The sequence below is a fragment of the Candidatus Bathyarchaeota archaeon genome, assembly GCA_026014805.1.
Lineage (GTDB): Archaea > Thermoproteota > Bathyarchaeia > Bathyarchaeales > SOJC01 > JAGLZW01.
On sequence record JAOZHR010000024.1, the window covers coordinates 55964 to 111407 of the forward strand.

Genomic DNA, 55444 nt, shown 5'->3' on the forward strand with positions numbered 1-55444 from the left:
AAATATGTGGTCGTAAAGGAGGAAGTGAAAGAATAATGTCAATGATTATACGTGTAAAACAGCAACAAATCGCCCAACTAATGAGTAAAGGTAAGAGATTAGACGGAAGAGAGTTAAACGATTACCGTGAAATCAAAGTGGAAATGGGCGTCATCGAAAAGGCAGAAGGCTCAGCACGTGCTCTTTTGGGTAAAACTGAAGTCTTGGTGGGAGTAAAAATTGGAATCGGCAAACCTTTCCCAGACACTCCAAACGAAGGGGTCTTAACAGTAAACGTTGAGCTTGTTCCCCTGGCATCACCAACATTTGAACCTGGTCCCCCAAAAGAAGACGCTATTGAACTCGCAAGAGTAACAGACAGAGGTATACGAGAGTCAAAAGCCATAGACCTTGAAAAGCTCTGCCTAGAACCAGGGAAAAAGGTACTCATAGTATTCGTTGATGTCTATGTGCTCAACTATGACGGAAATCTCATTGACGCTTCAGCTATCGCAACGCTAGCAGCTTTATTGAACACAAAGATGTTCAAGTACGAAGTTGAAGAAGGAGAAGTCAAGGTAAAACCAGGCTACACTCCATTACCGATACAAAACTACCCCATAGCAGTAACGTTCGCAAAGATAAATGGCAAACTTGCTGTTGATCCTTGGCTAGAGGAAGAACAGGTTATGGACGCTAGACTGACGATAACCATTGAAAAAGAAGGAAAAATATGCGCCGTTCAGAAGGGAGGAACTGGCTATTTTACCACAGAATATATCTTGGAAGCAGCAAAAATCGCTAAAGAAAAAGCTTCAGAAATACGCAAACTGCTGGTGAAGTAGCAATGGGAAAAACAAAGAAGATCGGCCCAACAGGAGGGTTGAAGAGCCGATACGGTGCAACTGTAAGGAAAAGATACATCGAAGTGGTGACAGAGACCAAAAGGCGACACAGATGCCCTCAATGCCACGCGTCTACTGTGAAACGCCAAAGTGTTGGAGTTTGGGAATGCAGAAAATGCGGGTTTACCTTCACTGGAGGAGCCTATACACCTTCAACTAAACTAGGCGCTACGGCAAAACGAGCAGCAAGAGGGGCTTCCACAGAAGGTTAGAAAGGAGAATAACAAAAATCAACAAAGCCGCGTTCTTACGTACTTTTTCTTCTCCTCACTTTGCGCAATTCCACTCGTCGTTTGCCTCTTCCAAGAGCAGAAACATGGATTATGCCCTCTATTTCCAATCGCATTAGCTCCTTGTTCAAGACGCTGAATCCTAAGTCACCACGAACTTCCCTGACCATATCGTGCAGTTCAGCATCAGTTGTAGGTCCTTTGCGCTGTAGTAGCTCTACGATTACCGTGGAAAGAGGGTGGGGTTTCCAAGTTTTGGCACTCATTTTAACAACATCTCCTACGCCACAGGTGTTGTAGGCTTCTGCACTCTTCTTATCTGTTTGACAAATCCTTTATACCATATTTCCATATCAGGTGAAATTGTTGGCCCTATCTGATTTACTGCGGCCTTGAAATCCGCTAGTGTCACCAGTTCGGAAGTTATACTTTTTCTCAGAGCATTCAACCCAGCCTCACGGCAGAGTGCTTGAATGTCCGCTCCACTGTAACCCTTCGTTGTCTTAGCGTGAGCCTCTAAATCAACATCTTCAGCCAAAGGCATGTCTCTTGTATAGATTTTGAACATCTTCAGTCTAGCCTGCTCATCTGGCTCGGGTACATAGACAAGTCGGTCAAAGCGTCCCGGACGTAGCACAGCACGATCTATAATGTCAGGTCGATTTGAGGCCGCGATGACAACTACATCTTCCAAGGTCGTTATGCCGTCCATCTCTGTTAGAAGCTGACTGATAACGCGTTCTGTGACGCCGCTATCGGAGAGACCCATACCTCTTCTAGGTACGAGAGAGTCAAATTCATCAAAGAAAATCACTGCTGGTGCGGCCATTCTCGCTTTCCGGAATACTTCTCTTATGGCTTTTTCCGACTCTCCAACCCACTTACTGAAGACCTCTGGGCCTTTTATTGTAATGAAGTTTGCTTCGCTTTCTGTTGCTACTGCTCTTGCCAGCATAGTCTTGCCGCAGCCAGGCGGCCCAAATAAGAGAATGCCCTTTGGCGGTGTTATGCCCAACCGGCTGAAAACTTCTGGGTTTTTTATGGGCCATTCAACTGCTTCTATTAGCTCATGTTTTATCTCTTCCAACCCGCCTATGTCAGTCCAGTTCACCGTGGGTGTTTCTATATATACTTCTCGCATAGCAGTAGGAGTTATTTCTTTGTAGGCGTTAAGAAAGTCTTCCATACGTACTTCCATCTTTTCTAAAACTGCGGGGGGAATATGTTCTTCTTCTAAGTTTATTTCGGGGAGATATCGTCTCAGAGACTTCATTGCTGTTTCTCTGCTCAAGGCAGCCATATCTGCTCCTGTGTAGCCATGGGTCATTCCAGATAGTTTCTTCAGGTCAACGTCTTCTGCTAGGGGCATGCCGCGTGTGTGAATTTGCATGATTTCGTGGCGGTCCTTCTTATCTGGAACACCTATTTCTATTTCTCGGTCGAAGCGGCCTGGTCTTCGAAGTGCAGGATCAAGGGCTTGGGGTCGGTTGGTGGCACCTATGACGATCACGTTCCCTCTTCCGCTCAAACCATCCATGAGAGCTAAGAGTTGTGCAACTACTCGTCTTTCAACTTCACCTGTGACCTCTTCCCTTTTTGGCGCAATTGCATCTAACTCGTCGATAAATATGATGCTTGGAGAGTTTTGCTGCGCTTGCTGAAAAATCTCGCGTAGTCTTGCTTCTGATTCACCATAGAATTTGCTCATTATTTCTGGACCGTTTATAGAAGCGAAATTTGCTTCTGATTCATTTGCCACGGCTCTTGCTAGCAAGGTCTTACCGCAACCGGGTGGACCGTGGAGTAGAACACCTTTAGGAGGATCTATTCCTAGACGTTGAAAAAGTTCTGGATGCCGCAGTGGCAGCTCTACCATTTCTCTTACACGTTGCATTTCTTCGTGTAGACCACCTATGTCTTCGTAAGTGGTGTGAGGAAGTCCTTTTGTTTCTGGAGCTGGTTCGGTAAGTATTTGGAAATGTGTGTCTTTTGTGATGCGAACTATTCCATGAGGACGGCTTTTTGTTACTGTGAATGGTATAGCGTGTCCGAGCATCATCACTAGTGTTGTGTCACCTTCGACGAAGGTGCGTTCCATTAAACGGTTTTTAACAAAGTTTGTAAAGTCCTCGTCTACGTTTAAGCGCATATCGACAGGCGCTAGAACTACATTTGTCGCGTTCTTTACCGCAGCTGGTTTGATTGCAACATATTCGTTTATGGCAACACCCGCGTTTTTGCGTGTGAAGCCGTCTACGCGGATTATGCCCCGATCTTGGTCTTCGCTGTACGCGGGCCAGGCAATGGCGCTCGTTGTTCGTTTGCCTGTGATTTCTATGACGTCGCCAGCGCTTATGCCAAGTTTTTGCATAGTTTTTTGGTCTAGGCGGGCTATGCCACGACCTACATCTCGTTGTTTTGCATCCCCTATGCGGAGCTGTATTTCACTCATGTTTATGCCTTCTTTTTTAATGTGATTGTGAAGTTTACGAAGTCGAAAAGGGTCATGTGACTTATAAATATTACAAGCTAATAGGCATTAGCGTGTTCTTCTCACCATAAGCGTTTGAATCTGGCTCACTGTTGGAATTTTTTCTATATTTTTTTCCACTTCATCTAAGATGCCAGTTTCATCCTCTGGAATTCGAATGTAGGCTATAAGGGCGTTTAGGCCAAAAGCAACGGGCTCTGTCTGGTAATCAGCGTAAATTTTTGCTTGAGGCGGAAGGGCTTTCTCTATTTGCTTTTGCAGCTTATTAAAGTCTACTTCTATCCCTGTTGGAAAAATTTTGTAGCTTATTACTACGTTTGCCATTTTTATGGCCCCGTAAATCCGCATTTTGGGCATCTATAATGACGCCCGAATTTGCGGCATTTTTGGCATCGCCAGATGATTATTTCGTTACAGTTTGGGCAGTTGAATTTTGTGGCTTTTGTGCCTGTGAGTATGGTGCGGTTGCAGCTGGTGCAGATGGGTGCTTGTATCGTAGTTGTGGTTTTGGTTGCGGTGCTCATGGTGAGGTTTTCCTTTGTGAATTTGGATTTGTATAATGAAGGGTTACTTATATTTGCTGTGTTTAAGATGCATCCTGAAGGAAAATGAAAACATAAGGAATGCATAATTTTTGCTATTCGTCATCCATTCATGCTGTAGAATGATATCCATACCTAGTGTCTGTTGGCTGCCTAGCTGAAACTAAGTAAAATCTAGTGATCTCTAGAAGGCGAACGCACACGTCATTTCCTCTTCTTAGCATGCGATATCGGTAAAGCTGCCAACATCACCGCTCCACTGTCCACCGCAGGTTTCAGCAAATTCTCGCCACAGTAGGGACATATTCTAAACTCTGCCAATACCTCTCGCCCACAAGCTGGGCACAACTTATATTTCTTAACCTCCCTCTCCAAGCGTTTCATCATCTTCTTCAACCTTTCAACATCATTTTTCAACCCTTCTACGCTCTTGTTTAAGGGCCTAATATTCAAGACCTCGCTACGCACATTAAAAACAACGTCTCGCAACCCAGATAACAACCTACTGTTGTTTTCCAAAGTTTCACTCATCATTTCCAAAATACTCGTTTTGGCCTCTAACAACTCCACATCAGATTGATTTTCCTTCTTCCCGTCTTCTAACACTTTTCCCAGAAATGTTTCAATAGGATTTTGCAGTGCGATTAATGTTGTTCCACCCCAAAGAAAGAATACCGCCACTAAGGAACAAATCAAGTAAACAATTGGATCAATGGTCTCTAACAGCCGAGTGAATGGGTAAATCGCTAAGAGTAGCGGTTCACTTTCATCGCCTGTCAACCATAGAAAACTGTCTAGAACATGTAACCCAGCTATAAAAGTCAAAGAACCTAAAATCCAAACAGCAACACCCTTCCTGACCACGATGAACAACTCCTCTAGATAATAACTCTAGAAGAAAAATACACTTCTCATTAATTAAGCCAGTATTCTCAGAGAAAACATATGTCAAAAACCGATATATGTCGGTCAGAAGAGTTGGGCTAATTTTAAATACAGCTGTTCTTTTTTGTGAATGTGTGATTTACATGGGATTCAAAGCGCTGCATTTTTCAGAAGTAGAGGCAGATGAAGTAACGGAGAGTGGTGCTGAGGGAGTTAAAGTTCGTTGGCTAATAACCAAAGACGACGGGGCAGAACATTTCGCTATGCGCTGCTTCGAAATTGCTCCAAGAGGGAGCACCCCTCATCACTCTCACAAATGGGAGCATGAGGTTTTCATATTGGAGGGTGAATGTTTAGTTGTCTGTGGTGACCAACGAAAAAAAGTTGGCCCCGGCTATGTAGCTTTCATTCCGCCGAACGTGATGCACCACTTCAGAAACGAAGGAAGCGGGGTTTTAAGGTTTCTCTGTCTTGTCCCCCATCATGAATAATCAGCTAATTTTCCTTTTCCCTTGAAATTGGCAACTTCACAGCTTATAGCCCGTCTTCGCCCTAACTTATTTACCAACAAGGCAAACTTCTAGAGCTTGTAGCCATTTTAAGTTCATCCACTGCTGGATTTATAACAAATAGCGCAGTTGCGTTCATGAAAACTAGCAAGTCAAGGTCATAACGAAGAAAATCGCGAGTTTTGCGCTCTCAACCCATTGGTGCCTTCTTCCATGATTGAGTAGACTCTTTCTCGTTGTGCTCAACCTCACAGTTGTATTTGATCTGCGTACAAACACGCGTTTGATCCCATCGACTTATGTTGCCAGCAACGCAAGATGCTTCTTATAACTCCTGTTGGATTACTCTCTGAGCAATTATTGAATGTTAATTATGTGTTTGAATCGAGCAAAGAAAATGTATTTTTAATATGTATTTTCAAGTCGTAAAGGTTAATGGTTTGCCCTCTTCATTTTTTGGCTGAGGTGAAATCATTTGAACAGTGTTTTGTTTGACGCTTCTAAGGATTTAATTGACGATGCCAAAGCTGGATGTGCTGACTTGGTGTTCAAAGAAGTCTGTTTAGAGATTTTAGCACGCGCGAAAAATGTTTTGGATGATGGAGAGTTTAAGGCTTTATTGAAGTATGCATCTGAACGAATGCAAGAGAAAACTGTCATCTCAGTTGATGCAGTAAGGTAGCGTCAGCTTCAATCATCCTTTTTTGTTCTTTTCTTAGTTTGTGTAGCAGTAATACGTGCTCTTTTGGGACTCTGTGCTTTAGGTTTTCTATAGACTACCAGTGTTCTTCTCCGGCATATGCGCGCGCGCGAAATGAAACTAAAGGACCGAAGAAGAGGGGTAGATATACTAAGGAAAGTTAAACCCTTAGAGAAAAAAGCTATCATAAACATGAAGAAGGCACTTGAGGAATGGGAAACGCCATGAAAAGCTTTACGCACCCAACAATCTCCATTTTTTTCACTGAAAAGATGTAAGAAAGCGAAGGTCAGAACTTCCTAGGTATTCTTGTCAAAACTTCCTTGTTATACCCACCAAAGACATTAGTGGCAAGCTTGAGATAATCAATCGTTTCAGGGTCTACACCCATTAATTTGGCTGCAACCGCATCAGCCTCCATCGAGTTTTTACTTCCCACAAAAATGCCCGATTCCTTTATCTCGTTAATCCAGTAGCACGGTGAGAAGAGGCTGCGGTAGATTTTATTAATGTCTACAATGCTTCGGGATAGGTGGCTGTCGTTTTTGCCATGCCATTTTCCATATCGTGCAGGGTCAGGGATCAAGCCGAACAGATTTTTGGTTGAGAGCGAGATTTTTTCGCGGATTCGCCAGCTATTGTTGAGGCTGATGAGGACGCTGTCTCGAAGTTCATAGATTTTGGTGGGTACAAAACTGTACAACTCTTGGCTAACAAGTATTCCGTATTTGTTATCAACGAACTCTCTAACCTCGTTGGGATCGAGGGTTCTCGTTAACCAGATTTCTTCTGTGACGTTTATGTACTCAACATCATGCTTTGCCAAGATTTCATCGATGCCGCTGTATTTGAGAAACCACTTGTCTTGTTCTTTAATCCACTGCCACTTCGCTTTGGCGTTACTCGGAGTTATGACATCTCTTGGTTCTGGTCCAGTATTAAGTTCGTTTCTCCACGCTGAATAGCCCTCAATCACTTTGATTCTGCCTTGCAATGTAGAAAAAAGCTTGTCAAGCGTCTCAGCTGAAGTAAAAGTATGCGCGTTGCTCCAGTTTGGTTTTACTACGAAAACCACGCTTTTGACATCAAGTTCTCTAAGGAAGTGATAAAAGTCTTTTTTACTTCTGAGCTTACCGACCACAACCATAGAGTAGCATCTCTACAAGACTACGACTACAGAATATCCAGATTTATTAAAATAGTGTTTCATTTCTCTAGAAATCCCTACTTACATTTGGAACCTATCAAGCTCCCGTTCAGAGCTCATAGTGGAGAATCAAGCCACGCACAAACATTCAAGCTTCTTCCACATTATTGGAACATCTAACATTGAGTCAAGCACACTTTTTCTTTTTAAAGAACAACCAATTCTTTTTACCCTTAAATCTAAGGAGAAAATAGATTCCATTCAGCTTTTCGCCATGAATGTCAACAACTATTTTGTTATCCTTCCGTTCCAGAAGCGTGTAGCTCCCGCTATCCCAGATTTCCACCGTACCAGCACCGTACTCACCTTCGGGTATTTCACCTTCAAAACTAGCGTATTCAATAGGGTGGTCATCCACCTCCACAGCAAGCCTCTTGATTCTTGGCTGGGTTGGAGGAACCTTTGGAACCGCCCAACTCTTCAGGACACCGCCCATTTCTAATCTCAAGTCATAGTGAAGATGGGTTGCATCGTGCTTTTGAATCACATATATGTTCCCTTCATCTAACTTCTCCTCACCTGTTGGCTCATTTGTCTTACTCAAATCTCTCTTCTTCCTACACTTCTTAAGCCCCTAGCTGCCATCACTTGCTTATTAGACACCCACTTCCTCTGCAACTTCATACAAGTCAAGGGAAACAAGCTTGACCTTTGTGGGGACACCATTCGATGACCATCCTCGAACTTGATAGTAGTCATCAAGCATCCTTTCAAACTCGCTTCTTTTGATTCTACTGCCTTTAGAAATCCCTTTGGGAATCGGATCTTCAAACACTCGAGCAGGCAGAGAGTCAGCCTTTCTGTCAAGCCCTCCTCTGGCGTTGAAAGCTCGCTGCAGGTTATATACTCTCTCACCAATCGCAAAGAGATCAGTTACACTCAGTTTCATTCCAGTAACTGCCTTAATCATTTCAGGATAAGCCTCAGCGAAGAACATGTGTCTAGTGAACTTGCAGACTCCAACAATATCATAAAGGGTCATCAAGTCCTCGTGAACCTTTATTTCATAACCCTTGTTCTCAGCTGAAAACCGGTCTATACCAGAGAATTTCCACCATTTTCCAACAAGCTCCGTTCCATAAACCACTGCTGTCAAGTGGTCACCGCCGCGGACAGCGACTGCCAATGCTAAGCCCATTCCCTTGATTCCTCTGATGTCATAGGCGGGCAATTCAAGTCCTTTTGAATGGATGGCGAAGTGACTGGAGCCTTTGCCCAGCTTTTCACTGGCAGCCTTTACGCCATCCGATAAAAGTGCGCCAACTTTCCCTTCTCGATGAGCCATCTTCCCCAAAACTTCGAGCGTCGCGTCTACATTTCCGAATTTTAACTCAACGCCGTCCAAATCTTCCCTGGTAAGCAACCCTCTCTCGGAAGCTTCCATGGCCCACGAAACAGTAAGTCCTGCAGAGATAGCGTCCAATCCGTAAAGGTCGCACATCATCTGGATGTGACACAGTGCCTCAAAATCATCAATTTCAAGGTTTGCCCCTAGAGAATAAATTGTTTCATATTCCGGACCGTCAAGTTCAGTCCCTGCGTATTTGCCTTCATTGATTCTAACGATCCTGCCACACGGCTTGGTGCAGTTTGGGCAACCTTTGTTTCTGACTGTGTATTTTGGCGACCAATAATAGGGATCCAAATGGCTCAAATCTCCTTCTTTGAGGTTGTCGAAAGACTTTTGGAAGTAGCCTTGTTGCCAGTTGCGACTCGGATGAACTCCTTTGTCTTTATTCATCCAAGCATAGAACTCTCCTGTTCCGTACTTCATGTCCAGTTGCGAGCTAGGGTTTTCTCTAATACTCTTAGTCCATTTAATAACTAAATCACGCAAAGCTTGAGCGTCAGCATATTCAATGTTAGAAGTGCCTTTCACAGCAAGTGCCTTCAATTTTTTGGAACCCATAACGGCGCCAACACCCGTTCGTGCAGCCTGTCGCTCATCGCAGTCAATTCCAGCTATTCTCGAAAGAGTTTCACCAGCTGGCCCAATCACGGCAGTTGAAAAACCTTCATAGCGCTTCTTCAACAGAGCGGCAGTTTCACGCACGTTCTTGCCCCAAAGCTCCCCCGCACCATCCACCTTTACTACGTCATCAGCGATAACCAAGACAATAGGGTTCGAGCTTTTTCCTTGTATTACTAGAAGGTCATATCCAGCCTTTTTCAATGCAGGTCCAATTGATGCACCCGCGGCTGCCTTTCCAAAGCCACCTGTTAGAGGAGATTTCGCTAAGAAAAGTGTTTTCGAAGCAGTCGGGATACCGGTCCCTGTCAGAAGCCCTGGTGCAATGATTAGCTTATTATCTGCGCCAAGAGCATCTAAGCCCTTTTTTGTTTCCTTGAAAAGCAAGGTGCTTGCAAAGCCCATTCCACCTAAAAATTTGCGCGGCCATTCGGGTGGCAGTGTTTCTGCCTTAAAAGCGTTGGTAGATAGGTCTACTCTCAATATTTTGCCTGCATATCCTTTCAATTTCTCCACCAATGCCTCCTAGATAGCGTCGAATCATGATTAAGGTTTTCTGTAAAACTTGAAAAAAGCAAATATATAATGGCACTTGGATAGTAGTGAAAGAATTAGGAGGAATTGTGAAGGATGCCTATCGACCCCGACTTTATGAAGAAATCGAAAGTGGACACCCATAACGGTCATGACGTGAGAGGAGAAGTGAACCCTCCGAAGAAACTTGGCATTCATGGAACTCAAGTGGCCGTAGACCAAGACCTATGTAATGGAGATGCCATTTGCGTCTCAGTTTGCCCCGTTTCAGTTTTTGAAATGATCGATACGCCTGGGCATCCTGTTTCGGAACAAAAATCAGACCCAGTGAACGAGCCTGAATGCATCTTCTGCGGAGCTTGCGAAGTCAATTGTCCAACTCGAGCGATTAAGATAACAGAATCATAGCGGCCCCGTTTCTACAGCTTCGCCCATTCCTTGGAGGAGAGATAAAGGCAGTCTGCAAAATGAAAGATAAGGAACTAGTTCAAAAAATCATCCAACTTCTAGCAGAGGAACACCCAGATGCGAAAATAGCGCTTCATTACAGCAACCCGTTGGAGCTTCTAGTTGCAACAATACTTTCAGCTCAATCAACCGATAAGATAGTCAACGAGGTCACGAAGACCTTGTTTAAAAAATATAGGAAAGCGGATGATTATGCAAATGCAGACCTTAAGGAACTAGAAAAGGACATAAAATCTACTGGCTTTTATCGAAACAAAGCTAAATACTTGAAGAAGATGGGGCATATGCTTGTGGAAAAGTTCTGGTCAAAAGTGCCGAAGACAATGGATGAATTGACTACACTGCCTGGAGTGGCTAGAAAAACTGCAAACATTGTATTGTCTAACGCCTTCCAAGTTGTTGAAGGAATCGCCGTTGACACGCATGTTCGAAGACTCTCCCAAAGATTAGGATTGAGTGAGAATAAGGACCCTAACAAGATAGAAAGGGATTTGATGAAGCTTGTTCCCAAGGAACAATGGGCGAAACTTAATGATTTGCTCATATTTCATGGCAGACGAGTTTGCACCGCCAAGAAGCCTAACTGCGGGGAATGTACAGTAGATAAGCTATGCCCTTCAGCTTTCACATTTGAATTATCATCCTAATCTTGGGAGATTCGTTGGCAACTGCTACAGCTGTTTCAAGAGATTTCGGCCTGAGCCTCTGCAACTGCACCGTAAGCTCTAGTCCATTTCTCCAAGGATCTACACTCCAGATGAGCTTTAAGATGCCCCGCAAGAATGTGCAAACCAAGAATCTTGAAGTTTGATTTTAGAAGGTTTCTTAGGGAGAGAGCAGACGCTCTCAAAGTACTTGATTGAGTCGCATTACAGAATGGGAAGCTCAGTGAGAGACATAGACGCTGAAAAACCCGGAAAAGAGAAAAGATTGAACATGGAAATGAAAACAAGCAGATTAGAGAACGCGTGCTTAACTGGCCCCATGTATTTTCATGTATGTGTGCCAGCAGGTATTAAGTGTGGCTACACCATTCCGTCAGACTGCGTTGGGGAACTTTGCTAACTCTCGACTTCGTCTTGCGCTCTTCAAAGAGAATAAGTTGACCATAGACCCCATCATAGCCAGGGATGACTTGGGCTCTTCCTTTTCTAACCATAACAACCGCCTCAGCGATTTTTGGGTCAACAACCTTGGACAGTTCTTCTGCAGAAGCGTCAATCAGCACATTATATTCGCTGCCAAACTTGGCCATCAGGCTATTGAAGACGCTCCAGACGTTTTGCACGCTAGGAGATGACGCGTTCAAAACTGTTGCAATGATTTCTGACAGTGGCAGTAGATGCATGTAGCCGATAGCGTTTTGCGGCTTGAAACTTGCTGGTCTGTCCGCTAACTCTTCAACTCTTTGTTCCACGCCCTTCGTTAGTTTATTACGACACATTGGGCAAAGATTACCAAACTTTATTGCTTCTTGCGGCGGCATAGAGACATTGCAGCTTCTATGTCCAGACCAATGATATTTGCCATAGGCTGGGTTTGTTTCGATGGTGAACTTGAACCGTTCTGGGTCTTTCTTGCGAATTACGTCCACAACTTCGTCATATGTGAGCTGTTCGAGGTCTAAAACGTTGGCTTCTCGTCCAATTCTCCAAGGCCAGCAACTGTGGCTGTCGCTGTTTGATACTAGGGTAAACTTGTCTAAGGCACTTATCCGCCAATTCATAGGTGGGTCGGAAGACAAGCCGGTTTCTAAGGCGTGAATGTGTTTTGTCATGTCTTGATAGCAATCTTCTATTTTGTCGAAGCCACTGAAGGCACCGAAAAGGCTGAACCACGGGGTCCAAGCATGAGCGGGTATCACTTCGTTATTTGAGGAAACAGACATGACTTCCTCCACCAGCTGCGACGCAGACATTTCAAGCGTAGGTCTTCCATCAAGGCTCAAGTCGCCATACTGTGCTAGTCGATCGTTGACTTGTATCGCCGTCTCGAAGTTGGGCGTCAAAATTAGATGATGAATTTTCTTTGTTTCGCCTCTGAACATGAATATTGTGCTTACTTCGCAGGTTATCATGAAACAGGCTGAGTTTGCGAATTTGGATGACTTGAAAAGCCCCTTGCCTGGCGCTTTAACTAGATCTTCTTGCAGCTCTTTCATCCATTTGGGATGCGTAAAATCTCCTGTGCCTACTAAGTTCAAGCCTTTTATTTTGGCAAATCGCGCAATCTCTTGGATGTTTATCCTTTTGCTTGTGGCTCTACTGAAGCGGCTGTGAATGTGTAAATCAGCTATAACCCTCAAGTTCTTTCGCCTATCCTCAAGTCCTTGAAGTCAATGACATTCTCAACTTTTCCTCTGTTTGCAACATATTTGTCAAAGAGTTCTTCCCAGTCAACCCGATATAGGGCATATATAACGAGGATCAGAAGCACAGCCATTATAAGTGCGCCTATCCAGCTTCCTGTGTCTCCGAAAAGGAAAATGAGAATGTCCCCGTAGACCTTGCCGAAGGATGCTAGGATGTAACACATGAGAAGCTTCCCTAATATGGCTGGAATGAACGCTTTGAAAAGGTTGTACTGCAGTATGCCTAGTGGAATAAAGAGCAGGTCGTCTGGAAGCGGGGTTAGTGCAAAAACAAAAATGGCAGCGGGACTGTATCTGCCAAAAAGCTTGAGGAAATAACGCATTTTTCTCTGTCTTTCTTCGCTGATTATTCTTCGTCCGTAGTATCCAAGAAAGTAACCTGAAAGTTCTCCAATAGCAGAGCCAGAGCCTCCTGCAATTGTCAGCAATATAGGGTTCCATCCAGCAGCAGCTAACCCTAAAATCACCAGCGTATAAGGGATAGGAATGATAATCGTCATAGTGCCTATCAGACTAACTAGAAAGACGCCGAAATATCCAAACTGCGATGCCACATCATACATCCAATTTAAGAAAGAGGGTGCGCGCAAATCAACGTTAGTCGACACTGCGGTTTCTGTAATTTCTACAGTGATGTCTTGGCGATACAGAATCACATGAATCTTGAGAACTATTCCAGAAGATTTGTCGTACCAACGCTTCATAATAGCTGTGGTCCAGTTGTATTCAATAACCCAGCAATCTCTTTGTTGTCCCAGAACGTTAATTTGCTCACTTCTGCTGATGACGTTAATTCCATAGAATATGTCTACAGTAGACCCGATTGTGACGTCTGTTTCAATCCAGAACGGGCATCTCTCACCAATATAGTTTGGAACTGAAGAATTAACTATTTCACGAGTAACTACATTTATCGTCCAATTGGCTTCGCCAAGTGTTATCACTGCATCTCCTTCAGTTACATTTACCCCATAAGAGGTCAAGTGTAGGTCAGCAAAATCGTCTGTAAGTTTGGTTATGCTCCAGGTCATGTACTCCGTCTGATTATGCCCGGTCCATGCGAACAACTGCTCATAAGTCATGTATGTACCAAATTTCAACCAAGATGGTTTAGCTACTTCTTGGAACCGTGTATACAAATAGACAAGTGTTAAAGACGCAATGATCAACAACACAGCAATTAACAACAGTCTCTTTCTATTCATGCTCGTAGCCTTCATCGTGTTCAAGCGTCGAAGATGGTGCAATCGTATCGTGAGAGCAAAGACACGTTGACGCCCCATTTTTTAGTTGCAGTGATTTGGGTTCGACTGCATTTAACTCTAACTATTCGAGTTGGCGTAACAATTATGTCGACGCTTTCATCATGCACCTCATAAGGCACCAATTTCACCAGTTGTGTGTCATGAACAGTTGTGACTACTGGAATATTGCCAAACCTACGTTTCAACAGTTGAAGCTCTCGGTCTCCGAAACCGCCGCCTTTTCCAAGCCTATGTCCATCCTTATTCACAGCCACGCAGCCAGTCACCACAAGGTTCGGCTTCGGAAGATTGTCGGCTTCGATTTTTCGTCCATATTTGAATGCCCCTTTTATGGTGGATGCAAAACTTTCTTTCTCCTGCACATTATCCGGAGCGACCAAAAGAAAACCATGTTTCAGTTTCGGCGAAGCCATGATTAGAAGTTTGTCTTCTCTCAGCGTGTTCTCCCTGACTTTGTGCTGTGCGAAGTCGGGGTTTGCAAAAATTATTGATGCGTTGTTCCATTCAGGTAATGACCTGACTCTGTTAGCTGCCTCTTCTGAGCCTGTAAAGTTTGGAATTCTGCCAAAGCATGGTAGTGGGAATTTCGCTATTTTCTTTTCTGTCATTTCGCGCCAGATAGTTTCTCTGAAAGCTCTTTTCTCTTCTTTCAAGCCCATTATATTTTACGCAACGAAGAACTTTGAATGTGTATTATGGAAAAAATTGGGTTGTGCTGGCCGCTTATTTCACTCTGCCTAGATTAGACCTAGCTTCTTTCCCCCTTCCTCAAACGCTTGAACTGCCTTGTCTAAATACTCTTTTGTGTGTTTAGTGCATAGTTGGACTCGAATTCTCGCCTTGCCGCGCGCCACCATTGGGAAAACAATTGGCAATGCAAAGATGCCTTTCTCCCAAATGATGTTTGCAAGCTCCTTCGCTGTTCTGCTTTCTCCACACATAACCGGTACAATTGGAGTCTCACTATTTCCCGTGTCAAAGCCGAGGTCTTGCATTGCTTTGAGGAAGTAGTTGCGGTTTTCCCAAACTTTTCTTACGTGTTCCGGCTCAGTTTCAAGAACATCGATCGCTGCGATGCATGCCGCAGCTACACCTGGCGGTACGCCTCCGCTGAGAAGCCAGCTTCTGGATTTGTTATAGGCAAAGTTTCGCAGGTCTTCGCAGCCTGTTATGTGTCCTCCTATGACGCCGAAGGCTTTGGAAAACGTTCCCATTTCAACGTGCACTTGGTCTGGGGTTAGGTTGAAGTGGCTGACGATTCCGCGGCCGCCTTCGCCGAGGACGCCTTCTCCGTGGGCATCGTCTACATAAACGCCTGCTCCGTGTTCTTCAGCGATTTTGGCAATTTCGCGGAGAGGAGCGAGGTCGCCGTCCATACTGAAGACTCCGTCAGTTAGAATCCAAATGTGCTTGTAAGGTGGTTGGTGTTTTTCAGCTTCGTCCATGGCGCGGGTCAGATCTTCAACATTTTTGTGTTTAAAGATTGCTCGGTCAGCGTGGGTCAAGCGGACACCGTCTATGATGGAGCCATGGTTAAGCTCATCAGACACGAAAAGATCACCTCTACCACATAGTTGGGGAATTAATCCTTCGTTAGCCATGAAGCCAGTCTGGTATGTTAATGAGGCGGGAGCTTTCTTGAACTTAGCTAAACGGATGTCCAATTCTTCATGTAGCGTCATGTTTCCTGCAATGGAGCGATCGCTCCCTGCACCTGCTCCATAGTTTTTGGTTGCTTCCAGCATAGCGTTGACAACTTTAGGATGTGTTGACAGGTTGAGGTAGTTGTTGGCGCAGAGCATGATGACTTCTTTGCCATCGATGGTGCAGACGGGTTCGCTGGCAGTTTGAAGCTCTTTGAGCTCCCAGTTCAAGCTTTCACTTACGAGGCGGCGGTATTCTTCGCCCATGTATTTTGTTGGATGACGTTTTAATTGCACACTGTTCACCTCAATAGACTATTTTTCTGCTTTCCTAATGCAACTAACATTCTCTTAACTTTTATCGCTCTAGGTTCCATCGATTTTTGGGAATTTAAATTATAAGTTCTTTCTGTCTCAATGCGCGCGCTTGAACATCGTTTATCATATCTCGTTGGATTTTAAAATGTTAGCAAAATTGTAACGAAAACTGATGCCCAGCCAATGCACATAGTTATTTTTTTGTTGGCTTGCTTTCTATTTCTTAATGACAGAAAGTTTTTTCACGACGGAACTGGAACATTGAGGAATCAAGAAGTGAAGCAGCAAAGCTAGGTTTTCTTTTTACGTTTTCTTGTGGTTCTTTTCTTTCGCGCTCTTTTTTTCGTTGAAGCTTTCTTCAGTTCTTCTTTTGGCTCAGTTTTTGGCTTTATTGTTGGCTCTGGCGATGATACGGGTGGTGATGGCGGAGCTACTGTTGTTGCTGACGCGAGTGTTGCCTGTTTTGGTCTTGCCATGTATCCAAGCCCTATGAAAACAACGCCGATAACGGCTAGCACATAAAGATAAAGTTCAGTTACTTCGGTTAAAGGTGCAACGTAAGCATAGATCGCTATTATGAAGCATACTATTGCTACAACATATAAAGCGTAATCGGATCTCATTCTACCTGCCTCCCAGAATATCATAGGGTTCTGTGGCAATGGTTTAAATAATTTTCTGATATTTTTCTGTCTTTTTAGAGTGTTTAGACTGTTTTTCAGAAACCTTGGCGCAGAGTAAACAGGTTACATGCTCTTGGTAAACCATTTTTCAAGTCTTGCTTGCTTTTTTAGTCTGTGAATTTCTTTCATTCTTTGAACAATCGTTTTCACCCGTTTCTGAGCGAAGTCTCGCTGATCGCAGAGAAAGTGAAAAAGCTCCTCTTCACGCAAGGGATTATAACTAAGATCGTATTCTGACGTTGTTTTTGGATGAAGATAAATTTCTCTTACTTCCTTGTACTGTGGTGGGATTTTTGACGAAAATTTGCTTGGCAGATTTTCTATTCTCCCATGTCCTTTGACAAGTTTGAGAGCTGTTTTGGGTCCTACACCTTTTATTCCTTTATTGAAATCTGTTCCAATCAGAATCGCCAGGTCAACAAGTTGCTGACGTGTTATTTCATGATGCGAAAGAAGTTGGAATAAGGTGATGAGTTCAGGCTTCAGGGGTCTCGTTACTCCTTTGCTTGGTAGGTATTCCCGTCCATGAATTGTTAAGAACCGCAGCAGTTTTGGTGCTCCAAAAAGAACGCAGTCGTAGTCTTTGCTGCTTGCGGCCCAGACATCACCTCGCATTGCCATGTAAGCGGTTTGGGCCTCTGCTTCGCTTGGAGCTTGCACGTAAGGGATTCCGAGAAGCGTGAGTAGTTTTTTAGCGTCTTCTGTCATGCTTCGTGTTAGTCGGCTTGTCATGACCGCTTTTGAGAAGGCTTTGGCGTAGTCTCGGGCTTTCAGTGCTTGTTGCCATTCTTGAAGGGCTTTCTCTCGCTGTTCGCGTCTCTTTTTAATTTCTCCTCCCTTTAGTGCTGGTGGTTGGCCGTCAAATACAAAGACAAGGTCTATGTTAAAATCGTGTATTAGGCGGGTGGATCGGAACATTAGACCTGTAAGGTGGGATGTGATGTTTCCTTTTGAGTCTTTTAGAGGTGTTCCGTCTCTTGTTCGTATGAGGGATAGAAATTGGTAGAGGTAGTTGTTGGCGTCTACTGCGAGGCTTTTGCCTTTTAAATCGTTTAGGGTGAGAATCTGTTTTACCATGATTGGAGTGAGGTTGACGCCCATAGCTTTTCCCGCTTTTTAGCACTATGTATAAGTGGATGTTAAGATTTTTACGATGGTTACGTGTATAGGCAATGTGGAGCCCGGTGGTGTAGTGGACAAGCATAGAGGGCTTTGGACCCTCAGACGAGAGTTCGAATCTCTCCCGGGCTACCAACGCTTTGCCAAAAGCAGTATGATTTAAGCCCCGTTGGGCGTTACTGCGCGCGCGCTCTTTTCTATTTCTGAAAGTTTAAAAAAAACAGAAGATTTAAATAGTAGATGTGTGTTATTTCTAACATGATGTTAGATGTGTCTAACATAATGTTGGAATTGAATAACAGAGGTGGATTAGAATGAGAGGGCGAAATGTGTTACTGGCGTTGGGAGTGTTAGTGTGTTTGATTGGAGCCTTTTTAATGTTTGATGGAAGTATCTTAGGGGAGAATACTGCGGGCATAGCAACTGTGATAGGGATCACAGGAATCGGGATAATAACTCAAGCACGCAAAAGAATAGAGAAATGACAAATTGCAGGAGGATGATGCCATGATCGATCTGCCTTGGCCTGTGATGAGTATCGTGATACTAGCCACCATCGTTCTAATCGGTATATTAGTAATTTGGAAAAAACTGGAGGACAGGAAATCAAGGTTTCCGGCCCAAGACGAACGAACCAAGAAAATCACTGGAAAGGCGGCAACATACGCTTTTTTCATTGGGTCGTATTTCATGATTGCACTTATGGCTGCAAATCTTATCAATCGAGAATTTGCGGGTTTACCTCTTCTCGATGCAGGGTATGCTTTGGTAATATCAATCCTAGTGCAAAGTCTGACATTCCTTGGATTACGTTTGTACTTCAACCGAAAAGGCGACTCATAATGGCATTTAAAACCAGAATTAAGGAATTCAGGGCAAGATATGATCTAACACAGGAGGACCTTGCGAGGAAGGTTGGTGTAAGGAGAGAAACCATACTTTACCTCGAGAAGGGAAAATACAATCCTTCATTAAAGCTAGCTCATGAGGTAGCCAGAGTTCTGAAAACAACAATAGATGACCTATTTATTTTCAAAGACAAAAAAGAGAACATTAACCAATTCTAGAGTTATCTTCCACATTATCAACTGCGAAGTACATTGTATAGAGTGGAAGTCAGGATAAGCGGAAATCAGACCTTTGGGGGTCCTACTTCGGGAGAAAACCTAAAAGACTTTTCGGAAATCCTTAGCTTTATATATCAAATGAAAAGGAAAGAATGAAAAGCCTACGCTTGTTCACGGGTCTCCCAAGTTTAATAGAAGCTCTACTCCTAAAAATATTACTGTTTTCTTTTGGTTCAGCTATAACTTTTCCGCATTTCATAATTATTGAGAATTTTCAGAGGCTTTTCTCAGAATGATTGTCGGCAAGAAGTGGGAGAGTGAAGCGTCTATCCACTTTGAAAATTCAAATCAACTTCTTTAGTGGTAACTACTCGACCTGCTGTTAGTGATTTTTTGCTCTTGACATGAATTATCGCTTCTTCTTTAGCAAGGTCAGGTAATTTTGACTCTTTCCCTTCTACCGCTTTTTGAACTCTCAAAAACTCCAAGAGGACAGAATTTACAACACTTTCAAACCACCTGAGACTTGGAGAATACGTTTCTCTACCTTCAACGTAGTGTTTTACATATTTTCGGTCCAAAGAATCAGCAGAAAGGGTCCCAATTGAGATTTCAGTTCCGCCGTGAGTAAAAGCATTTCTCATGTTATAGGCTTCTTCTATTAGGGAGAGAAGGAGTTTTCTGTCTCCCAGTTCCTCTTCAAAAGAACTTGGGAGATACTTGAGGATGAACTCTCTGAAGTTCTCTCTTATCTTGTCGCTCTTTATGACTTTGTTTGAAATGGCTTCTATTGCTGTCATTAGAAGAAAAAATGAAAGTGTTGGGTTATCATCAATTAAAGACAATGCAGTTCTGTAGACGCTACAACTTCTCAAGAACTGCCTCAACACATCCAAATCTAGCGAATGAAGTTTCTTAAACAAGTCTTCAAAATCAGATGGGAACTCTATCTTCCCTTTTAAAAATGACGACCGCTTCTTTTTCAGGGTTACTTGCACGTTATTGACCTTAGTGGAATCAAACTCTACCTTCATTTGTAGTATTAGTGAAAGTAGTGACTGAATATAGTCGCCTTCTTTCTCAGGGTTGGAACTTGTTTGACCAGATTTCCATAAATCGTAGAACTCAAGAAGAAGGTTCTCACGTGTATCGTTTAGTGATTCTCTGGCTGTGGGAATTGAACTGATTTTGTATTTGTCGAATGTAGCTTCTCTTAATCGTGGTTCTAAGGTCTTTGAAGAAGTAAATAGGAGTCTAACATCAACACCTTCTTTGCTCATAGCTTATCCCCTTATGTAAATAATTGGTCGGTATATTTGTATCTCCACTCAATTATATAGACCAAAACAAAATCGAGTTCTTCCAATTCAATGCAACTTCTCCGCATTACTCACGTTTTGAGGTTTGTTTTCATGGAAATCTTTTTGTCTGAACTATGATTAGATTTTTGTGAATGCATGCAAAACTCTTTTGGGGCTGAAAAGCATTCTATATGATGGGCAAGATTCATGAAGAAACGAACCCTCATTGTAATAGTATCCCTTGTAGCAGTTTCAGTCGTTCTTGTTTTATGGGGAGTCTATCTCCTATATGACTTGTATAGACCAAGAACCTTTTATGATACGGGGATTAGCGATGAAGAATATATAGAGATAGCGAGTCGAACATTGGAAGCTCAGAAGTTTCTGGAAAAATATCCTAATGCAACTATTTATGTAGATAGAAGTGGTGCCTTAGCAGTTGATTACGGAGTGACCAACAATATCAAAAATAGGCATTTAAGACTGCGAATTTTTATAGATTGGAGAACTAATCAGCCTTCAGACATGTTTATTGATTGTTCGGGAACCTACATCAGAAAGAATCTATTAGAATATTTAGAAACTGAAAAATGTTTTGAGCAAATCTCAGACGAAATTGAATCCTAGTATCATTCTCTTTCTATTGGTATCAGCCAGAATCCTTGTGCTTCGTATTGGTTTTGTTTGTTACTAGTTTGCTGTGCATGAGTACCATAGATTTCTTCAGAAAAAAAGAGGGACGATTAGGTTTGTTTTCTCCTTATCCTTCTAGGATGGCTTTCAGCATTTCAGGAGTTACAGCATTTCCGCCTATGCCCCAGTTTCCAAAGTCGACCTCATCGACGACACACCAGGTGTGAGGGAGAAGTTTATTCTTTAGAGGTCCGGCTTCAATCTCAGCTACGACCTCGCTGACACGCGAGATCATTTCTTGTATTTTCTCTTTCGTCAGAGTCCCCTTCAATATTTTAATGTTGATGAAAGGCATTTTTACTCAGATTTAGCTATGGGTGATACTATAAAAAACTATCCCGCGTAAGAAAAGAGGAAAAACGCATGCATGCAGGAGGAGATTTGATGATATCTCCCCGCTGAGTAGGGTTCAAATCTCTCCCGGCCCACTTTTTGGAGTTTCTCCACAAGTCATAAAAACTAACATGAAGCTTATCGAAAATCTAGGATGGAAAATGAGAAAGGTGGTTTGGGCAACTCCTCTTTACAAATTCCTAAGACAGTGTAACGCTAGCCCACTTGATAAGACGGTTCTGGACTGCGGCGCTGGCGGTGATGATCCTCCTCTTCAGCTTTTCTATGAATATGGATATAAAACGTTTGGAGTAGAAGTTGCAGAAAACCCGTTCAAACAAGCAAAGAAATTCTGCAAAGAGCATGGCATGGAACTAAACATAATGAAAGGGGACATGCGTCATCTCTCATTCAAAAGCGGATCTTTCAGCTTTGTCTATTCCTTCAATGCAATCTTTTTTATGACAAAGAAAGATATCGCAGTTTCAATGAAAGAGATTGAGAGAGTACTGAAGCCAAGTGGGTTGTGCTTCGTGAATTTCGTATCGGTTGATGAACCTGACAAAGGGCCCTTCTGCAAACCTTTTCTCGGGAGTCAAAGGTTTTCTCAACATGAAGATGATGAACCTGACAGATACTTTAGCAATTTCGAGATAATCCACAAAGAGAAGAGAATCATAGACAAGAAAACAGATGGTAAACGGTCAGTTCAAGCATACATTGACTATATTGCTGAGAAAAAACGAGATTAGCCACTTAGTAGAAGGCTATTGAGAAAAAAAGGAGATTGGGTGATATCTCCATTTTGTTGAGGGAGTAAACTTGTTGCAGAAGGCTGAAGGCTTAACAAAAAAGAGAGGGTTGGTATAAATTCTAGTCTAGACGATGGTTTCTCCCGGGCTACCAACCACTCAGTTGAGCAAGATTCTATTTTCAGGCTAACACCGTAACTTTGTTTAAGCTTAGATTTGCACTTTTATCGATTAGTACATACAATTTCCCTTCCGCTTACAACATGACTCTTTTAGAAGAGTTAAATAGACCCGTCGAAAAATATTCTTTGAAGACGTGGCTTAACATGAAGGTGAAAGTGGAGTATTTAGGCTTCATCAAGAACTTACTTAACAAACGAGTTGAAGAACTCGAGTTAAACGAGGGAGCTTCGCTTCAGGAACTACTGAGTGATTTGTCAAATCTTTATGGAACGCCTTTCAAAAAGGAAATTTTTGAGCCAGGTCAAAAAGATGTTAAAACAGGTTTTGTGGTCACTGTAAATGGAGTGCTGATTGGACAGCTTGACGGCGTAGAGACAAGGCTAAGGAACGGAGACCAAGTTATACTTATGTCGCTGATGAGCGGCGGCTAGGCAGAAGTCCACAAAGGTTATACTCTATTTTTATCAACTAGAATTCTTTATAATGGAGGATGTGCGTTGAGGAATCGAATTAAAGCCTTGAAAACTGCCTTCAAGAAAGAATTTGACGGCTACTTAATCACCAACCTGATTAACATGCTCTATTTTACCGATTTCTCGGGTGCCGCTGCGATGTTAGTTCCAAGCGAAGATGAAAGTATCCTTTACGTCTACAGTGTAAATTATGAAGGGGCAAAGGCTGAAGCTGAGAACTGTAGGGTAGAACTGGTGAAACGTGGCGAAGACTTGGTTAAGAAAGTTGCCAAGCAGATTAAGAGCCTAAAGTTAAAGAAGTTAGGCTTCGACACAATGAATGTTAAGACATATCAGAAATTCAGCAAAACTCTTATGGACACCGCTAAGCTCGAAGCTAAGAGCGAATACGTTTGGAATCTTCGCAAAGTAAAAGATGAGGATGAGCTGAGGAAAATGCGAAAAGCTGCAGAGTTGACAGTTGAGGGCATGCAAGCTGCCTACGAAACAATTAAAGCTGGGCCTCGAGAGTATGAGGTTGCCGCTGAAATTGAATATGCGATGCGCGTCAGCGGGTCTTATGGCGTAGCTTTTGACACTATAGTTGCCTCAGGTTCCCACTCGGCTTATCCCCATGGGGGATGTGGTGAACGAAAACTTGAGACTGGAGATCTTGTGGTTGTCGATATTGGGGCGATATACAAGAACTACCGTGCAGACATGACTAGAACGTTTGCGGTTGGTAAGCCGTCTGCAAAACAGGAAAAAATCTATACAGTGGTGAGAAGGGCTCAGGAGAAAGCTTTTCAGGAGATGCGGGAGGGAGCGAAGGCTGCGGAATCAGATGCAGCTGCAAGGAGTATTATAGAGAAGGAGGGGTACGGTGAATATTTTGTCCACGGTCTCGGTCATGGCGTTGGGCTAGAAGTTCATGAGCAGCCTGTTTTGAATCCTACAAGCAAAGACATACTAAAGGGTGGAAACGTGGTTTCTGACGAGCCGGGGGTGTACATCGTTGGCTTCGGCGGTTTTCGAATTGAGGACACAGTGTTGGTGAGGAAAGACAGAGCGGAAAGATTCACCAGAGGGCTCTATGTTTTAAAAAAGTCATAAAAAACGCTAATTTCTAGCGGAAATTAAAAAATCGTACATGTCTCAAAGGTAATCATATAATTTATATATTACTTTGCAGCTTATGCAAAGGCATGCATCCTGACAAAATTCCGAAACTTCTGTACGAATTGATTAAGAACTCGCGAAGAAGCGATAGAGACTTAGCAAAGGTCCTAGGGTTTTCACAACCTACCGTTACGCGGACAAGGAGAAAACTTGAAGACGAAAAGTATGTTTTGCAATATACTGCGCTCCCAGACTTCACCAAGCTTGGATTCGAACTAGCAGCATTTACTTTCACACAGTGGCTATCAGAGGAAAAAGCAGATACTGAAACACCTTACAAATGGCTTGAAAAAGACCCTAGAGTAGTATTTGTTGCTGAAGGCAACGGACTTGACGGAAAAAATTCCATAATCGTCACTATGCACAAGAACTACACTGATTATTCAGAATTTATTGCAGACCTGCAGAAGACAAAGACTGTCCAAAACGTGAATTCGTTCATAACAGCATTAACTGGAATAAAAAAGCACCTTACTCTTGCAGATCTTGAAAAGGTCTAGGCAAAGCTAGGGAATTTAAGCGTCAACCTATCGTTTCAAAGATGATCTTCTAAGAGCGTATTCCCTGCAAGATTGATGTCCCCCAAGAAAATGCCAAAGGAACATATCACTCGTACTTCACATTTATTGGAGAAGAAGCAGTCAAATATCTTCACTCATATTTGAGCATCAGACCTGACATATCTGATGAAGACTACATATTTCTGAAACAGGGAACAACTGAAAAAGCAAGCGCCAAGTCGTTGAGTAAGATGTTTGCTCAAACAATGCAGAAGCTGAAGAAGAAAGGACTAATGGAAGTTAAACAGAAGCAATGGCATAAACCACGAGACGTTAGACTGTATAATTTACGGGAATGGTTCAGAAAACATAGCCATCAAGCTGGTTTTGAACTTGTCCAATTTTGGATGGGACATATAGTTAGAGCTGGGCAAGAAGAGCATTACAGACCTAAAGATGTGGAATTTCACAGGAAACTATATGCTGAAAAAGCCATGCCATTTCTGAGACTTGAAAAAGCCACACCTGCAGAAACGGAGAAGACCATTGAAGAATTAAAACTACAACTCACAGAAAGAGATAAAGAAATGGAAGTTATGAAAGAAAGCTTCCGTAAGATCCAACCTCTAGTGGATTTTGTGAATACTTTTAACGCTCCCGAAGACCTTAAAGAAATGCTAAATTCGCTTAGCTACGATATGACCGTTTCTTCCTATGACCCAAAAGTGTTGTTTGACCAACATGTAGCTAAAAAACTTGATGAGATTATGAAAGAGAAGGGCATAACACAAAAAGAAGCTCTTGAGCTACTTGTGAACGAAACTTGGAAATCAGTTAAAGAAGGTGACAGAAGGCGCTTAGAAATAGCCAAAGCTCATGGATTGCCTATAACAAAAGAAGATTATGAAGAGCGAAGGAAAAAAATGAGAAAGAAGCAAACACGCAATTGAATTCGCAAGCGCGCGAGAATAATCTTTTAAACCGTAGGGACATAAAATGCGTACGAAAAGGAAGTGAGAAAAATGAAGAAGATTCTGCAGATAAATCTAAGGTTCAAGGTGACAAAACCCGAGCTTGAGAAAGCCTTTCTGGAAGTCGCCCAACCTATCGCGAATGTCAGAGGGCTACTTTGGAAGGTCTGGATTGTGAATGAGGCTGAAAAGTCAGCAGGTGGAATCTACCTGTTTGAAGATGGTGCCTCAGTAAAGGCATATCTGAATGGAGAAATCGTTGCAGGGATAATGAGCCATCCAGCCCTAAGTGATATTGAAGCAAAAGTATTCGACATACTACCTGAACACACAAAGATTACTCGTGGTCCTGTGAACTGACAAAACTCTAGGAAAACAATAACCTCCCCCCTTTTTCCAACGTAACCTATTATTTCACTTAAACATACGGGGAACTAATCACCAAACCAGACTCGCAAGGCTGTTCGCCTTGCTCCCACCCACCCATCCCCGCTTAGACATATTAAAAACATCTGCTATTCTTAAGCGCGCGCAATTGAAAGGCGGGTGCACGCGAAACTGATTTTAATCACCGTGGCTTATGATTAATGGGAGTAGGAATGGCTGAGAACGCTCAACGTCTTCAAGCAGAACTATCTGTTGCATTGGGGCGCTCAAGGGATTATGCCAAATTCTGGTGTTGCTCAATTTGTGGAACACGAAATAGTCTCCAAAGAAGCAGTTGTAGAAAATGTAAGGTTACCCTTCAAAGCCAGCTGATAGCTATATCAAAAAGCGAGAGTAAGTAACTGCACACTGTTCCAAGTAGAACTCGCTGAACTAGCGAAATTACACCAGCTGTTCTAGGCTAGCTTGTGGGTTCTGCCAATTTTCCTTCTTCTTCTATGAACAAATACGCGCGCATGTGGAAACCATCTGAACTTGTTAACTGACTGAGTGTTCTCAGATATAGATGTGTTGTGCAAAGGTATGATTTTGTTTGATAAATCTTAAAAAAGAAAGGGTTATGGGAGGGGTTTTTTGCGGCTTAGCATTATTGCAAATGCTGCTATTACTACGCCGATGATCCCGATACCGATTCCTGCATAGCCGATGATTGTTGCAGTATTCAGTTTTGCCTCTAGGTCTTCGGTTCGAGTTGCTAGGTCGGAGTCTGCTTCACTAAGGATCGTTTCCAAGCTGTTAATTTCGGTTTCCAAGTCCGCGATGTCATCCATTAGTGTATCTTCCAGAGCGGCTAGCTGATCTTGGAGGCTAGTCAGTTGACCTTGCATTGTATCTACCTCGCTTTGCAGAGTATCTACTCGGCTTGTTAAAGTGTTCAGCTGGTTTTGTAACGCAGTCAGCTGGTCTTCTAGGGTGTCTAATCGGTCTCGCAGAACGTCTATCCCTAATAGCTCTGCCAATGAGGGTGCTTTAGCTGTCCACTTGACGGCGTTCAATAGTATGAGCCTTGTTGGGAGGTTTTCAGGCTCCTTATCCCAAATATGCACGACTCTTCCTTTGTCTGGCGGGGCGTAAGCAGACACATATGCCCAAGTAGTGTTTGCATACTCGTTTGCCAGCATTGTGTAGTAGGGATAACTTGTTGTACCAGCCATCGCTGTAACGTTGTATCTAGCGTCGCCCCCTGTTCCAGTGATGTTTTCGCCAACTGTGTATCCAGCTGTTACTGGATGGGCTGCTGAAATCTGCGCTGTGTCCATGGTGCTGTAGTCCCAGTAAATGTAGCGACCATTGTCGCCAGCTGATTCTTCGGGGAGGATACCATCGTAGCATAGATATTCAATTGTGCTGTCAAGCGCTACGAGGCCTCCACCACTGTTGTTCCAGAAATCGTAGATCATGGCGTTTGACGCGATTGCCGGCCAGTTGTCTGGGAAAAGAAGCACGTCGTAGCCGTCTAGGATGCCTGCTTGTATTTGGGCGTCGGTAACGGCTTCTGGTAGTATGTAGGGGTCCTTGTCGAGTACGTCGATTGCATCTGCAAAATTGTTACTATTTCCTCCGATTGCGTACGGTGGATATCCTGATGCGTCCAGCACAGCAACTTTGACGTATGCATTGGATGAGCTGTCTGCGGCGAGCGCACAGGTTATCTGCCAGCTTGTCAATAGCGTAGCCACGATAAGTACTCCAAGTGTTGAGAGATTTCTTTTCTTCATTTTCTCACAAACCACCTTTAAACAGCGTTGTTGTTTCACGTTTTCGTCTAATAAAGCTATTGCTTGGAAATCAGGCTACTGCGCGCGTGTATGCATACATTCAAACGCGCTTACAACTGCTGACTGAGGTCAGCATAGAGATTCGGTATTTGCAACCTTTACACGTGAGACATCGGAAGGATCCCCCCCCCCCGCAAGCGGACACCCCCCTTGACCTAGTCTCACCATAATATTACTGGTTAGAGAGGGTTAATAGATTCAACTAGAAACAAGAGAAAAACAAAAGCAAAAATAGGAAAAGAGAGCAAAAAATAGAAATAACGTTTACTACAAGCTCTCTCTAAGACAAAACAATCAAACAAGACTCAAGCTGAATAACTGTACAAAGCTTCTTTTCTTTTAAATCCGATAACTCTCCATTTAGTGACTATTAGAAGCACTCCACTGTCATCAAGTCGCTTATACGCTAACAATACCTTGTTTGAATTACTGTGTAGTGTTATCTCCTCAACAACCCATTCTGGACTGAAACCAGATTCAGCCATTGTCTTAATGCAAGAACGAAGAGAAACCAACTAGCTTGCAGACCTCCTGCAAACTGAAAAAAGCCATGAACTAGGGCTATGCCTCGAAAAAATATGTAACCGTGTAGAAAACAACTTTATAATATCTATCTAATATCACTCTATCACTATGAGGTTAGACAAAGCATGCCATTTTCGTTCCGCATCAAAATAAACCAAAACGAGGTTGAAATTTCAGGCACACAAAAGGAGGTTTTGAAAATAGTTAAGGATCTCCCAAAACTTGTTGAGAATATTTCCAAAGCATTCGCCCACATAGACTCTAAAGTTGGTGTCACCCAAAAATCACCTGTAACAGTGCAGTTGACTTCTCCCACTACCAAACCGTCCAGAATGTACCCCTCAATCAAGAAGGCAAAGAACTGTAGTCAGGCTGTTTTAAAGCTGCTTGAAACTGAATGGGGGGCTTGGAGACCTAGAACAACACCTGAGATCACTGAAGCTTTGAAGGCGAATGCTATTCATTATCCATCCACAACCTTGTCGGGTGTATTATCTTGGCTTGTGAAAAAAGGGAAAGTGAGACGATGGAAGACTGACGCTGGGTACGTGTACATTTTGGCCAAGAAGGAGGCTTGAGTATTGCCAGGGCACCTACGAATACGAGTGAAGACGCCTTTCGGCGAAGTTATTATTGAAGGTAATAACGCAAATGATATTTTGGATATGCTGCAAGAGATGCCCCCTGAGTTTATGGAGAGAATTGGCGATCTGGTTTCATCGAAGCTGACACCACCTTTGCAAGCACAGTTGGATGGAATTGTAGAGTTTACTACTAAAGGCCCAGTAATTACAGCGAGACGTAAACTTACGCATTATGAATCTATTGGGCTGGTTTTGTATGCTTCTGACGGAAAGACGAATACGGCGACGCAAATTGACCGTTTGCTGCAATCTAGCGGTGTGAAGTCGATGGTGCCAGCAAGGTTGAATGAGATGACGAAGCGGGGTTTGGTGTTCAAGCCTGACCCCGGGCGACCGCAATTTAGATTGACAACGCAGGGTGAGAAGTGGGTTGAGGAGGAAATTATGTCGAAGTTGAAGGAGAGCACTTGACGTTGAGTGTTACGGTGCATGTTAAGTATAAGGACATTGAGGAAACTTTTACAGGTGATGTTGACGATGTTTGGGCGGGCATTAACCAGTTTTTCGGTAAGATGATTCCGCTTTTTGAGGCGACGCGGGAAGTGGTTCTTACTGTGGATTTAGTGGAGATTGTTGAAGCTGCAAAGGGTTTGGTTGCTGTGGCAGAGGAGGGACCGGCGGTTTTGGTTCCTAAGGAAAAGTTGACTGATAATGAAGGTTTGCTGTTGATGTTGCTTGCAGCTTATATTGGAGGGCGGTTGGGCGTTCTAGACAAACCGTGGTTATCAAAGGAAGAGATGCAGATTTGGCTGGGAAAGAGCGGAAAGATTACAGGTACTCGGCTTGGCGAGCTGTGTCGTAAGGGTCTAGTAGTGAGAGTAGAGGATGTAGGTTTTCGGCTTTCGATCTTAGGGGTCAAGCAGTTAATAGATGAGGTCTTGCCGCAGATTCGAGGCAAGGCTTAGACTTTAGAGTTCTTGTTCTTTTTTTGCAAGATTCGGATTGTCTCGTCTCTGCGTTTGACAGTTTATAGTTCTTATGCACCCGCGTATTCACACAAGTCGCTTTAGCATTTCGTACAATTTTTTTGTTCTCATTACCATATGGGTTTTTTCTTTTCTTAGCGTAGACATACGATTTTCCGGTTCTTTCGTAGTTTTCTAAAGTGATTCTCAATGGCCGAATCCATACTCTTGTATCTCTCCATACGCGCGCGCATCAGGAACAGATTCTGCAGTTCTAAAATCTCCAATTGAAATAACAGAAGTCAATATCAATTTGAAACACACAGTGACCCATGTAGCCTGTAAATGATACAAATACTTCATTCACATTCGCAATTCTTTGAGAAAGTCTTTCGAGGCTAAATAAAATTCAGAGCTCCTAGCGTTGCAAACGCACACACCAAAAACACCCTACCTCACCCTCCCCTCCCCCCTATCGTTTTTTCACTTCTCTTGGTTTTTCTTGGTTTTGGCAATAGTTGGCGGTGGGCGTTTCTGCAGATAACGGTACCTTCTGGGCCTTCCCTCCCGTGTCAAGACTCCCTCTCGAACCAAATCGACCAACGCGTGCGCTACAGCTGTGCGATCATAATGAAAACCTCTACGACCCATTTCCCCATGAACTTCACCAAGGCTACGACCAAGTCCAAACCAGCCTTCCCGCCACAGATCCAAAATCAAACCTTTGCAGGTCTCTCGATAGCTAACCCCGACTCTTCCAGAAGAACTTGCACCATCCGCAACGACACCACCACTTTCAGCTAGCGCTTCCAAAACCCTACTAACAACGTCCCCCACTTCATCTACGCCACACTCAACCTCAACATCGATGCTCCCCACTTTCAACCGTACATGTACACGACCCTTGGCATCTCTGCTTTCAACCACTGTTTCTCGCCTATTGGTTATTGTATTGTGCAATTTGTTCATGCACAATACTTAAATGCCAAGAACACCAAACATAAAGATATTGGTGAATCTTGGTGAATGCACAATTACCTATAACAACAACACCAAAATATAATTTTCCACCCCAAAAAGAAGACCTACAATTTCCGCAGCAATTCATAGAGCTCAGCGTACGCTCCATGAAAAAATTAGTGGACAATCAACCATTTTTTGCAAGAAACACAACAACTCAACATTTTGCACGAGAAGAACCAAAATGTTTCCCTCCTTCGACAAGACTCGTGAAGCTGAAGCCAAATCATACAAAAACTCCCATAGTTGCAATAGACGTCTCAAGCATAAAACTGGGCGAAACCGAAACGGGCTTGTTACTTGCAGTAAGAGGTGCAATTGTATGGAAACAAGCTGATCGCTACCGTTACTTGCGATTGGGTCCTTTTCCTTTTCACATTACTGAAAAAAACAAAAACGATATTCACAACTTTGGTGAAAATCGCCAAACAGCACATATACAACGATACATTTCACCTAACATCCTTCACATGCAGCCCAGACTAACAACTCTTTTCGAACGATGGATACAGGCAACCATCAACCAGACAACGCATGGCAACCTTATTCTTTGGGACGGAAGTCTCACAGCGGGCACTCCTGAAACACCCGTACATAACATGGAACGACTGCTAAAGGAATCGCGTGACAATCAAAACACTATCTTAGCCTTTTCAAAAATGACACGACTACTTCTATATGGTCATCGCCTAACAGACCTTGCATGGAAATATCCGCCTCCATGCTTGCTCGAAATACAGGGCTATCCTGAGTATGGAGGCCCAATGCGCTTAATGGGTAATATATATGTGGCAAGGCTAACTAGGGGCTGCTGCAGTTTCCGATTGGATGTTGATAAGCAGTTGTCTCATACACAAGCGATTGAAGCGGTCCAAAGATTGCTTGGGAACGATTTAATTCTACAGAGTTATCCAGAAACTCTCCGTCTTGCTCATATATTCTCTACGTTCACTGCAACAGAGGTCTTAGGAATACAACGTTGCGTTGCAAGAGAAAACAACATAAGAATTTTAAGAAGGCCAAATGTACGTCGCATACTTTTTGGTCGCTTCGGCAAAGGACCGGAAGGTTAGTTGACTTGCGGCTTTATAGAAAAGAAGGTTCAACGGTGCATATCATAAGTTTCCCAAATGAAGAAGTTGAGAAAGGCGATTACTTAACTATTGAGGACCTCAAAACTGGAAAAGGTCTAATCGTTCAAGTCATAGACATACAATACGCTGACATACCAGGCATTCTGGAGGAATTGCTTCGAAACCATAATGATGGTTCCTATATAGAAGGGGAAGATGTAGATCCTTTTGAAGTGGCGACTCACATTGCCTATATTCAAGATGCACGCCTATTAATCTGCAAAATTCGAGCTACAAACAATAATGGCGAGTTAGTGCCTACGAGTTCTTGGCTTCCTTCCCGTTCTCATGCATCAATCAAGACGCTCCCAATTGAAAGGTTGCTTCCTCAGACAGAAATCAATGGGAATTATCAGATAAATCTGGGTGAAACAACAGAAAAGAAGCAGCTTCTCGTTGATTTGCGGGCTTTAGATGGCAGTCTAAACATTATTACAGGCAAAAAAGGAACCGGTAAGTCTCACATATCTAAACTGTTAACCCTTAGTCTGATAAGCCACGGTGCCCCCGTTGTAATCCTTGATTTGAACGGCGAATATACAGGCCTTGGTCAAAATGTTGATGGTAAACCCAACGAGTTTTGTGAAAAGATTCATGTTTTAACGCCTGGACAAAACCTCAAAGTGACTCTGGGGCAGCTGAAACTTCGTGTAATGCTTAATGTTCTTGTGAACGCGCTTAGTTTGCCAGGGACCTCTGCCAGGGAGTTTAAACGCATATGGCGTTTTCTTGAAGAGAAAGATGTTTTGACGATGCATGAGTTGGGTGAGGCGATAAGGAATTGGAAGTGCAATCAGCATGTGCGTGATGCTTTGTTATCTCGATATCATACGTTGTTGAATTCTGGTTTGCTTACTGACAACCCGGCACAGGCAACCTCGTTGACGAATTCGCTTCACAAAGCCCGAGTAGGTGGTGCAGTTGTGATCAATCTTCGTGACACATCGACGATAAATAGGCTTATTGTGGTTGAGTATGTGCTTGGCAAGCTTGTAGAGCTATTATCAGATTGGAAACTGCGAGCTATTTTTTTGTTTGCTGAGGAGGCGCACTTGTACCTGAGAGAGACTTACTGGGTTGACATAGTTACTCGGATGCGGCATTTTGGGGTGTTCACCACTTTCATAACTAATCAGCCAGATACGATTCGAGAGAATATTTATCGTCAAGCCGATAACTTGTTTCTCTTTAACTTTACTAATGGGCATGATCTAGAGACTGTTTCTAGAGCTTCTAAGGTGGATGCGGAAACTGTGAAGGCTGTGGCTCGAGATTTGCCGCCGCATCACTGTCTTGTTTTGGGGCGGGTTGTAAATGATTTTCCGATTGTTGTTAAAGTTAGAAAATTAGACGTGCGTGCGATGGGGCAAACGCGATTATTCTTTTCCAAACAGAACCGCTTGATTAATCCTCTTAGCAAGCTGTAGAAGAGCTGGCTACTATCTAAGTCTGTAGTTTACCAGAAGATTGCCCGTTTAGAGACTACCTCGACAATACAGCGTATTTTCCTGTCAGAACTATCACAAATGGAGATATCTCCCGTAGTCCCAATTTTTAATCGGTTATTCGGATTTACTGATATACCAGCTAGGATAATAGTGCCTTCTAAAGATAAAAGTTTTTCTTCCAAGAAGGCTTTTTTTCTGTGTAATTGGCTCTTTCCATTTTCCCATATCTCCTTGTTATGACATTCAAGGTATTCTCTGCTTGCTCTCTCACCTCCGTTACAATTTTCTTGTATTATGCATTTTACCTCCTGAACTAACGAGTAGTCGTTGAATTTCAAGGCGTATTTTCTTTCTCATCCACTAATTCAATGAGAAATGATATAATGTTGGTTGTCAATTGGACTTATATTTTGAATGAAACGTGATTCCCATTAATTGGAAAACTCATTTGAAACAAAACTTATGAAAATATGAAAGACTACGCTTCTAATGGATACTTAAATCTGCACGCAAGGCTGTCCGCCTTGCGCCCTCCCACCGCCCACCCCTGACCACAACACCCTATTCATAGCTGGAAACATCTGGCTGTTTCCAGACTTTCACCATTTGGCGAGCTGCGTTGCCTTTGTTCGGGCACACTGGCTTCACTCAGCCCCGTTGTTATCGTGCCCGAACCCTGTCGGGCGACATGGTTCCCCCTTTCATAAGGGAACCCACCATGTAACCGCAGTCGGCAACGGTCTCGCCTCAACGAAAATAAGGAATGATGCATGCATGCTGTGTAAGGGAGGGTTCTCTAACAATCCCCAGTAGGTTCAAAAGACCAGTTATTCTTGTCTCTCAAAAACGTCCAGCCAACTGGCAACAGCTCATGTGTCTGTCCATCAATCTCTATCAAGGTGACCTTGACCTCGATTCTCAGGTCTTCTTCAGTTTCAATACAAATGTCTGGAACGCTGAAGTTCCCGAAGAAGAGTATATAGGGATTCAAGTTCCATAGTAAGTTCCCATCATAGTACCCCATATATTTCCCGCCCCTCTTGCTCCCCTTAACTAATCCTAGGTCTCTACCGTCTAGAAAAACTCGTGCCTTGACCATTGCCTTAATTGGTGAATCACTTGAATTCCTTATATTGAACCCAACGTGAGGAAGCTCCCTTTTGATTTTAGGATTGTTCTGCACAACTTGAGTGATGTAGAAGTGAACAAGCGGGAAATGTATGCGCGCGCTCTCCTTGACAGTTAGTTGAATCGTGCGCGGGAGTTTCTCTGACTCTGGCTCATGGTAATATTTCAGCACACTGCGAAGAAGTTCGTTTTCAGTGGAAAAGGGAATTTGTTGGATGTCTCTTAAGGCGATGTTTTTTCTCAGCAGAGTAGTCTGGACATGGGGACGTAAGCCTCTTTCTACCATACACATGAAAACCTTCTTTTCACTATTCGCTAAATTGATTTCCTTTCGAATCTCACCAGACTTCTCAAAACCATCAGTCACAATCATCAGAAACAACCTACAACCACGAATTGCGCGGTCTCTGAATTTCCACCAAGTTTCAGTTCCCTGATATTTCTTTGGAATATCCTCGAATGCGAAGAAAGCAGTTATATCGCGGTCTTTAAGTCCATTCCATAGGTGACGAGAAAAATCCTTACCTGTGTCATCCCTATAACAAATAAAGATTTCATACTTCAAAACTTACCCTCAATTGTCCAATCAATCTGAGAATAGTTGGGGTGGATTATAAATAATCTCGCGCTTCCTTTCTTAATTTAGTCCTACTTTATGGATTAATTGTGGCTTTTCTGAGGATGCTTTGTATATGCATGCATAGATATTAATTCCATCTCTGAATGTCCTTCAGATACTCATCTAATAACTTAACTAGTTTGGAATCTAACCTCATGAACCAGACATACATGCATGCTAAGGTTTGCCCTATCCCAATGGACGCACATAATGAAACAGTCGAACACTTGAATCGGTTCTTATAGGTCTAGGTTTATGCTATAATAACTAAGAACCAGCTTGGGAACGCCTTCTATTATTCCATCTGTATCGACCGTAGCTTTGAAATATCCTATGCCATTTTTAGATACTTTTCCATCAACTTCGATTCTGTCTCGTTCCAGATGGTATTCCAGCGACAAATCATTGAGAGTGAATTTAAAGTCGTGGTCTCCAATTCTAAACTCGCACCAGATTGTTAGGTAGCTGTTGGCTTTCACAGAAATATCTACAGCTATTCCATTGATGAGTAAAGGTATATGTGCAAATTCGGCGGTGAAAACATTGCTTCCAGCACTGTTGAGAGGCACATTCATAGTTTCTGCTGACACAACATTGGTCTGAGAAAGTAATGACCAGATAAGAACTATTGCTGTTCCAACTGTTCCAAGCAAACCTATTTTTTTCATATTTCTTCTAGAACATATGATGTATTGCTCTATCCTATAAACATTTTTGAACTTATTAATCTAATTTTTTGGAGTATGTCCCTCGTGAGGAATGGACATTGAGACCATAAATAGCGCGAATTCTCAACATCCCGACTTAGCTGAATGAGTGTAGAGGCATGCATCTCCTTGAATGTTTTATAAGAAATGTAAAATAGCTTAAATGTTTTGCACTAAATCTAAGTGAGATATTCATCTACAGACGTAATCTGTTGCATATCTAATTTCTTAAACCAAATTTCCCTTTTCAAACGTACAACATCAGCAGGCACAAAGCCTAGAACAACAAACTTCTCATCTTGGATAATTTCACCTGTAAGTGTGCTTTGTAGTTGTTTTCGGTTTGAATTATGCAAGTATAAAATCAAGTCGGAGAGGAGTTCTCGGAATTTCCCACTGACACTGAAGGCTCGTTTGCGAAATGCCCAACAGAGACCCAATGTTTTTTTGGTTTTAGAATCAGCGTTTTTTACGTCAATCCCCTTAAGCAGATATTTTTTCAGATATGAGAATCCTCCTTGTAACGAACTCATCGCTTTCACATCAACATTGCTATGCCAACCCTTTGTGATGACCTGCTTGGAGTGAACACGAAATTGACCTTTCCGATCTCTGAACACAGGAAACCACGTGGATTCAAATAGTAAGATGCAATGGATATGGGGATAGCCATTCTCAAAGGACTCAAAGACCCGTACACAGGTAACTTTGCCAAACCGCTTACGAATAAACGCCATAAACCGATTAAATTCCACCCCAATATTTCGCCACGCTTCGTTGAACAAGCATCTCTTCAGATCATATGTCAAAGTTATCCATAATGCACGCGTCTGTTTGACTCCCCGTTCTTTGGGATTGAAAAACACGATCTCGTCAGCCATTGACGAGAGACCTTTGAACCGTTTGTACACTCTATAACGATAAACATCATTACCTCGTTTGGCACATTTTACTGCAAAAACCTCATTTCTCTGAAGATCGTTGTTCCATCGAGAGAGAATCATGTACATCGTTTCGTTAACCCATGCTAGGTATTGATCAACAATCTCGGAAACTGAATAGTTGAATTGACGATAGTCTCTAAGAAACGCCTCGAGAGAAACCATAGAACACGCAAGAAGAGACCTCCTAAACAATCACAACAAAGTAGAAAGAGGGAAAAATGCTTCAGAAACGAAGTTGCTTAACTATTCAGTATCTTTTGTTTTTTGCCTGACTCTTCTTTGCATTTCACGTTGCACGTCTGCAGGGATTTCATTCTTGGTTTTTGGCTTAACAAATTTTTCAGTAGCCTTAGCGATAAGTTCAACATCATCTTCAAGCATCTGTTTTAGAGCTTCTGCTTCACTTACTCCCATTGTCTTTGCAACTTCCTTGATTTTCTTTGACATGTACGGGGAAAACGTAACTTTCAACGGACGAAACTTTTCATCAGGATAATCCTCGCATATGTCCATTCTAAAGGAATTCAACAGCAGTTTCAGATTCTCAGAAGCATCTGCGTTATTCACGAATTCTACAAAAGGCTCTAGATCTCTAAGCTTTTCCTTAGTCTTGATGTTCTCTTGAGATAATGAGTCAATTATCAGTTTTTGTTTTGTAAGTTCTTCCTGAAGACTGCTTACGACACGCTGCAAAGAATCAATCTTATTCGTATCCATCTTTGGCTGTCTTTTTATGGTTAAGAACCTCTTCAGTTGCAGGAATTTTTTACGCAAATTAACTGTTGTTAAATAGGTATCGTCAGACTGTGCTACGGCTTTTCCACAGAGCTTCTTTCCCGCTGTTAAGCCGATTCCTGAATCTATGGCTGCGGAGAGAAACATCTTTCTGAAGCAATGGAATGTGAAGTTTTTTCCGTTCAAGTTTAATCGTGCTTTCTCTGCTAGTTTTTGGAGAAGACGGTTAATCCATTCGTCTGAAATGTGACGTTTTCCATTTGATGGAAAAAGGTATGCATTGCCTTTAGTATTTTCTAACGTGGGTAGATAGACTTTCAACAGGTCAACGGTTTCTTTTGATAGAAAGCCACAGGCAATAACATCTTCTTTATCAGTCATCATTTCGAATGAGATGGGTGCTTCCTGATCTAATATTGGTAAATCGTTTTTCTTTATTCTAATGAAGTCGCCGATCCTTAATCCTAAGTCTGTTGCCATGCTCAGAACTACTCTTTCTCGTAAGTCTGCAACATCAAACATTGCCCTTACATGGTCAATTGTCAACGGAAAATTCTTGGTTGTTTTGACTGTTTTGGAAATTTTGCTTCCTGTTCGGAATCGTATTCCCATTTGGTAAAATCTGAAGAGTTGTCTAATTCCGTTTGTCATGTTTCTGGCTGTATTGATTGAATATCCTTGATCTATTAGTTTACTGTGGAATTTTTCTATTTCTTTTTCGAATCTGGCTGCTCTGTTTCGGTATTCAATGATGTTTTCATCTGCTCGTTGTGTTAGATCGTCTTTTCTCAGTTCAAGGATATCTTCTGCACTTTTGCCGAACCATTCACAGAACTTTTTTAGCCCGTGTCTGTATCCTTTCTTAGTGTTCGAATTCGACACTGAATCTAAGAACTCTTTAACGCTCAATTCCACTAACCACACTTCCTTTATCTCGTGTAGAATATCAATCTTTCCGAAAAACCGACCATTAGTCGGGGCTACTCCCGCAATCTTCTCTTTTTTCTGCGTTCGTGTTCTAGTGGCAAAATAGATTAGAGGAGAGGAGTTATACATACCTGGTTTGATGTTTATATGGAAGCCTATATATTCATTAATTCCGACCCTCGAATTTTGTGGCAAATTACCAAGGCGGCGCTTAGGATTGAAGGAATAAAGATGGCACACGCTGTTACAGGTCAGTTCGATGTTATTGCCTATGCACAATTTGCTAACGTGGATATGCTTAGGAAGATTATAGACAGGGTTCGATCTTTAGAAGGGGTTCAACGAACCCAGACCGCAGTTGCAATACCACCTAGATTGGAATAGTTCGCGCTCACCCGCAAACCCCACTTTCTGTGTTTCGAGCCTGTTCTCTTAAGGAGTTCATAGGAAAGGGTGTTTTCGTGCATAAAGCTTGTACGTGGCCAAGCCTTTCCGTATAAAAGTTGTCAAAATCTTAAATAGAAGTTAATTATAGAAGGAGGTTCTGTATGATTGGTTGGGAAAGAAGTTTTTTAAACTTCTCCTTTCTCCCTGGGGGTAACCCCCCTTTCCAACCATGAGCTTTAAGCTCATGCATATATTATGTGGTTAGGATTTATAGAGTTATTCTCGTTGTTGATGTGTAATTTGTCAAGCTTGTGTGATGAGTGTTCGTTGAGCTTTTACATTGAGAGTATTAAAAAAAGAGAGGACGGTAGATGGGGTATGAGCTATTGCGAAAGTTTTTCTCCACAGTTCCCGCAGAATTTTGTTCCCGGAGGATTCTTAGTGTTACATTTTGGGCAAGTAATTTCATCGCCAGTTGTTGACTGAGCGAGAGGTTTACCGCAGTTTCCACAGAACTTCATACCTGCGGGGTTCTCGGCTTTGCAGTTTGGACAGATAACCGCGGGTTTTGGAAGTAAGCTTGACCCACAGTTTCCACAGAATTTCATTCCAACGGTGTTTTTGGCGCCGCATTTTGGACAAATAACTACTTCTTGTGGTTTTCCAGCTTGAGCTTGTTGCATTTGTTGAGCCATCATGAAAGGCATCATCAAGCCTAATCCTGCCCCAACGCCTGCTGCGGCTGCTCCACCGCCTCCAGTTCCTTTGAGTTCTGCTGCTGTTTCCTTCATGTACTGCATTGTCATGGCTTGTGCGCCAATTCCGGAGGCAAATCTTCGTGCTTCTTCTGGGATTTTGACGCCTTCGAAGACGCAGTCTATTATTTTTAGGCCGATTCTTGCGGCTTCGTCGCTGATTTTTAGTGCTACTTTGTCGGTTGTGACGTCTACGTTCTTTACGACGGTGAATATGTCGAAGCTGCCAAAATCGTTTATGATGCGTTCGTTCACGAATCCTCTGATGTAGTTTTCAACATCTTGAGATGTAGTTGCTCCTCTGTTTCCAAAGAACTCCATGACGAACAGTTTCGGATCTTCAACTTTGTAGAGGAGGTATCCGTAAAAACCTACTTCGGCTTGATATTTTATGTCGCCGCTTGGCGCGGAATAGGCTGTTCCACCGAAGTTTCCTCGGAATTGACTGTTGCTGACGAAAACAACTTCGCAATCGAAAATATCACCAATGATACCGAGAGCCTTCAAAGCACCAGTTAAGAGGGAAATATTTTTGCTAGTTATAGTGTGTCTTCCAGGGCCAAAAACATCATAGGCTTTACCATCTCTAAAGAAGACAGCCCACTGATTTTCTTTTACAACCACTTGGCTTCCATACTTGAGGGAGAGTTTTGGAAATCTATAAGCAATATCTTCTGCTCCCCCAAAATCCCATGAAACTTTTTCAATTACAGGCATTAATTTACATCTCCAAAGGTCTGAATTCCTTTTCTCTTTCGTTCCATTTAGATTCAAAGTCGAATATTAAAGACTTGATGTTTTTTACCTTTGCTTCCACACTAGCCCATTTTTCGGCTTCGCAATCGGCATACAGCCCATCAACCTTATTCACTATGCCTTTAACATCTTCGTTTAGTGCCTTGTCGTAGTTGAATATTCGAGCAAGCTCCTTCTCTCTTATGTATCCCTTGCGGTCCCACAGTCCAGCGTAGCCATAATCAGCACGGTTAACCTTTTCAGCAATCCTATCCAAGACTTGGATGACTTTTTTGAAGTGGTCTCCAGCAGATTTTTGTTCAGCGTTTAAAGCAGCCAAGTAGATTTCTTCCCATCTATGGCGTAGCGTCTTGAAATCCGCATAGTAATAATCGCGGAGCTTTCGGTCAAGCTCGCGCAAATCCTCTTTCGTTCCATACCCCCCAGTAATTACGTTTTGGATTTTTGCAAATACTCCTTGCCTAGCCTTAACTTTTTCAATTGTTTCCTTTTCCGCCATGAATAAATCTCCTAACAGTTTTGAATGAGCATTCTTATCCCTAAAAACTTTCCCGCGCAATGAGTAGCTTTACATTACAAAGTAATTTGTGATGTGGGCCCTAAAATGAGAAACATTAGGCTTGCGGATGATATCTCGCTTGTGGGGAGGGTTCAAATCTCACCCCCCGCACTTTTCAACGAACCTTCCCCGCTTTTTGATGTCATTCTCAATCAACTCTTGAGCTTCATTAGGAGACTTCGGATTTTCTAAAATCTATGCGCAAGTTATGCGCGCGCCGCGCGATGGCACTATGCAGGCAATCAAGTACATCGCATTATAGAAGACTATTACATAAATGTTTATAACGCTGCAATGAGTTTTTTATATTCGAGAAAGGAGAGCTACGATGAGGAATGAAGCATTTCTGAAGCGGATTCTTATTGCGCTCTCAATCAGTCTTTTGGCTTCGGTCCTCTGCATACAAGAAATAAAAGGTGTTGAATCACCACCAATAGAATGGAACAAAACCTACGGCGGAACAGGTTTGGAAAACGCGCGTTGCATGATTCAGACAAGCGACGGAGGATACGCTCTTGCTGGAGACACAGCATCTTTCGGAGCAGGGAATAAGGACTTCTGGTTGGTGAAGACAGACGCAAGCGGAAACATGGAGTGGAACCAGACGTATGGCGGAGTCCGCGCTGAGATTGCCTTTTCTGTGGTGGAGACTAGCGACGGAGGATACGCATTAGCCGGCCGCACAAAATCCTTCGGAGCGGAAATTGTTGACTTCTGGTTAGTTAAGGTTGATTCCTCTGGAAACCAAGAGTGGAGAAAAAGATATGGAGGTGCTGGCATTGAAGCTGCACGGTCCGTTGTGGAGACTAGCGACGGAGGATACGCATTAGCCGGTTTCACAGAGTCTTTCGGAGCAGGGAATAAGGACTTCTGGTTAGTTAAGGTTGACTCTTCTGGAAACCACGAATGGAACAAGACTTACGGAGGCGCTGGCATTGAAGCTGCACGGTCCGTTGTGGAGACTAGCGACGGAGGATACGCATTGGCCGGCGAAACGGGCTCTTTTGGAGCTGGAGACGTTGATTTCTGGTTGGTTAAGGTTGACTCTTCTGGAAACCACGAATGGAACAAGACTTACGGAGGCGCCCTTGTGGATGGTGCTTTTTCTGTGGTGGAGACTAGCGACGGAGGATACGCATTGGCCGGTTTCACAGAGTCTTTCGGAGCCAGTGGCTCAGATTTCTGGTTGGTTAAGGTTGACTCTTCTGGAAACCACGAATGGAACAAGACTTACGGAGGAGGCGGAAATGACCCTGCTCATTCGTTGGTTGAGACAAGTGTGGTGGAGGCTGGTAATGGAGGTTATGCGCTTGCTGGCTTCACGGTGTCTTTCGGAGAAGGAGGCCAAGATGGTTGGTTAATTGAGACCGACGCAGATGGAAACATGGAGTGGAACCAAACATACGGGGGCAGCGGCAATGACGCTTTGAATTCAGTAGTGAAAACCGATGATGGAGGTTATGCCTTAGCCGGTTTCACAGAGTCTTTCGGAGCGGGGAATAAGGACTTCTGGTTAGTTAAGGTCGCTCGTGCATGGGAATATACCTTTGCGGTTAACAGCTCACCGACTGGAGTAATGTTTACAGTTGATAGCGTTTCCAACATGACCCCTTGGCTTGGAGCCTACGAAGAAGGTACATCTGTTAGCTTAGAGATGCCTGAGACACATGCTGTTGGAAATTCAAAATACTATTGGAACCAATGGAGTGATGGAAACACTAGTCGTTCAAGGACTATTATTGTGGATGCAAATATTACACTGACTGCTCAATACACTGGACCATACTACGAACTGACCATAACATCATCACCAATCACTGGTGTGTCCTTCACCATCAATGGGGATCCACAAACCACTGTATACAGTGATTGGCTGCTTGGAGAGTCACACACGATTGTGATGCCTGAGACACATGAAGGTTATGTTTGGTCTCATTGGCTGGAAGACGGAGACACCAACAGGGTGAAAACACTGGCATTAGCAGGAACAACAGCATATACAGCGGTATACAGCATACCTGTTGGGGGCACCACGATTTCCGTTGAATCTGGGCTTTCAGCTTATTGGACAGCCTCAATTCTCACAATTGCATTTGCATTTGCAGCTTCTAGCTTCATTTTAAGACGAAAACTCACTTGAGAATGGCCACATGGCTAGACGATGTTGCCAAGTGGTCGCGCGTGCTGAGGGTTTTCTCTCACCAGCTTCTTCCGTAATTTCCGGCAGCTAGGACTACGTCGAATATGTCTATTGTGCTGCTTCCATCTATGTCACAGTTTGGAATATAGCGGGGATCTCCTGCTACAGCGCCATAGGACCCAGCTATCATGACTATGTCAAAAATGTTTACTTTTCTATTGCCGTCAACGTCACCAGCTATTGTGACAAGCACCCAAAATGCAAAGGTATTATCTTCCATATCAATCTCGCCATCAACTGGGAAGACATGAGCTTTGAGGCTGTAATTGCCTTCTGCATAGCCCGTTGTATTCCACTCAAAATAGACACTCGCAGAGTTTTGGGAGATCAAGGTTATGTTAGTTAGCAATCCAATGATTGTTGTTGTAACATTTAACGCTGAACTAAACGTTTCATCATAGTCTCCTTGGTTTCTAATAGTCACATTTACGTACGTTGAGTGGCCCTGCCCAACTACAGTCTTGAAGAGGGTAACATTGGTAATTGCCAAATCATGAGAAAGCAATGTCAAGCTACCATAAGTACAGATGTTATCTAAGATGTCAGTTTCGTTTGCCACAATATCTGCCGCAACACTCAGAGTATAGTTGCCACCTGCGAAACTTGAAGTATTCCACGCAAAACTCATGAGTTGGCTTTCACCCCCCTCTAAATTATCGACAGTCTCCTCCCAAATGGAGGTGGCGTTTGCATAGGCTGTCACATTAAACGTTTCAGTGTAGATACCCTGGTTCTCAACTTCCACATTTATCGTCAATTCCTCACCTTGAATCACTGTAGTCTTGTCTGCAGTGACATTAGATATAGCGACATCGTTAGGGCGAATCAAATCAAGCAATCCTGGAAAGTCTCGTCCATAGCGATATGTCTTGAACACGTTGTTCCTTACTTCGTTTGGAAAGGCGTTAAAATACTCCCAAATCACCTCTTTTTCGGGAGTCACTTCGAGGAAGAGGCCATCCTGTCCGCTACAGATAAGCGTGTTCCCGTTAGGTAATCGTTGGGCTCCTGATATTCCGCTGGAGTACAGGCTTGTTGGAGGTTCAGCGGTGTATATCCACACTTGTTCTTCAGGTCCATAGGCAGAACCAGGTGCAATGAAGTAGCTTCCGTGAGCTGACACAGGAGGCACAATCTCATCTACGGAAGAGTATGATCCGCCTGGTCTGTTATTACCATTGTTGAAGACTAGGATGTTTCCCTCTCCGGGGCATCCTGGCTTGACCCATTGAGCGTCGTGTTGTTGATAGAACTTCTGATCATAGGCGTCTCCAGCTCGGTAGTTCTGGGGGTTACCCCAACGGTAAAGAATGTCACCACCCTTTCCACTATTGCCTCCAGTATGACCAGCAGCTTCCTCGGTTGTCGTACTGTGGTCGATCACCCATACTTCCCTGAACCCATTGACACTGAGCAGGATCTGATCTAACTCTTGATTATAGTCAATGGAATTGATGTGATTCCAGTCGGCAAAGGGTTGACCATAAACATTTATGTCTATTAGCTCCGGATGGGCAGCTACATTGCCATAGTTTTCGGCAAGCGGGTCAAAATCTTGAATTAAATGGTCCCAGACATGCCACTCCCATGTGATGTTTCCTCCAGTTGAACCATATGGTTCAACCTCAATGACATGATCTGGCCAGAGCTCTCCACCGGGCAATAAGCTTGGATTACGACCTGCAGTTATCGACTCCTCATACGATTTGCATTCCCATGCTATCATGAGCACGTTACCATTAGGAAGTGGTTCTATGTCATGGTGAAGAAGATGCTGATTATTCGAATATTCATATTCCCAGACAACTGTTCCATTCCAATCAATCTTTTGAGCAAGTCCACCCGTGCCACCTCCAGCAGTAAAAGAAGAATTAGCTGGAAGCCCGGGGAAAGCGGTGCGAAGAATCGACCCGTTCTCAAGTAGATATACAGAGAGGGCTGGTCTATAGTCACTTTCCCAGGTGTGAATGACCTCTCCACTATTATCGATCATGTACGTTGTGGTTGAGCGCATCGGAGCAAACAAAGTGTAACCGTCAGAAGACTGTGTGCATGTCGCGTATGCGCAAAGTCCATCAGACATGTAAATTGCTAGTGGCGTCCAACCAAGATTAGCTACAGCGATGGAAGACAGTGTCACAAGGGAAATCTTGATGACACATAGAATGAAAGCTGATAGCATTTCCTTTTTCATAGCCGTTTCCAAGGTGAATTATCTGATGGATTATCCTCACGTTTGCTAATACAAGAATACTATTGTCACCCCTTCTCAAAAACGTTTTGAAGCGCGCGCGCATGAATTGATGTGTGAATAAACTATCCTTTCAATCCCCGTATACAAGCATGAAAAACTCTGCATCCAAGCCCAAATGCGACTATCAACATGGCTGCACTTGCGAAGAAGGGAGTGGCTAGTCCAGCAAACTCAAAGAGAGAACCCCCGATTAGAGGACCTGGAACAGTTGCCATACTTGCTACCGAATTTGCCACTCCCAAAGTGCCTCCCTGCTCATTTGCAGGGGTAATTTTTGAAATGAAGCTAGGCACAACCGTTCGCATTATCCCGCTACCAGAAGCTATCATCGTTAATGAGAACATAAAAACTGCAATGTTTGGAACTAAAGGCATCAGAAATATTCCTACCATCATCAGCAGAGGACCGAATACTATGAGCTTTTCTTCGCCAAACTTCTTAGTCAGCCTCCCAATTGCCACACCCTGCAAGATGATTTGGACAGCACCAATATACATAAAGAAATAAGACATCTCAACGGACCCAAATCCGAAAAAGGCTACACCAAGAAGAGGCACTATTACAGGTATAGCTGAGAAGGATAGGAAAACGATGAAGAAAATCATCAAAACAGCTCCTATCAAGGGTTTTGTGAAAGCAGCTAGTAGCCTATGGAAAAAGCTACTGGTGGATCTAGGCGACAATAGAAGCTCTGAACTTTCTTTGTTAAGTGATTCTGGGAGGAAGAACAATACAAACAGAAGGTTTACCAAGGTCAAAAATACAGCAGCGAATCCAGGTGCCGAAAACCCATATACACTCAGGAAACCTCCTATTGCAGGCCCTATTATAAAGCCTGCTCCATGAGCAGCACCCACCTTACCTATTCCAGATGCTCTTTCCTTTTTACTTGTGATGTCAGCGATGTAAGCTTGGGCCACTGCAGTCTCAGTAGCCAATCCAGCCACGATCCTAGATAGGAGGAGCATGAAGAAGGAGTTGGCAAGCGCAAAGAGGAGAAAACTTGCTACTGAGGTCAGGATGGATATTATGAGAACTGGTTTCCTTCCCACATTGTCCGATATTCTTCCTAATATGGGAGAAAAAATGAATTGCATTAATGAGAATGAAGCAACTAAAATACCCAGAGCAGCGGATCCTGCTTGGAAAGTTTCTGCATAGAATGGCAGAAGAGGAATTATTATTCCAAATCCTGTTGCATCTATGAAGAGCGTCATTACAATTACGAGAATAGGAGAACGTCCAAATCTTGTCTGTCTAGAGTTTCTTAGATCTGTCTTCTCACTCATTGTTCTTTTTCACTTTCCATATGTTCGTATGAGTCTGATACAGTGTTTTTATGACTTGTAGAAGAAACTATGAAGAACCTAATTGAAGTTGATAAGTGGCTAGATCTAGTCTCTTTCCCCAAGGTGCATCAATAGTCACTTCCTTCACCAGTTCAAAACCATTTTTCTCATAAAACCTTCTAGCATGAGTTTCATCTTTTCCAGCATTCACAACAATAACTTTAGTTCCTTTCTTCTTCTCATCCTCAACAGCTTGTTTTAGAAGTTGAGTTCCAACACCTTTCCTCTCATGAGTTGGAAAGACAACAATACGATCTAGTTCTGCTGTTTTGACATCTTGCTGCATTGTCTGAGCAAAACCTACTATTTCGTCATCCTCAAGGCTATGTAGAAGGTTGCCTTTCCAGCAGTAGCTACCTTGATTAGTGTTTCCTCAGCAAGAGCTTTCCTCACATAATCTTCTGGAATGCCAAACTTAGCAACATTTTCTTGGTAAATCTTACTATTCTTGTCTTCCAAGAAATGGAGAAATCTCTTACTAAGAGTCTGAATATCTCCTTGACTAGCCTTCTTAACAACAATCATGGTTGGTATAAGTCTCCAATGAATATCTCACAATCTATTTTCTAACGTTTTATGTCTTGCGCGCATGGAGAAACGGTAATTCGTTCAGATAGAAAGGTTTTTTTGCCAAAGGGTCCTGTCAACTAACTTCGTATAGGTGGTGGAGGAGCGTTGACCTCGAGAGTCGCTATAATCGAGTTTAATGAAGACATAGTGAAGTCACTAAACCAAGTTCTCGATCAGATTGGGGGAATAGATGATCTAAACACTGCTAAGAGATCTGTTGTTGTCAAAGTTGGAGTTTTTAGTCATAAAGCAGGAAACCATACATCAGTAGGCGTGGTTGACGCCATCAAAAACTGCTTCCGTAAGGCTCCGAAGATCTTCCTAGCTGAATCTGATAACTATCAAGGCACCAGTACAGAGAGGCTTCAAATCTGGAAAGAACTCTTCACAGAACGAATTGTTCCCTTCAACCTCTCAGATGACTCGGATACTAGAAGTGTGAGGCTTGCGGATCAAGAAATGAATTTGTCGCATATACTTTTCAAACCCAATGTCCTGGTTGATACACACATACTGCGTTCCTTTGAAAGTGGAAGTATCCTTAAGAACCTGTTTGGATGCATTCCAACTTCTAAGAAAGCAAAATATCACAAGATTCTTCCAACGCTCCTCGCCGATGTTTATGAAGCAATAGGTGGAGTAGATCTCGCCGTGCTTGACGGGACATACTTCTGGCGCGGTGCAGGGGATGCTCCCGTACAAATGAATACCCTGCTAGTGGGGAGAGACGCAGTTGCTGTGGAGACAGTTGGAGCCACTCTTGCAGGTCTTAATCCTCAGAAGATGCCGGTGATACAAGAATTTACGAAGAGAGGCCTTGGAGAAGGAGACCTTGGAAATATCAAGGTCGTAGGAGCTTCCTTTGAGCGTCTTAAAGAAAAATTTTTGACCGCTGTATTGACCCAAAAGAAGATACTAGCACAGCGCAGAGGGCCTCAGACTTGGGGGGGTCATGCGTACCATGCACTTGAAGGGTTGATTCGTGAGGGATTTTTCAAACATCCAAATAAGAGAACAATAGAAGATGTGGCTAAAGCCTTAGAGGCTCAAGGGCTCTCGACTAAAGGCAAGGAGGGCAAAATCGCTAATTCTCTTGCTCGAAGAGTGAAAAAAGGAGTCTTGAAAAAGTCTAAGGTCTCAAACGGATGGGTTTACTGGACAGAATAGTTCAGTTGCAGAGAAAAGGAGGAGATTGGGTGATATCTCCACTACGGGGAGGGTTCAAATCCCGTGTTATCCCTTTCTAAGCTCTAAGCAGTCAGCGAAGAATAGTAGTCCCTGTATTATGAAGTACAATCCTACAATCCATTATAATAGGTCTGGGAAGACTATCACGAGTATGCCAAAGATGATGGCTATTAAGGCAAGAACTGGTTTGGAGACTGTGACACCGAGCTTCTTGAGCCTTCTTTCTATTGTTTCACCCATCGAAATCTCCTAAAATCGCGCTATTCATTAGAATGAATATAACATTTCTTCAATAATTTCCACCAGTTAGGAAACGATCAAGCTAAAAAAGTGTGGATTTTCAGTTCATATTCCTAGCTCATAGGATTTTTTTGTTCAGAATCTTGACTAAAGCATCAGTTGTATTGAGGTTAGCGGCTTGGAATTTGATGAAGAGAACGTTGCCAGCCAGTTGAAAGGTAACACTCTTCGAGTTTACTGGCACGTACTTCGGTCTCCCAACGATACTGTAGGAGCTAGAGAAACCCAAAGAAAGCTTGGATTTTCAAGTCCCGCACTTGCCGTGTACCATTTGGATAAGCTTGTTGATCTGGAGTTAGTGGAAAAGATAAGAGGAGAATATCATTTGTTGAAGAAGGTCAACGTGGGGATTCTAAGACAGTTCATTAGAGTTGGAATGTTCATTCTTCCCAGATACTTACTGTACGCTATGCTATTTACTACGTTGCTCATTTTCTACACAACCCAAGTTAGAATGTTCAACTTTTACAGCGTCTTTGCTTTAGTGTTTGGAGTTCTAGGCACAGGAATCATGTGGTATGAAACGCTTCGAATATGGCACCAAAGACCTTAGCTGTTCAAAAAGTTGAACAGTATATTGATAAACTGTTCAAAAGCATTGTATTAAATCAGGCGACACGCATAATTTCTCAATAACAAATGGAAATTCAGAGGTGAAATAGTGGTTTACAACAACCGCAAACTTGTATTGGGAGGCCTTGGCGGCGTTTTGATAGCCGTTCTAATCATAGCAAGTTTCGTATGGATTGGATACCTGCCCACCGTACACGCGACAGGTCAGCTTGTTGTGAAGATCAAAGACGCTCCCTCGGAGTTGGAAGAACTTTGGTTAACCATAGATACGGTTAAAGCGCATAGGAAAGGTGGAGGAAACACGACATGGTACAATGTCTCAGTAACGCAAACAGACCCCTTCGACCTGCTGAGTTTGACTGACTTCTCCATCGTGCTGGCGGTACAAGAACTCTCAGTTGGGAACTACACAGAGATAAGATTCCACATCGTTGACGCCAATGCGACCATCGATGGAACATCAACACCCTTGAATGTTACCACACAGTGGATGAAAGTCAAAGCTCACTTCGAAATCAAAGACACACAAGTAACCGCCGTAACTATAGACATAGACATCAACGAAGACCCTATTCTGAACGCCAACATCCTAATGCCTGTAGCCATCGCCGATGTGATCGTCGAATACAATGGATAACACGGATGTGAGAGAGAATGCTGGAGAGACCTAGGCAGATTCCGAAGACCTACGTGCATACAAGAGCACAAATTTTCGAAACCCCCGGTCCTCCAATTTTTCGCGGTAATAAACAGACAATAAATGCGCTCTACGATTTCATAGATATAGTACGAAAACAGAGAGGTAACCGCTTGACAGCCAAACAGACCAGAGTTTTGATCAAAGTTGCAAAAGTACTGATATCCTATATTGAAGCAGGGAAGTTGCCTTGCATTTCAGACAATGACATCCGAGACACCGATTCCATGACACGACTAAAGAGAACACTTGCGAAGTACATTCCTGATTCGGTCCTTTAACGAGTGCATAGCTCCACCATCCTTTCTGTCTAGTCTATCCGAACGCAGAAAAGGTGGAGCGCTCTATAAAGAATTAAAGTTTCTTTCCGCAACTGGCGCAGAAATTAGAATGCGGAGGAACTGAAGAACTACAGTGGGGGCAAGTTGAAGGCATAGAATCTTTTCGTTTCTCTGTCTTCTCAAGAGTATCAACTAACCCTTTTCCGAAACTCTTTGTAACACTCCAAGCTTTCTTGATACCTTTTCCGATGAGCTCACCAGTTTCCTCAGCCACATCTTCGAGCTTGACAGGCTTCTCTTTTTCTTTAACTTCCGATTCACTCAACTAATCCACCTCGGCTCATAACTCAAAACATCGAGAACCTATAACTAAACTTTCCGAAGCTTAAATCATTATTGGAAGCTCACATTCCCATATAGATGCGGAGTCTCTTCTACAAAGACAACATCTTGCCTGTAATGCCACTTATTGGAATGATCTTGATTTCCCCAGTTTTAGTCGTCGCCACTGAGCTTCATATATCGGCGCAAAAACTAAGGCATGTTCTGTTACCTCAAATGCTTCTTTAGCGATCCTCCCAATGTCTGGGGGCCTCTTTACCGTTCTCTTGCGAATGATGTCTAGTATGATATCGGTGATATCTCCGCTGTGTGTAGGGTTCAAATCTCTCTCGACCAACGATTCCAGAGTAAGAGCCCATATTCTATTTAGATAATAATTCTTCTAAGACATATCATATTTGGAGTCTAATAGAACGGTCTACTAACTGGTTCCTAATAGGACGGTCTTCCCTTTGTGCCTGGAATATATGCAAACCAGCCCAACGACAAACAAGCCAATGGAGAGTAAGCTTTTATAAGAGGCTTCATGAATCTTTTGAGGGAAAATAACCGCGGGTAATAAATTTGCCAACACCATATGATGTCCCTGCACAAATCTTCATCAACAAATTAGCTCAGTACATAGAGGACAACATAGATCATGTCACCCCTCCACCATGGGCGCCCTACGTAAAAACAGGTTCCTGTGCAATACGGCAACCTCAAAACCGAGGCTGGTGGTACACGCGTTGTGCCTCACTTCTCCGAAAAACTTACATGAACGCGCCAATCGGAGTTGGAAGATTGAGGGCAAAATATGCGGGAAGAAAAGACATGGGGGTTCGCCCAGAACACGTGAGGAAAGGTGCAGGAAGTAACATTAGAAAACTCTTTCAACAACTTGAAGCGGCTGGACTCGTTGAAACCGTGAAAGGGCAAGGTAGAGTATTGACAAGTGAGGGTAGACGACTGCTAGATACGATGGCCACCGAGATAAAAAAGGAATTAGAGAAGAAAATACCTGAACTGGCAAAGTACTAAACAAGGTGAAGTGGCTGTGAGCGAGGACGAAGAAATCGAAGCACTGCGGAAAAAAAGACTGCTTGAACTACAGCAGAGATTTGCCCAAGAACAACAACAAGCTCAAATACAACAGCAAGTCGAAATACAAAAACAAGCGTTACTCCGCCGCATACTGTCCACAGACGCCAGACAACGCCTCACAAACATAAAAATGGTGAAACCTGAATTCGCAGCACAAATCGAACTCCAACTCATACAACTCGTTCAAACAGGACGCCTGAAAATCCCCGTAGCCGACAACCAGCTGAAAGAAATATTAGCCCGATTACAGTCTCAACGTCGAGACATAAAAATAAGGAGAAAATGACCATGGCAAGAAACAAGCCAACTGCAAGGAAACGTAGACTAGCAAAGGCTGGAAAGCAAAAAAAGCCAGTTCCAACGTGGGTAGTAGCGAAGACTCTAGGTCGAGTTAGAAGACACCCCAAAAGTAAACATTGGCGGCGAAGCAAACTTAGGGCGTAGAGGAGGCGGTTTTTTGGAAGAAAACGCTGAGGAAGCGCAAGAGAACGAAAAGCAGGAAGAACTTCCAGCAGAAGAAGCTGAGACTCTAGAAAAACCTGAAGTTGCCGAGGAAAAAGAGGAAATAGTTGAAGAAGCTGCTGAAGAAGAGGCTTCCGACGAAGAAAAGATTGAAGAAGAAGCGCCACGTCGCCGGGAAAAAGAGGAAGAGGAATTTGTTGAAGAAAGAATCTACACAATACCACTGCGGCGTGCTTGGATGATGCCCCCAAAAAAACGGGCTCCAAAAGCCATCCGTATCATGAAAGCCTTCATTCAAAGACACATGAAGGTTGGCGAAGTAGCTATCGAGGAAGAAGAGGGAGAAGAGGCAGGAAGAATAATAATTAGTAACGAAGTTAACGAGGAAATTTGGAGTCGGGGAATCGAGAAACCTCCTCGGAAATTAAGAATTCGCGCTGCGAAAGATGAAGAAGGCAATGTAACTATTTTCCTAGCTTAGGAGACGACTGGTTGGCAATTTTCTTGCTAAAACTTTTTGGAAGCGCAAGTATAGGAGTCTACTCCTTGGCTACTGACAAGATGGCGATAATTCCTTTGCAAGCGCCCGAACCAAAAGCCGATAGGGTAGAAGAGTGGCTTGGTGTTAAGGTGGCTAAGACGACTCTCGGCGGCTCGGTAATTGTAGGGGCTCTGGCTTGTGCTAACTCGAACGGTATAGTCTTGCCTCATTACGTGCGAGAGGAAGAACTTGAAGTTGTAAAGACAGTGTGCGACGACGCCAATTTGACAGTTATGGAGACGAAGAGAACCGCTTATGGAAACATGGTTCTTACAAACGATTATGGCGCTGTTGTTGACCCAAGGCTTAAACCCAAAACTATTAGGAAAATAGCTGACACTTTGGGTGTTGATGTTGTTCTTGGGGAGGTTGCAGGCTTGCCGTACGTTGGTTCATTGGCTTTGGCTACGAATAAAGGCGTTTTGGCGCATCCGTTGATTAAGGAGGAAGAAAAGCAAGTTCTGGAAGAGGTGCTGAAGGTGCCTGTGGATGTTGGAAGCATAAACTGTGGTATTCCTTATGTAGCTACAGGGTTAATAGGGAACAGCAATGATGTAGTGGCAGGGTTACTAACAACAGGCCCTGAAATGTTTATAATTGGTCAAGCGCTTGATGTGGTGAAATAAGATGAGCGAAGTCAAAGTGTTCCGTGTAACAGGCGAGATTGCAAAGCCAAACTGGAGAACGCCCTTCAAGAAAGAGATCAGAGCCTTAAAGCCTGAAAATGCAAAAGAAAAGATATACATGGAGTTAGGAAGCAAACACAGAGCCAAGCGCTTTCAAATAAAAATCTTCAAAATCGAAGAGATCCCTCCAGAGGAGATTGAAAGCCCCCTCATAAGGAAGTTGACTTTGGAGGAAGAAGCAGATGTCGAGTGACGAAGAGATTTTTCGTAGACTACTAACGGAACTTCGGCTATTAGAGGGCACAGCAGACGCCTTGCAGAACAGAACTAACCTGATAAACGCCGCAATGACAGAACTTGCCTTTGCTTCTATGACTATAGAAGGATTAGATAAGGAAAAGGAGGGCGCTCCTCTGCTTGTGCCAATCGGCGGTGGCTCCTTCATAAAAGCTGAAGTTGCAGCTACGGAGACCATGGTGGTTGGCATGGGGGCTGGCGTGTCCGTGGAGAAATCCAGAGATGAAGCTAAGCAAATTGTACAGAAACGCATTGCGGAGCTTGAAAGATCTAAGAGTACCCTTCAGCAGCAGTTAGGTCAGGTTGTAGAGCAGATGCATTTGAAAAGACAGCAGCTTGACGAAGTTTCACTAAAGCTAAGCAGCAGGAGAAGAGCAGGCGATGTTCGAAAAACTAAAAGCAGGCCTTAGCGGCTTAGTTAACAAAATCACAACAACTGAGCTGAAAGCAAAACAACTACAGCTAATCCTATCAGATTTTAAGCTAAGCCTTGTTGAAAACGATGTAGCTTTTCCGGTTGCGGAGCGCATATGTGACGAAATGGAAAGACGGCTGGACGGCCTTGAGGTTAAGCGTTTAGAAGGCAGAAAAGAAGTTGTAAGAGAGAATTTACGTGAAGTTTTGCTGGAAATTTTGAACACAGGCGAAAAAATAGACTTGCTAAAGATGGTTAAAGAGAAGCAAAAAAGTGGAGAGCCATTGGTAATCGCGTTTGTTGGAATCAACGGCACTGGAAAGACAACAAGCATCGCCAAAATCGCCAAATTGTTCATGAAAAAGGGCTTTACAGTTGTTTTAGCTTGCAGCGACACGTACAGAGCCGGCTCGATTGAACAATTAGAAGAACATGCAAAACGGCTTGGAGTACGCATCATTAAACATAGTTATGGCGCTGACCCTGCTGCCGTGGCTTTTGATGCCATCAAACATGCTGAGGCCCATGGAGTAAACGTGGTGCTTATTGACACGGCAGGACGCATTCAAACTGACAAGAATTTGATGAACGAATTGGCGAAGGTCAAGCGTGTCGTGAACCCTGATTTGACTCTACTCGTGGTTGATGCTTTGACGGGCAATGACGCGGTTATGCAGGCAGAAGAGTTCAACAAAAGCATAGGCATTGACGGAACTATTTTGACGAAAGTGGATGCTGATGTGAAAGGCGGTTCAGCATTAAGCGTCGCGTATGCGACCAACAAACCCATACTGTTCATCGGCGTCGGTCAAACATACGCGGACTTGCAGCCTTTCAATCCGGAACAATTTGCACAAATGATACTGAAATAAGCATTCAATCAACGTTTGTCTTCACATGCTAAGAGTTCTTAATGTAGTTTCTTGATAGGATAAAAAGCGGAATGAGAAGTATCGAGACAACGCCTAGTACGACAAAATAGCGCGTATAGTCGTACGTTGTTATGAAGAAATATGTGGGAACGAGGTTAAGGATTCTGCCAACCATTAAGCCGACCTCCATCATTACTAAGATGCTAGCATGATATTTTCTCTTGAAAGAATCACCGTAGAAAGCAAACCAAGAGAGTGCAAAGGCGCTAGCGAAGCCTGAAAGTAAAGAGAGCGCTACTATCTCGATCATACTGGAAACTTGAGTAAGTACGAAATACCAAAGGGCGTATAGAATCGCGCTTGCCATAGTAAATTCCACACGCGTTCTCTTAACATCAGAAATTTTGCCAATTCCAACTGTTATAATGGAAATCAGCAACGCACTAGCTGCAACCACAAACCCCATGTTCAAGATAGTTGATGAAACGCTGAAAACAAAGAGTGGATAGGCGAGCCAGTAGGACTCTGACATACCGAAGAGAACAAACGTCAGCATGAAAATCGTGAACAATCGGCTCTTCGGAATCGAAAACTTCTGAGCTTCCGGCTTGTAGCGTATCTTCAACGAAGCAATGAAAGCAACCAAATACAGAAGAATTGAAGCCGCAAAAAGATTTGTGAAGCCGAAAGTTTCGATAACAAAGCCTTCGACAGCAGGCTGATTATGC

General features: G+C 43.2%; 69 protein-coding genes, 1 tRNA gene and 1 pseudogene (2 of these 71 cut by a window edge). 39 read left to right on the forward strand and 32 right to left on the reverse strand.

Translation table 11 applies throughout. The features are described 5' to 3' along the window. The 3 genes in view from rrp41 to NWE91_05950 are tightly spaced (at most 2 nt apart) and all read left to right on the forward strand, a layout consistent with a single transcriptional unit that may run on beyond the window. Positions 1–36 carry the final stretch of an exosome complex exonuclease Rrp41 gene (gene rrp41, locus NWE91_05940; GenBank protein ID MCW3985931.1) on the forward strand. Its footprint begins 702 nt before the window's first position, so only the last 36 of its 738 coding nucleotides appear in the window; the start codon falls outside the window, past its left edge; it ends in the stop codon at positions 34–36. After that, the gene (rrp42, locus tag NWE91_05945) at positions 36–824 is read left to right on the forward strand and encodes an exosome complex protein Rrp42 (GenBank protein ID MCW3985932.1); all 789 of its coding nucleotides are present in this window, start codon (positions 36–38) and stop codon (positions 822–824) included. The genes rrp41 and rrp42 overlap by 1 nt, the downstream gene beginning before the upstream one ends. Before the next feature lie 2 nt (positions 825–826). Continuing rightward, positions 827–1096 (forward strand): 50S ribosomal protein L37ae, encoded by a 270-nt coding sequence (locus NWE91_05950; protein ID MCW3985933.1) that lies wholly within the window; start codon positions 827–829, stop codon positions 1094–1096. 35 nt (positions 1097–1131) lie between these two features. Here the strand turns inward: NWE91_05950 and NWE91_05955 are convergent, their stop codons facing one another. The 4 genes from NWE91_05955 to NWE91_05970 form a co-directional block, all read right to left on the reverse strand. After that, positions 1132–1380, reverse strand: a complete 249-nt coding sequence (locus tag NWE91_05955; GenBank protein ID MCW3985934.1) for a hypothetical protein — start codon at positions 1378–1380, stop codon at positions 1132–1134. A 14-nt stretch (positions 1381–1394) separates the two neighbouring features. Beyond that, positions 1395–3566: a CDC48 family AAA ATPase gene (locus tag NWE91_05960; GenBank protein ID MCW3985935.1), complete on the reverse strand. Its 2172-nt coding sequence runs from the start codon at positions 3564–3566 to the stop codon at positions 1395–1397. A gap of 87 nt (positions 3567–3653) precedes the next feature. Further along, a complete protein-coding gene (locus tag NWE91_05965; protein MCW3985936.1) occupies positions 3654–3962 on the reverse strand; it encodes an elongation factor 1-beta in 309 nt (102 codons plus the stop codon). Beyond that, the gene (locus NWE91_05970) at positions 3932–4063 is read right to left on the reverse strand and encodes a zinc finger domain-containing protein (GenBank protein MCW3985937.1); all 132 of its coding nucleotides are present in this window, start codon (positions 4061–4063) and stop codon (positions 3932–3934) included. Before NWE91_05970 ends, NWE91_05965 begins: the two co-directional genes overlap by 31 nt. Here NWE91_05970 and NWE91_05975 point away from each other — a divergent pair. Then, the gene (locus NWE91_05975; protein ID MCW3985938.1) at positions 4005–4217 is read left to right on the forward strand and encodes a hypothetical protein; all 213 of its coding nucleotides are present in this window, start codon (positions 4005–4007) and stop codon (positions 4215–4217) included. The genes NWE91_05970 and NWE91_05975 overlap by 59 nt on opposite strands. A gap of 134 nt (positions 4218–4351) precedes the next feature. On the opposite strand, the gene NWE91_05980 is transcribed toward NWE91_05975, so the two are convergent. Further along, entirely contained in the window at positions 4352–5011 is a 660-nt protein-coding gene (locus NWE91_05980; protein MCW3985939.1) for a zinc ribbon domain-containing protein, read from the reverse strand. A gap of 164 nt (positions 5012–5175) precedes the next feature. Here NWE91_05980 and NWE91_05985 point away from each other — a divergent pair, with 164 nt between their 5' ends. Beyond that, entirely contained in the window at positions 5176–5523 is a 348-nt protein-coding gene (locus tag NWE91_05985; GenBank protein MCW3985940.1) for a cupin domain-containing protein, read from the forward strand. Between the two features lie 493 nt (positions 5524–6016). After that, on the forward strand, positions 6017–6223 hold the full coding sequence (locus tag NWE91_05990) for a hypothetical protein (protein ID MCW3985941.1): 207 nt from the start codon (positions 6017–6019) through the stop codon (positions 6221–6223). 307 nt (positions 6224–6530) lie between these two features. Here the strand turns inward: NWE91_05990 and NWE91_05995 are convergent, their stop codons facing one another. The 3 genes and pseudogenes from NWE91_05995 to NWE91_06005 all read right to left on the reverse strand — a co-directional run bounded on the left by NWE91_05995 (position 6531) and on the right by NWE91_06005 (position 9924). Continuing rightward, the gene (locus tag NWE91_05995) at positions 6531–7388 is read right to left on the reverse strand and encodes a hypothetical protein (GenBank protein ID MCW3985942.1); all 858 of its coding nucleotides are present in this window, start codon (positions 7386–7388) and stop codon (positions 6531–6533) included. Positions 7389–7575: 187 nt separating this feature from the next. Next, positions 7576–8019: pseudogene (locus tag NWE91_06000) on the reverse strand (3'-phosphoesterase). Positions 8020–8043: 24 nt separating this feature from the next. Continuing rightward, entirely contained in the window at positions 8044–9924 is a 1881-nt protein-coding gene (locus NWE91_06005; protein ID MCW3985943.1) for an aldehyde ferredoxin oxidoreductase family protein, read from the reverse strand. Positions 9925–10047: 123 nt separating this feature from the next. Here NWE91_06005 and NWE91_06010 point away from each other — a divergent pair, with 123 nt between their 5' ends. Both NWE91_06010 and nth read left to right on the forward strand, forming a co-directional pair. Next, entirely contained in the window at positions 10048–10359 is a 312-nt protein-coding gene (locus NWE91_06010; protein ID MCW3985944.1) for a 4Fe-4S binding protein, read from the forward strand. A 59-nt stretch (positions 10360–10418) separates the two neighbouring features. Next, on the forward strand, positions 10419–11066 hold the full coding sequence (gene nth, locus NWE91_06015) for an endonuclease III (protein ID MCW3985945.1): 648 nt from the start codon (positions 10419–10421) through the stop codon (positions 11064–11066). Between the two features lie 368 nt (positions 11067–11434). Here the strand turns inward: nth and NWE91_06020 are convergent, their stop codons facing one another. The 6 genes from NWE91_06020 to fen all read right to left on the reverse strand — a co-directional run bounded on the left by NWE91_06020 (position 11435) and on the right by fen (position 17800). Further along, a complete protein-coding gene (locus NWE91_06020; GenBank protein MCW3985946.1) occupies positions 11435–12724 on the reverse strand; it encodes an endonuclease Q family protein in 1290 nt (429 codons plus the stop codon). Beyond that, positions 12721–13995, reverse strand: a complete 1275-nt coding sequence (locus tag NWE91_06025; protein ID MCW3985947.1) for a VTT domain-containing protein — start codon at positions 13993–13995, stop codon at positions 12721–12723. The genes NWE91_06020 and NWE91_06025 overlap by 4 nt, the downstream gene beginning before the upstream one ends. Before the next feature lie 20 nt (positions 13996–14015). After that, positions 14016–14714 carry a 5-formyltetrahydrofolate cyclo-ligase gene (locus tag NWE91_06030; GenBank protein MCW3985948.1) on the reverse strand — a complete coding sequence of 233 codons (699 nt, stop codon included), beginning with the start codon at positions 14712–14714 and terminating at the stop codon, positions 14016–14018. Positions 14715–14792: 78 nt separating this feature from the next. Continuing rightward, positions 14793–15995, reverse strand: a complete 1203-nt coding sequence (locus tag NWE91_06035; GenBank protein MCW3985949.1) for an aminotransferase class I/II-fold pyridoxal phosphate-dependent enzyme — start codon at positions 15993–15995, stop codon at positions 14793–14795. 311 nt (positions 15996–16306) lie between these two features. After that, the gene (locus tag NWE91_06040; GenBank protein ID MCW3985950.1) at positions 16307–16639 is read right to left on the reverse strand and encodes a hypothetical protein; all 333 of its coding nucleotides are present in this window, start codon (positions 16637–16639) and stop codon (positions 16307–16309) included. A 123-nt stretch (positions 16640–16762) separates the two neighbouring features. After that, positions 16763–17800 (reverse strand): flap endonuclease-1, encoded by a 1038-nt coding sequence (gene fen, locus NWE91_06045; GenBank protein MCW3985951.1) that lies wholly within the window; start codon positions 17798–17800, stop codon positions 16763–16765. 77 nt (positions 17801–17877) lie between these two features. Between fen and NWE91_06050 the strand changes: the two genes are divergently transcribed. From NWE91_06050 to NWE91_06065, 4 genes are all read left to right on the forward strand, one after another. Further along, positions 17878–17953 (forward strand) — tRNA-Gln (locus tag NWE91_06050). Between the two features lie 179 nt (positions 17954–18132). Further along, positions 18133–18303 carry a hypothetical protein gene (locus tag NWE91_06055; protein MCW3985952.1) on the forward strand — a complete coding sequence of 57 codons (171 nt, stop codon included), beginning with the start codon at positions 18133–18135 and terminating at the stop codon, positions 18301–18303. 22 nt (positions 18304–18325) lie between these two features. Continuing rightward, entirely contained in the window at positions 18326–18661 is a 336-nt protein-coding gene (locus tag NWE91_06060) for a DUF2178 domain-containing protein (GenBank protein MCW3985953.1), read from the forward strand. Next, positions 18661–18885 carry a helix-turn-helix transcriptional regulator gene (locus NWE91_06065; protein MCW3985954.1) on the forward strand — a complete coding sequence of 75 codons (225 nt, stop codon included), beginning with the start codon at positions 18661–18663 and terminating at the stop codon, positions 18883–18885. The genes NWE91_06060 and NWE91_06065 overlap by 1 nt, the downstream gene beginning before the upstream one ends. Before the next feature lie 326 nt (positions 18886–19211). Here NWE91_06065 and NWE91_06070 read toward each other — a convergent pair whose 3' ends face one another. Then, entirely contained in the window at positions 19212–20165 is a 954-nt protein-coding gene (locus NWE91_06070) for a HEPN domain-containing protein (GenBank protein MCW3985955.1), read from the reverse strand. A gap of 228 nt (positions 20166–20393) precedes the next feature. Here NWE91_06070 and NWE91_06075 point away from each other — a divergent pair, with 228 nt between their 5' ends. Beyond that, positions 20394–20813 carry a hypothetical protein gene (locus NWE91_06075; GenBank protein ID MCW3985956.1) on the forward strand — a complete coding sequence of 140 codons (420 nt, stop codon included), beginning with the start codon at positions 20394–20396 and terminating at the stop codon, positions 20811–20813. 133 nt (positions 20814–20946) lie between these two features. Here the strand turns inward: NWE91_06075 and NWE91_06080 are convergent, their stop codons facing one another. Further along, the gene (locus tag NWE91_06080) at positions 20947–21174 is read right to left on the reverse strand and encodes a tautomerase family protein (GenBank protein ID MCW3985957.1); all 228 of its coding nucleotides are present in this window, start codon (positions 21172–21174) and stop codon (positions 20947–20949) included. 199 nt (positions 21175–21373) lie between these two features. Here NWE91_06080 and NWE91_06085 point away from each other — a divergent pair, with 199 nt between their 5' ends. The 6 genes from NWE91_06085 to NWE91_06110 all read left to right on the forward strand — a co-directional run bounded on the left by NWE91_06085 (position 21374) and on the right by NWE91_06110 (position 25609). Next, complete coding sequence (locus tag NWE91_06085) at positions 21374–21964, forward strand: class I SAM-dependent methyltransferase (GenBank protein ID MCW3985958.1); 591 nt, start codon at positions 21374–21376, stop codon at positions 21962–21964. Positions 21965–22227: 263 nt separating this feature from the next. Continuing rightward, a complete protein-coding gene (locus tag NWE91_06090) occupies positions 22228–22578 on the forward strand; it encodes a MoaD/ThiS family protein (protein MCW3985959.1) in 351 nt (116 codons plus the stop codon). Positions 22579–22644: 66 nt separating this feature from the next. Then, a complete protein-coding gene (locus NWE91_06095) occupies positions 22645–23712 on the forward strand; it encodes a Xaa-Pro peptidase family protein (GenBank protein ID MCW3985960.1) in 1068 nt (355 codons plus the stop codon). Between the two features lie 92 nt (positions 23713–23804). Then, the gene (locus NWE91_06100; GenBank protein MCW3985961.1) at positions 23805–24278 is read left to right on the forward strand and encodes an Lrp/AsnC family transcriptional regulator; all 474 of its coding nucleotides are present in this window, start codon (positions 23805–23807) and stop codon (positions 24276–24278) included. 161 nt (positions 24279–24439) lie between these two features. Beyond that, positions 24440–25228 (forward strand): hypothetical protein, encoded by a 789-nt coding sequence (locus NWE91_06105; GenBank protein ID MCW3985962.1) that lies wholly within the window; start codon positions 24440–24442, stop codon positions 25226–25228. 72 nt (positions 25229–25300) lie between these two features. Beyond that, the gene (locus NWE91_06110) at positions 25301–25609 is read left to right on the forward strand and encodes a YdhR family protein (GenBank protein ID MCW3985963.1); all 309 of its coding nucleotides are present in this window, start codon (positions 25301–25303) and stop codon (positions 25607–25609) included. Between the two features lie 644 nt (positions 25610–26253). On the opposite strand, the gene NWE91_06115 is transcribed toward NWE91_06110, so the two are convergent. After that, on the reverse strand, positions 26254–27414 hold the full coding sequence (locus NWE91_06115; protein ID MCW3985964.1) for a hypothetical protein: 1161 nt from the start codon (positions 27412–27414) through the stop codon (positions 26254–26256). A 365-nt stretch (positions 27415–27779) separates the two neighbouring features. Then, the gene (locus NWE91_06120; protein MCW3985965.1) at positions 27780–27989 is read right to left on the reverse strand and encodes a hypothetical protein; all 210 of its coding nucleotides are present in this window, start codon (positions 27987–27989) and stop codon (positions 27780–27782) included. Between the two features lie 135 nt (positions 27990–28124). On the opposite strand from NWE91_06120, the gene NWE91_06125 reads away from it, so the two are divergent. Genes NWE91_06125 through NWE91_06135 form a run of 3 tightly spaced genes read left to right on the forward strand, consistent with a single transcriptional unit; the run spans position 28125 to position 29548 of the window. Continuing rightward, the gene (locus tag NWE91_06125; GenBank protein ID MCW3985966.1) at positions 28125–28577 is read left to right on the forward strand and encodes a hypothetical protein; all 453 of its coding nucleotides are present in this window, start codon (positions 28125–28127) and stop codon (positions 28575–28577) included. A gap of 3 nt (positions 28578–28580) precedes the next feature. Further along, a complete protein-coding gene (locus NWE91_06130) occupies positions 28581–29054 on the forward strand; it encodes a hypothetical protein (protein ID MCW3985967.1) in 474 nt (157 codons plus the stop codon). Positions 29055–29056: 2 nt separating this feature from the next. Continuing rightward, positions 29057–29548, forward strand: coding sequence for a hypothetical protein (locus NWE91_06135; GenBank protein ID MCW3985968.1), 492 nt, complete (start codon positions 29057–29059; stop codon positions 29546–29548). Positions 29549–30031: 483 nt separating this feature from the next. On the opposite strand, the gene NWE91_06140 is transcribed toward NWE91_06135, so the two are convergent. Further along, positions 30032–30517, reverse strand: coding sequence for a hypothetical protein (locus NWE91_06140; GenBank protein MCW3985969.1), 486 nt, complete (start codon positions 30515–30517; stop codon positions 30032–30034). A gap of 53 nt (positions 30518–30570) precedes the next feature. On the opposite strand from NWE91_06140, the gene NWE91_06145 reads away from it, so the two are divergent. Continuing rightward, on the forward strand, positions 30571–31641 hold the full coding sequence (locus NWE91_06145) for a hypothetical protein (GenBank protein ID MCW3985970.1): 1071 nt from the start codon (positions 30571–30573) through the stop codon (positions 31639–31641). Positions 31642–31646: 5 nt separating this feature from the next. Then, positions 31647–33128: a DUF87 domain-containing protein gene (locus NWE91_06150; GenBank protein MCW3985971.1), complete on the forward strand. Its 1482-nt coding sequence runs from the start codon at positions 31647–31649 to the stop codon at positions 33126–33128. Positions 33129–33157: 29 nt separating this feature from the next. On the opposite strand, the gene NWE91_06155 is transcribed toward NWE91_06150, so the two are convergent. The 5 genes from NWE91_06155 to NWE91_06175 form a co-directional block, all read right to left on the reverse strand. Next, on the reverse strand, positions 33158–33487 hold the full coding sequence (locus NWE91_06155) for a hypothetical protein (protein MCW3985972.1): 330 nt from the start codon (positions 33485–33487) through the stop codon (positions 33158–33160). A 458-nt stretch (positions 33488–33945) separates the two neighbouring features. Further along, positions 33946–34842 (reverse strand): toll/interleukin-1 receptor domain-containing protein, encoded by an 897-nt coding sequence (locus tag NWE91_06160; protein ID MCW3985973.1) that lies wholly within the window; start codon positions 34840–34842, stop codon positions 33946–33948. A gap of 293 nt (positions 34843–35135) precedes the next feature. After that, complete coding sequence (locus tag NWE91_06165; GenBank protein MCW3985974.1) at positions 35136–35564, reverse strand: hypothetical protein; 429 nt, start codon at positions 35562–35564, stop codon at positions 35136–35138. A gap of 218 nt (positions 35565–35782) precedes the next feature. Beyond that, positions 35783–36709 carry a protein rep gene (locus NWE91_06170; GenBank protein ID MCW3985975.1) on the reverse strand — a complete coding sequence of 309 codons (927 nt, stop codon included), beginning with the start codon at positions 36707–36709 and terminating at the stop codon, positions 35783–35785. 81 nt (positions 36710–36790) lie between these two features. Further along, a complete protein-coding gene (locus NWE91_06175) occupies positions 36791–38191 on the reverse strand; it encodes a site-specific integrase (protein ID MCW3985976.1) in 1401 nt (466 codons plus the stop codon). Positions 38192–38356: 165 nt separating this feature from the next. Between NWE91_06175 and NWE91_06180 the strand changes: the two genes are divergently transcribed. Next, a complete protein-coding gene (locus tag NWE91_06180; protein ID MCW3985977.1) occupies positions 38357–38593 on the forward strand; it encodes an Lrp/AsnC ligand binding domain-containing protein in 237 nt (78 codons plus the stop codon). 386 nt (positions 38594–38979) lie between these two features. On the opposite strand, the gene NWE91_06185 is transcribed toward NWE91_06180, so the two are convergent. Next, positions 38980–40068 (reverse strand): SPFH domain-containing protein, encoded by a 1089-nt coding sequence (locus NWE91_06185; protein ID MCW3985978.1) that lies wholly within the window; start codon positions 40066–40068, stop codon positions 38980–38982. A 4-nt stretch (positions 40069–40072) separates the two neighbouring features. After that, positions 40073–40606: a hypothetical protein gene (locus tag NWE91_06190; protein MCW3985979.1), complete on the reverse strand. Its 534-nt coding sequence runs from the start codon at positions 40604–40606 to the stop codon at positions 40073–40075. A gap of 388 nt (positions 40607–40994) precedes the next feature. Between NWE91_06190 and NWE91_06195 the strand changes: the two genes are divergently transcribed. Continuing rightward, a complete protein-coding gene (locus NWE91_06195) occupies positions 40995–42806 on the forward strand; it encodes a hypothetical protein (GenBank protein MCW3985980.1) in 1812 nt (603 codons plus the stop codon). 58 nt (positions 42807–42864) lie between these two features. On the opposite strand, the gene NWE91_06200 is transcribed toward NWE91_06195, so the two are convergent. The 4 genes from NWE91_06200 to NWE91_06215 form a co-directional block, all read right to left on the reverse strand. Continuing rightward, positions 42865–45060 carry an aryl-sulfate sulfotransferase gene (locus NWE91_06200; GenBank protein MCW3985981.1) on the reverse strand — a complete coding sequence of 732 codons (2196 nt, stop codon included), beginning with the start codon at positions 45058–45060 and terminating at the stop codon, positions 42865–42867. A 122-nt stretch (positions 45061–45182) separates the two neighbouring features. Further along, positions 45183–46409, reverse strand: a complete 1227-nt coding sequence (locus NWE91_06205; GenBank protein MCW3985982.1) for an MFS transporter — start codon at positions 46407–46409, stop codon at positions 45183–45185. Positions 46410–46476: 67 nt separating this feature from the next. Beyond that, the gene (locus tag NWE91_06210; GenBank protein MCW3985983.1) at positions 46477–46755 is read right to left on the reverse strand and encodes a GNAT family N-acetyltransferase; all 279 of its coding nucleotides are present in this window, start codon (positions 46753–46755) and stop codon (positions 46477–46479) included. A 17-nt stretch (positions 46756–46772) separates the two neighbouring features. Continuing rightward, positions 46773–46994, reverse strand: a complete 222-nt coding sequence (locus NWE91_06215; GenBank protein MCW3985984.1) for a hypothetical protein — start codon at positions 46992–46994, stop codon at positions 46773–46775. A 150-nt stretch (positions 46995–47144) separates the two neighbouring features. Here NWE91_06215 and NWE91_06220 point away from each other — a divergent pair, with 150 nt between their 5' ends. The 4 genes from NWE91_06220 to NWE91_06235 all read left to right on the forward strand — a co-directional run bounded on the left by NWE91_06220 (position 47145) and on the right by NWE91_06235 (position 50078). Beyond that, positions 47145–48206, forward strand: coding sequence for a DUF362 domain-containing protein (locus NWE91_06220; protein MCW3985985.1), 1062 nt, complete (start codon positions 47145–47147; stop codon positions 48204–48206). A gap of 439 nt (positions 48207–48645) precedes the next feature. After that, complete coding sequence (locus NWE91_06225; GenBank protein ID MCW3985986.1) at positions 48646–49080, forward strand: hypothetical protein; 435 nt, start codon at positions 48646–48648, stop codon at positions 49078–49080. A 108-nt stretch (positions 49081–49188) separates the two neighbouring features. Continuing rightward, positions 49189–49737 carry a DUF4382 domain-containing protein gene (locus NWE91_06230; GenBank protein MCW3985987.1) on the forward strand — a complete coding sequence of 183 codons (549 nt, stop codon included), beginning with the start codon at positions 49189–49191 and terminating at the stop codon, positions 49735–49737. 17 nt (positions 49738–49754) lie between these two features. Beyond that, positions 49755–50078: a hypothetical protein gene (locus NWE91_06235; protein ID MCW3985988.1), complete on the forward strand. Its 324-nt coding sequence runs from the start codon at positions 49755–49757 to the stop codon at positions 50076–50078. Between the two features lie 73 nt (positions 50079–50151). On the opposite strand, the gene NWE91_06240 is transcribed toward NWE91_06235, so the two are convergent. Then, complete coding sequence (locus NWE91_06240) at positions 50152–50403, reverse strand: zinc ribbon domain-containing protein (protein MCW3985989.1); 252 nt, start codon at positions 50401–50403, stop codon at positions 50152–50154. Between the two features lie 581 nt (positions 50404–50984). Between NWE91_06240 and NWE91_06245 the strand changes: the two genes are divergently transcribed. The 8 genes from NWE91_06245 to ftsY all read left to right on the forward strand — a co-directional run bounded on the left by NWE91_06245 (position 50985) and on the right by ftsY (position 54716). Next, a complete protein-coding gene (locus NWE91_06245; protein MCW3985990.1) occupies positions 50985–51440 on the forward strand; it encodes a 30S ribosomal protein S19e in 456 nt (151 codons plus the stop codon). A gap of 16 nt (positions 51441–51456) precedes the next feature. Next, positions 51457–51789 (forward strand): DNA-binding protein, encoded by a 333-nt coding sequence (locus tag NWE91_06250; protein MCW3985991.1) that lies wholly within the window; start codon positions 51457–51459, stop codon positions 51787–51789. A gap of 2 nt (positions 51790–51791) precedes the next feature. Continuing rightward, positions 51792–51947: a 50S ribosomal protein L39e gene (locus NWE91_06255; protein MCW3985992.1), complete on the forward strand. Its 156-nt coding sequence runs from the start codon at positions 51792–51794 to the stop codon at positions 51945–51947. Positions 51948–52113: 166 nt separating this feature from the next. Beyond that, positions 52114–52446: a 50S ribosomal protein L31e gene (locus NWE91_06260; protein ID MCW3985993.1), complete on the forward strand. Its 333-nt coding sequence runs from the start codon at positions 52114–52116 to the stop codon at positions 52444–52446. 11 nt (positions 52447–52457) lie between these two features. Continuing rightward, complete coding sequence (locus NWE91_06265; GenBank protein ID MCW3985994.1) at positions 52458–53132, forward strand: translation initiation factor IF-6; 675 nt, start codon at positions 52458–52460, stop codon at positions 53130–53132. Between the two features lies 1 nt (position 53133). Next, entirely contained in the window at positions 53134–53385 is a 252-nt protein-coding gene (gene rpl18a / locus NWE91_06270) for a 50S ribosomal protein L18Ae (GenBank protein MCW3985995.1), read from the forward strand. Then, complete coding sequence (pfdA, locus tag NWE91_06275) at positions 53375–53839, forward strand: prefoldin subunit alpha (protein ID MCW3985996.1); 465 nt, start codon at positions 53375–53377, stop codon at positions 53837–53839. Before rpl18a ends, pfdA begins: the two co-directional genes overlap by 11 nt. Then, positions 53811–54716 carry a signal recognition particle-docking protein FtsY gene (gene ftsY / locus NWE91_06280; protein MCW3985997.1) on the forward strand — a complete coding sequence of 302 codons (906 nt, stop codon included), beginning with the start codon at positions 53811–53813 and terminating at the stop codon, positions 54714–54716. The genes pfdA and ftsY overlap by 29 nt, the downstream gene beginning before the upstream one ends. A 28-nt stretch (positions 54717–54744) precedes the next feature. On the opposite strand, the gene NWE91_06285 is transcribed toward ftsY, so the two are convergent. Then, positions 54745–55341 (reverse strand): hypothetical protein, encoded by a 597-nt coding sequence (locus NWE91_06285; protein MCW3985998.1) that lies wholly within the window; start codon positions 55339–55341, stop codon positions 54745–54747. 99 nt (positions 55342–55440) lie between these two features. Between NWE91_06285 and NWE91_06290 the strand changes: the two genes are divergently transcribed. Then, positions 55441–55444, forward strand: partial view of a hypothetical protein gene (locus NWE91_06290; protein MCW3985999.1) — the 5' portion only. 155 nt of this gene lie beyond the right edge of the window; 4 of the gene's 159 nt are visible here — the first part of the coding sequence; it begins with the start codon at positions 55441–55443; its stop codon lies beyond the right edge, outside the window.

Excerpts from the sequence above, each read along its gene's own strand:
- NWE91_06110 (MCW3985963.1), top strand. The coding sequence starts at position 25,301 with ATGAAGAAGATTCTGCAGATAAATCTAAGGTTCAAGGTGACAAAACCC.
- NWE91_06180 (MCW3985977.1), top strand. The coding sequence starts at position 38,357 with ATGGAAGCCTATATATTCATTAATTCCGACCCTCGAATTTTGTGGCAA.
- NWE91_06125 (MCW3985966.1), top strand. The coding sequence starts at position 28,125 with ATGCCATTTTCGTTCCGCATCAAAATAAACCAAAACGAGGTTGAAATT.
- fen (MCW3985951.1), bottom strand. The coding sequence starts at position 17,800 with ATGGGCGTCAACCTCACTCCAATCATGGTAAAACAGATTCTCACCCTA.
- NWE91_05950 (MCW3985933.1), top strand. The coding sequence starts at position 827 with ATGGGAAAAACAAAGAAGATCGGCCCAACAGGAGGGTTGAAGAGCCGA.
- NWE91_06030 (MCW3985948.1), bottom strand. The coding sequence starts at position 14,714 with ATGGGCTTGAAAGAAGAGAAAAGAGCTTTCAGAGAAACTATCTGGCGC.
- NWE91_06195 (MCW3985980.1), top strand. The coding sequence starts at position 40,995 with ATGAGGAATGAAGCATTTCTGAAGCGGATTCTTATTGCGCTCTCAATC.
- NWE91_05960 (MCW3985935.1), bottom strand. The coding sequence starts at position 3,566 with ATGAGTGAAATACAGCTCCGCATAGGGGATGCAAAACAACGAGATGTA.
- NWE91_05965 (MCW3985936.1), bottom strand. The coding sequence starts at position 3,962 with ATGCCCAAAATGCGGATTTACGGGGCCATAAAAATGGCAAACGTAGTA.
- NWE91_06085 (MCW3985958.1), top strand. The coding sequence starts at position 21,374 with ATGAGAAAGGTGGTTTGGGCAACTCCTCTTTACAAATTCCTAAGACAG.
- NWE91_06170 (MCW3985975.1), bottom strand. The coding sequence starts at position 36,709 with ATGGTTTCTCTCGAGGCGTTTCTTAGAGACTATCGTCAATTCAACTAT.
- NWE91_06065 (MCW3985954.1), top strand. The coding sequence starts at position 18,661 with ATGGCATTTAAAACCAGAATTAAGGAATTCAGGGCAAGATATGATCTA.
- NWE91_06040 (MCW3985950.1), bottom strand. The coding sequence starts at position 16,639 with ATGAGATCCGATTACGCTTTATATGTTGTAGCAATAGTATGCTTCATA.
- NWE91_06235 (MCW3985988.1), top strand. The coding sequence starts at position 49,755 with ATGCTGGAGAGACCTAGGCAGATTCCGAAGACCTACGTGCATACAAGA.
- NWE91_06165 (MCW3985974.1), bottom strand. The coding sequence starts at position 35,564 with ATGAAAAAAATAGGTTTGCTTGGAACAGTTGGAACAGCAATAGTTCTT.
- NWE91_05975 (MCW3985938.1), top strand. The coding sequence starts at position 4,005 with ATGATTATTTCGTTACAGTTTGGGCAGTTGAATTTTGTGGCTTTTGTG.
- NWE91_06115 (MCW3985964.1), bottom strand. The coding sequence starts at position 27,414 with ATGAAGAAAAGAAATCTCTCAACACTTGGAGTACTTATCGTGGCTACG.
- NWE91_06140 (MCW3985969.1), bottom strand. The coding sequence starts at position 30,517 with ATGAACAAATTGCACAATACAATAACCAATAGGCGAGAAACAGTGGTT.
- rpl18a (MCW3985995.1), top strand. The coding sequence starts at position 53,134 with ATGAGCGAAGTCAAAGTGTTCCGTGTAACAGGCGAGATTGCAAAGCCA.
- NWE91_06185 (MCW3985978.1), bottom strand. The coding sequence starts at position 40,068 with ATGCCTGTAATTGAAAAAGTTTCATGGGATTTTGGGGGAGCAGAAGAT.
- NWE91_06200 (MCW3985981.1), bottom strand. The coding sequence starts at position 45,060 with ATGAAAAAGGAAATGCTATCAGCTTTCATTCTATGTGTCATCAAGATT.
- NWE91_06055 (MCW3985952.1), top strand. The coding sequence starts at position 18,133 with ATGAGAGGGCGAAATGTGTTACTGGCGTTGGGAGTGTTAGTGTGTTTG.
- NWE91_06215 (MCW3985984.1), bottom strand. The coding sequence starts at position 46,994 with ATGATTGTTGTTAAGAAGGCTAGTCAAGGAGATATTCAGACTCTTAGT.
- NWE91_06075 (MCW3985956.1), top strand. The coding sequence starts at position 20,394 with ATGAAGAAACGAACCCTCATTGTAATAGTATCCCTTGTAGCAGTTTCA.
- NWE91_06010 (MCW3985944.1), top strand. The coding sequence starts at position 10,048 with ATGCCTATCGACCCCGACTTTATGAAGAAATCGAAAGTGGACACCCAT.
- NWE91_06190 (MCW3985979.1), bottom strand. The coding sequence starts at position 40,606 with ATGGCGGAAAAGGAAACAATTGAAAAAGTTAAGGCTAGGCAAGGAGTA.
- NWE91_06080 (MCW3985957.1), bottom strand. The coding sequence starts at position 21,174 with ATGCCTTTCATCAACATTAAAATATTGAAGGGGACTCTGACGAAAGAG.
- NWE91_05955 (MCW3985934.1), bottom strand. The coding sequence starts at position 1,380 with ATGAGTGCCAAAACTTGGAAACCCCACCCTCTTTCCACGGTAATCGTA.
- NWE91_06205 (MCW3985982.1), bottom strand. The coding sequence starts at position 46,409 with ATGAGTGAGAAGACAGATCTAAGAAACTCTAGACAGACAAGATTTGGA.
- NWE91_06255 (MCW3985992.1), top strand. The coding sequence starts at position 51,792 with ATGGCAAGAAACAAGCCAACTGCAAGGAAACGTAGACTAGCAAAGGCT.
- NWE91_06025 (MCW3985947.1), bottom strand. The coding sequence starts at position 13,995 with ATGAATAGAAAGAGACTGTTGTTAATTGCTGTGTTGTTGATCATTGCG.
- NWE91_06060 (MCW3985953.1), top strand. The coding sequence starts at position 18,326 with ATGATCGATCTGCCTTGGCCTGTGATGAGTATCGTGATACTAGCCACC.
- rrp42 (MCW3985932.1), top strand. The coding sequence starts at position 36 with ATGTCAATGATTATACGTGTAAAACAGCAACAAATCGCCCAACTAATG.
- NWE91_06100 (MCW3985961.1), top strand. The coding sequence starts at position 23,805 with ATGCATCCTGACAAAATTCCGAAACTTCTGTACGAATTGATTAAGAAC.
- NWE91_06210 (MCW3985983.1), bottom strand. The coding sequence starts at position 46,755 with ATGCAGCAAGATGTCAAAACAGCAGAACTAGATCGTATTGTTGTCTTT.
- NWE91_06070 (MCW3985955.1), bottom strand. The coding sequence starts at position 20,165 with ATGAGCAAAGAAGGTGTTGATGTTAGACTCCTATTTACTTCTTCAAAG.
- NWE91_05995 (MCW3985942.1), bottom strand. The coding sequence starts at position 7,388 with ATGGTTGTGGTCGGTAAGCTCAGAAGTAAAAAAGACTTTTATCACTTC.
- ftsY (MCW3985997.1), top strand. The coding sequence starts at position 53,811 with ATGTTCGAAAAACTAAAAGCAGGCCTTAGCGGCTTAGTTAACAAAATC.
- nth (MCW3985945.1), top strand. The coding sequence starts at position 10,419 with ATGAAAGATAAGGAACTAGTTCAAAAAATCATCCAACTTCTAGCAGAG.
- NWE91_06090 (MCW3985959.1), top strand. The coding sequence starts at position 22,228 with ATGACTCTTTTAGAAGAGTTAAATAGACCCGTCGAAAAATATTCTTTG.
- NWE91_05985 (MCW3985940.1), top strand. The coding sequence starts at position 5,176 with ATGGGATTCAAAGCGCTGCATTTTTCAGAAGTAGAGGCAGATGAAGTA.
- pfdA (MCW3985996.1), top strand. The coding sequence starts at position 53,375 with ATGTCGAGTGACGAAGAGATTTTTCGTAGACTACTAACGGAACTTCGG.